General features: G+C 69.9%; 55 protein-coding genes and 1 tRNA gene (1 of these 56 running past the window's edge). 23 read left to right on the forward strand and 33 right to left on the reverse strand.

What is annotated here, in order from left to right; all coding sequences use genetic code 11:
- Positions 1-244: 244 nt before the first annotated feature.
- The 8 genes from ACYU7G_RS10575 to ACYU7G_RS10610 form a co-directional block, all read right to left on the reverse strand.
- Positions 245-1,303, reverse strand: a complete 1,059-nt coding sequence (locus tag ACYU7G_RS10575) for a 2-oxoacid:ferredoxin oxidoreductase subunit beta (protein WP_461107577.1) — start codon at positions 1,301-1,303, stop codon at positions 245-247.
- Positions 1,300-3,150, reverse strand: a complete 1,851-nt coding sequence (locus ACYU7G_RS10580) for a 2-oxoacid:acceptor oxidoreductase subunit alpha (RefSeq protein ID WP_461107579.1) — start codon at positions 3,148-3,150, stop codon at positions 1,300-1,302. Before ACYU7G_RS10580 ends, ACYU7G_RS10575 begins: the two co-directional genes overlap by 4 nt.
- Positions 3,151-3,175: 25 nt before the next feature.
- Complete coding sequence (locus tag ACYU7G_RS10585; RefSeq protein WP_461107581.1) at positions 3,176-3,883, reverse strand: sirohydrochlorin chelatase; 708 nt, start codon at positions 3,881-3,883, stop codon at positions 3,176-3,178.
- 119 nt (positions 3,884-4,002) lie between these two features.
- The gene (locus tag ACYU7G_RS10590; protein WP_461107583.1) at positions 4,003-5,349 is read right to left on the reverse strand and encodes a sulfate adenylyltransferase subunit 1; all 1,347 of its coding nucleotides are present in this window, start codon (positions 5,347-5,349) and stop codon (positions 4,003-4,005) included.
- Positions 5,349-6,266, reverse strand: coding sequence for a sulfate adenylyltransferase subunit CysD (gene cysD, locus ACYU7G_RS10595; protein WP_461107585.1), 918 nt, complete (start codon positions 6,264-6,266; stop codon positions 5,349-5,351). Before cysD ends, ACYU7G_RS10590 begins: the two co-directional genes overlap by 1 nt.
- Positions 6,263-7,021 (reverse strand): phosphoadenylyl-sulfate reductase, encoded by a 759-nt coding sequence (locus ACYU7G_RS10600; RefSeq protein ID WP_461107587.1) that lies wholly within the window; start codon positions 7,019-7,021, stop codon positions 6,263-6,265. Before ACYU7G_RS10600 ends, cysD begins: the two co-directional genes overlap by 4 nt.
- A complete protein-coding gene (locus tag ACYU7G_RS10605) occupies positions 7,018-8,715 on the reverse strand; it encodes a nitrite/sulfite reductase (protein WP_461107589.1) in 1,698 nt (565 codons plus the stop codon). Before ACYU7G_RS10605 ends, ACYU7G_RS10600 begins: the two co-directional genes overlap by 4 nt.
- Before the next feature lie 100 nt (positions 8,716-8,815).
- Complete coding sequence (locus ACYU7G_RS10610; RefSeq protein ID WP_461107591.1) at positions 8,816-9,121, reverse strand: putative leader peptide; 306 nt, start codon at positions 9,119-9,121, stop codon at positions 8,816-8,818.
- On the opposite strand from ACYU7G_RS10610, the gene ACYU7G_RS10615 reads away from it, so the two are divergent.
- Positions 9,087-10,223: an iron-containing alcohol dehydrogenase gene (locus tag ACYU7G_RS10615; RefSeq protein ID WP_461107593.1), complete on the forward strand. Its 1,137-nt coding sequence runs from the start codon at positions 9,087-9,089 to the stop codon at positions 10,221-10,223. The genes ACYU7G_RS10610 and ACYU7G_RS10615 overlap by 35 nt on opposite strands.
- Positions 10,224-10,236: 13 nt before the next feature.
- Positions 10,237-10,725: an ASCH domain-containing protein gene (locus ACYU7G_RS10620; protein WP_461107595.1), complete on the forward strand. Its 489-nt coding sequence runs from the start codon at positions 10,237-10,239 to the stop codon at positions 10,723-10,725.
- Between the two features lie 94 nt (positions 10,726-10,819).
- Here the strand turns inward: ACYU7G_RS10620 and ACYU7G_RS10625 are convergent, their stop codons facing one another.
- A complete protein-coding gene (locus tag ACYU7G_RS10625) occupies positions 10,820-11,500 on the reverse strand; it encodes a TetR/AcrR family transcriptional regulator (RefSeq protein WP_461107597.1) in 681 nt (226 codons plus the stop codon).
- An 86-nt stretch (positions 11,501-11,586) separates the two neighbouring features.
- On the opposite strand from ACYU7G_RS10625, the gene ACYU7G_RS10630 reads away from it, so the two are divergent.
- The gene (locus ACYU7G_RS10630; protein ID WP_461107599.1) at positions 11,587-12,534 is read left to right on the forward strand and encodes an NAD(P)-dependent alcohol dehydrogenase; all 948 of its coding nucleotides are present in this window, start codon (positions 11,587-11,589) and stop codon (positions 12,532-12,534) included.
- Here the strand turns inward: ACYU7G_RS10630 and ACYU7G_RS10635 are convergent, their stop codons facing one another.
- The 4 genes from ACYU7G_RS10635 to phoU form a co-directional block, all read right to left on the reverse strand.
- Positions 12,535-13,275, reverse strand: a complete 741-nt coding sequence (locus tag ACYU7G_RS10635; protein ID WP_461107601.1) for an SDR family NAD(P)-dependent oxidoreductase — start codon at positions 13,273-13,275, stop codon at positions 12,535-12,537. It abuts the gene before it with no gap.
- Entirely contained in the window at positions 13,272-13,667 is a 396-nt protein-coding gene (locus tag ACYU7G_RS10640; protein WP_461107603.1) for a hypothetical protein, read from the reverse strand. Before ACYU7G_RS10640 ends, ACYU7G_RS10635 begins: the two co-directional genes overlap by 4 nt.
- Before the next feature lie 86 nt (positions 13,668-13,753).
- The gene (locus ACYU7G_RS10645; protein WP_461107605.1) at positions 13,754-14,503 is read right to left on the reverse strand and encodes a phosphoglyceromutase; all 750 of its coding nucleotides are present in this window, start codon (positions 14,501-14,503) and stop codon (positions 13,754-13,756) included.
- A gap of 48 nt (positions 14,504-14,551) precedes the next feature.
- Entirely contained in the window at positions 14,552-15,217 is a 666-nt protein-coding gene (gene phoU / locus ACYU7G_RS10650; protein ID WP_461109569.1) for a phosphate signaling complex protein PhoU, read from the reverse strand.
- 210 nt (positions 15,218-15,427) lie between these two features.
- Here phoU and ACYU7G_RS10655 point away from each other — a divergent pair, with 210 nt between their 5' ends.
- Together ACYU7G_RS10655 and ACYU7G_RS10660 are read left to right on the forward strand one after the other, a co-directional pair.
- Positions 15,428-16,606 (forward strand): sensor histidine kinase, encoded by a 1,179-nt coding sequence (locus ACYU7G_RS10655; RefSeq protein WP_461107607.1) that lies wholly within the window; start codon positions 15,428-15,430, stop codon positions 16,604-16,606.
- The gene (locus ACYU7G_RS10660; RefSeq protein WP_461107609.1) at positions 16,603-17,280 is read left to right on the forward strand and encodes a response regulator; all 678 of its coding nucleotides are present in this window, start codon (positions 16,603-16,605) and stop codon (positions 17,278-17,280) included. Before ACYU7G_RS10655 ends, ACYU7G_RS10660 begins: the two co-directional genes overlap by 4 nt.
- A gap of 14 nt (positions 17,281-17,294) precedes the next feature.
- Here ACYU7G_RS10660 and ACYU7G_RS10665 read toward each other — a convergent pair whose 3' ends face one another.
- A complete protein-coding gene (locus ACYU7G_RS10665; protein WP_461107611.1) occupies positions 17,295-17,783 on the reverse strand; it encodes a hypothetical protein in 489 nt (162 codons plus the stop codon).
- Between the two features lie 112 nt (positions 17,784-17,895).
- Here ACYU7G_RS10665 and ACYU7G_RS10670 point away from each other — a divergent pair, with 112 nt between their 5' ends.
- Genes ACYU7G_RS10670 through ispF form a run of 3 tightly spaced genes read left to right on the forward strand, consistent with a single transcriptional unit; the run spans position 17,896 to position 19,563 of the window.
- Entirely contained in the window at positions 17,896-18,381 is a 486-nt protein-coding gene (locus ACYU7G_RS10670) for a CarD family transcriptional regulator (RefSeq protein WP_461107613.1), read from the forward strand.
- Between the two features lie 16 nt (positions 18,382-18,397).
- Positions 18,398-19,093 carry a 2-C-methyl-D-erythritol 4-phosphate cytidylyltransferase gene (gene ispD, locus ACYU7G_RS10675; RefSeq protein ID WP_461107614.1) on the forward strand — a complete coding sequence of 232 codons (696 nt, stop codon included), beginning with the start codon at positions 18,398-18,400 and terminating at the stop codon, positions 19,091-19,093.
- On the forward strand, positions 19,093-19,563 hold the full coding sequence (gene ispF, locus ACYU7G_RS10680) for a 2-C-methyl-D-erythritol 2,4-cyclodiphosphate synthase (RefSeq protein ID WP_461107616.1): 471 nt from the start codon (positions 19,093-19,095) through the stop codon (positions 19,561-19,563). The genes ispD and ispF overlap by 1 nt, the downstream gene beginning before the upstream one ends.
- Positions 19,564-19,565: 2 nt before the next feature.
- On the opposite strand, the gene ACYU7G_RS10685 is transcribed toward ispF, so the two are convergent.
- Positions 19,566-20,741 carry a neutral zinc metallopeptidase gene (locus tag ACYU7G_RS10685; RefSeq protein WP_461107618.1) on the reverse strand — a complete coding sequence of 392 codons (1,176 nt, stop codon included), beginning with the start codon at positions 20,739-20,741 and terminating at the stop codon, positions 19,566-19,568.
- A gap of 181 nt (positions 20,742-20,922) precedes the next feature.
- Here ACYU7G_RS10685 and ACYU7G_RS10690 point away from each other — a divergent pair, with 181 nt between their 5' ends.
- Positions 20,923-22,572: a DUF2207 family protein gene (locus tag ACYU7G_RS10690; protein ID WP_461107620.1), complete on the forward strand. Its 1,650-nt coding sequence runs from the start codon at positions 20,923-20,925 to the stop codon at positions 22,570-22,572.
- Positions 22,573-22,641: 69 nt separating this feature from the next.
- On the opposite strand, the gene ACYU7G_RS10695 is transcribed toward ACYU7G_RS10690, so the two are convergent.
- On the reverse strand, positions 22,642-24,108 hold the full coding sequence (locus ACYU7G_RS10695; protein ID WP_461109571.1) for a glycine hydroxymethyltransferase: 1,467 nt from the start codon (positions 24,106-24,108) through the stop codon (positions 22,642-22,644).
- A gap of 76 nt (positions 24,109-24,184) precedes the next feature.
- Here ACYU7G_RS10695 and ACYU7G_RS10700 point away from each other — a divergent pair, with 76 nt between their 5' ends.
- Positions 24,185-25,339 carry a hypothetical protein gene (locus ACYU7G_RS10700; RefSeq protein WP_461107622.1) on the forward strand — a complete coding sequence of 385 codons (1,155 nt, stop codon included), beginning with the start codon at positions 24,185-24,187 and terminating at the stop codon, positions 25,337-25,339.
- 4 nt (positions 25,340-25,343) lie between these two features.
- On the opposite strand, the gene ACYU7G_RS10705 is transcribed toward ACYU7G_RS10700, so the two are convergent.
- The 9 genes from ACYU7G_RS10705 to ACYU7G_RS10745 all read right to left on the reverse strand — a co-directional run bounded on the left by ACYU7G_RS10705 (position 25,344) and on the right by ACYU7G_RS10745 (position 36,217).
- The gene (locus tag ACYU7G_RS10705) at positions 25,344-25,838 is read right to left on the reverse strand and encodes a hypothetical protein (RefSeq protein ID WP_461107624.1); all 495 of its coding nucleotides are present in this window, start codon (positions 25,836-25,838) and stop codon (positions 25,344-25,346) included.
- Between the two features lie 57 nt (positions 25,839-25,895).
- Positions 25,896-26,843, reverse strand: a complete 948-nt coding sequence (gene rlmB, locus ACYU7G_RS10710) for a 23S rRNA (guanosine(2251)-2'-O)-methyltransferase RlmB (RefSeq protein ID WP_461107626.1) — start codon at positions 26,841-26,843, stop codon at positions 25,896-25,898.
- On the reverse strand, positions 26,843-28,285 hold the full coding sequence (gene cysS, locus ACYU7G_RS10715; protein ID WP_461107628.1) for a cysteine--tRNA ligase: 1,443 nt from the start codon (positions 28,283-28,285) through the stop codon (positions 26,843-26,845). The genes rlmB and cysS overlap by 1 nt, the downstream gene beginning before the upstream one ends.
- A 9-nt stretch (positions 28,286-28,294) precedes the next feature.
- Complete coding sequence (locus ACYU7G_RS10720; RefSeq protein WP_461107630.1) at positions 28,295-29,683, reverse strand: tagaturonate reductase; 1,389 nt, start codon at positions 29,681-29,683, stop codon at positions 28,295-28,297.
- A gap of 16 nt (positions 29,684-29,699) precedes the next feature.
- Positions 29,700-30,710 carry a zinc-binding alcohol dehydrogenase family protein gene (locus ACYU7G_RS10725; RefSeq protein ID WP_461107632.1) on the reverse strand — a complete coding sequence of 337 codons (1,011 nt, stop codon included), beginning with the start codon at positions 30,708-30,710 and terminating at the stop codon, positions 29,700-29,702.
- 36 nt (positions 30,711-30,746) lie between these two features.
- Positions 30,747-32,231, reverse strand: a complete 1,485-nt coding sequence (locus ACYU7G_RS10730) for a UxaA family hydrolase (protein ID WP_461107634.1) — start codon at positions 32,229-32,231, stop codon at positions 30,747-30,749.
- Positions 32,232-32,408: 177 nt separating this feature from the next.
- On the reverse strand, positions 32,409-33,797 hold the full coding sequence (locus ACYU7G_RS10735) for a DUF4032 domain-containing protein (protein WP_461107636.1): 1,389 nt from the start codon (positions 33,795-33,797) through the stop codon (positions 32,409-32,411).
- A 34-nt stretch (positions 33,798-33,831) separates the two neighbouring features.
- Positions 33,832-34,989 carry a cystathionine gamma-synthase gene (gene metB, locus ACYU7G_RS10740; RefSeq protein WP_461107638.1) on the reverse strand — a complete coding sequence of 386 codons (1,158 nt, stop codon included), beginning with the start codon at positions 34,987-34,989 and terminating at the stop codon, positions 33,832-33,834.
- A 130-nt stretch (positions 34,990-35,119) separates the two neighbouring features.
- The gene (locus tag ACYU7G_RS10745; RefSeq protein ID WP_461107640.1) at positions 35,120-36,217 is read right to left on the reverse strand and encodes an ABC transporter ATP-binding protein; all 1,098 of its coding nucleotides are present in this window, start codon (positions 36,215-36,217) and stop codon (positions 35,120-35,122) included.
- Positions 36,218-36,377: 160 nt separating this feature from the next.
- Here ACYU7G_RS10745 and ACYU7G_RS10750 point away from each other — a divergent pair, with 160 nt between their 5' ends.
- A complete protein-coding gene (locus ACYU7G_RS10750; protein WP_461107642.1) occupies positions 36,378-37,169 on the forward strand; it encodes a DedA family protein in 792 nt (263 codons plus the stop codon).
- Position 37,170: 1 nt separating this feature from the next.
- On the opposite strand, the gene ACYU7G_RS10755 is transcribed toward ACYU7G_RS10750, so the two are convergent.
- From ACYU7G_RS10755 to manA, 3 genes are all read right to left on the reverse strand, one after another.
- The gene (locus tag ACYU7G_RS10755; protein WP_461107644.1) at positions 37,171-37,779 is read right to left on the reverse strand and encodes a class I SAM-dependent methyltransferase; all 609 of its coding nucleotides are present in this window, start codon (positions 37,777-37,779) and stop codon (positions 37,171-37,173) included.
- 13 nt (positions 37,780-37,792) lie between these two features.
- Positions 37,793-37,868 (reverse strand) — tRNA-Thr (locus ACYU7G_RS10760).
- Between the two features lie 56 nt (positions 37,869-37,924).
- The gene (gene manA, locus ACYU7G_RS10765) at positions 37,925-39,109 is read right to left on the reverse strand and encodes a mannose-6-phosphate isomerase, class I (protein ID WP_461107646.1); all 1,185 of its coding nucleotides are present in this window, start codon (positions 39,107-39,109) and stop codon (positions 37,925-37,927) included.
- 100 nt (positions 39,110-39,209) lie between these two features.
- Between manA and ACYU7G_RS10770 the strand changes: the two genes are divergently transcribed.
- Positions 39,210-39,482 (forward strand): DUF3263 domain-containing protein, encoded by a 273-nt coding sequence (locus ACYU7G_RS10770; RefSeq protein WP_461107648.1) that lies wholly within the window; start codon positions 39,210-39,212, stop codon positions 39,480-39,482.
- Between the two features lie 3 nt (positions 39,483-39,485).
- Here the strand turns inward: ACYU7G_RS10770 and ACYU7G_RS10775 are convergent, their stop codons facing one another.
- Positions 39,486-39,950 carry a hypothetical protein gene (locus ACYU7G_RS10775; protein ID WP_461107650.1) on the reverse strand — a complete coding sequence of 155 codons (465 nt, stop codon included), beginning with the start codon at positions 39,948-39,950 and terminating at the stop codon, positions 39,486-39,488.
- A 99-nt stretch (positions 39,951-40,049) separates the two neighbouring features.
- On the opposite strand from ACYU7G_RS10775, the gene ACYU7G_RS10780 reads away from it, so the two are divergent.
- From ACYU7G_RS10780 to ACYU7G_RS10810, 7 genes are all read left to right on the forward strand, one after another.
- Entirely contained in the window at positions 40,050-40,772 is a 723-nt protein-coding gene (locus ACYU7G_RS10780; RefSeq protein ID WP_461107652.1) for a hypothetical protein, read from the forward strand.
- A complete protein-coding gene (locus ACYU7G_RS10785) occupies positions 40,769-42,472 on the forward strand; it encodes a hypothetical protein (RefSeq protein ID WP_461107654.1) in 1,704 nt (567 codons plus the stop codon). The genes ACYU7G_RS10780 and ACYU7G_RS10785 overlap by 4 nt, the downstream gene beginning before the upstream one ends.
- 12 nt (positions 42,473-42,484) lie before the next feature.
- Positions 42,485-43,315, forward strand: coding sequence for a hypothetical protein (locus tag ACYU7G_RS10790; protein ID WP_461107656.1), 831 nt, complete (start codon positions 42,485-42,487; stop codon positions 43,313-43,315).
- A gap of 248 nt (positions 43,316-43,563) precedes the next feature.
- Complete coding sequence (groL, locus tag ACYU7G_RS10795; RefSeq protein ID WP_461107658.1) at positions 43,564-45,201, forward strand: chaperonin GroEL; 1,638 nt, start codon at positions 43,564-43,566, stop codon at positions 45,199-45,201.
- Positions 45,202-45,330: 129 nt separating this feature from the next.
- Positions 45,331-45,681 carry a tetratricopeptide repeat protein gene (locus tag ACYU7G_RS10800; protein WP_461107660.1) on the forward strand — a complete coding sequence of 117 codons (351 nt, stop codon included), beginning with the start codon at positions 45,331-45,333 and terminating at the stop codon, positions 45,679-45,681.
- Between the two features lie 157 nt (positions 45,682-45,838).
- Positions 45,839-46,549: a copper homeostasis protein CutC gene (locus ACYU7G_RS10805; RefSeq protein ID WP_461107662.1), complete on the forward strand. Its 711-nt coding sequence runs from the start codon at positions 45,839-45,841 to the stop codon at positions 46,547-46,549.
- A gap of 20 nt (positions 46,550-46,569) precedes the next feature.
- Entirely contained in the window at positions 46,570-47,097 is a 528-nt protein-coding gene (locus ACYU7G_RS10810) for an NUDIX hydrolase (protein ID WP_461107664.1), read from the forward strand.
- Here the strand turns inward: ACYU7G_RS10810 and ACYU7G_RS10815 are convergent.
- Positions 47,061-47,837, reverse strand: a complete 777-nt coding sequence (locus ACYU7G_RS10815) for a hypothetical protein (protein ID WP_461107666.1) — start codon at positions 47,835-47,837, stop codon at positions 47,061-47,063. The genes ACYU7G_RS10810 and ACYU7G_RS10815 overlap by 37 nt on opposite strands.
- 183 nt (positions 47,838-48,020) lie before the next feature.
- Between ACYU7G_RS10815 and nagB the strand changes: the two genes are divergently transcribed.
- From nagB to ACYU7G_RS10830, 3 genes are all read left to right on the forward strand, one after another.
- Positions 48,021-48,836, forward strand: coding sequence for a glucosamine-6-phosphate deaminase (gene nagB, locus ACYU7G_RS10820; protein ID WP_461107668.1), 816 nt, complete (start codon positions 48,021-48,023; stop codon positions 48,834-48,836).
- Between the two features lie 85 nt (positions 48,837-48,921).
- Positions 48,922-49,305: a cold-shock protein gene (locus ACYU7G_RS10825; RefSeq protein ID WP_461107670.1), complete on the forward strand. Its 384-nt coding sequence runs from the start codon at positions 48,922-48,924 to the stop codon at positions 49,303-49,305.
- Positions 49,306-49,309: 4 nt separating this feature from the next.
- A complete protein-coding gene (locus ACYU7G_RS10830) occupies positions 49,310-50,077 on the forward strand; it encodes a DUF3027 domain-containing protein (RefSeq protein ID WP_461107672.1) in 768 nt (255 codons plus the stop codon).
- A 309-nt stretch (positions 50,078-50,386) separates the two neighbouring features.
- Here the strand turns inward: ACYU7G_RS10830 and ACYU7G_RS10835 are convergent, their stop codons facing one another.
- Positions 50,387-50,911 (reverse strand): lipoprotein LpqH, encoded by a 525-nt coding sequence (locus ACYU7G_RS10835; protein ID WP_461107674.1) that lies wholly within the window; start codon positions 50,909-50,911, stop codon positions 50,387-50,389.
- Positions 50,912-51,021: 110 nt separating this feature from the next.
- On the opposite strand from ACYU7G_RS10835, the gene ACYU7G_RS10840 reads away from it, so the two are divergent.
- Positions 51,022-52,536, forward strand: a complete 1,515-nt coding sequence (locus tag ACYU7G_RS10840) for an NCS2 family permease (protein WP_461107676.1) — start codon at positions 51,022-51,024, stop codon at positions 52,534-52,536.
- 58 nt (positions 52,537-52,594) lie between these two features.
- Here the strand turns inward: ACYU7G_RS10840 and ACYU7G_RS10845 are convergent, their stop codons facing one another.
- Positions 52,595-54,874, reverse strand: a complete 2,280-nt coding sequence (locus ACYU7G_RS10845; RefSeq protein WP_461107678.1) for an Ig-like domain-containing protein — start codon at positions 54,872-54,874, stop codon at positions 52,595-52,597.
- A gap of 22 nt (positions 54,875-54,896) precedes the next feature.
- Positions 54,897-55,430, reverse strand: the end of a protein-coding gene (locus tag ACYU7G_RS10850; protein ID WP_461107680.1) for a beta-L-arabinofuranosidase domain-containing protein. Its footprint extends 1,830 nt past the window's final position; 534 of the gene's 2,364 nt are visible here — the last part of the coding sequence; its start codon lies off the right edge, out of view; the stop codon is at positions 54,897-54,899.

Here is a 55,430-nt window from a genome sequence, read left to right on the forward strand (position 1 = left end):
ACCGGCGGGGTGGGCGGTCCTCGACACGCGCTGCTCGTTCCTCGCGGCGCTACTCGACCGGCGGGGTGGGCGGTCCTCGACACGCGCTGCTCGTTCCTCGCGGCGCTACTCGACCGGCGGGGTGACAGGGCTCGGCGACACGCCGGTGGGCTGGCCTCGAGAGCACCGAAAGCGATTTCGCGCCGACGCTCGTCACCACCCCCTTCTGGCACGGGGCCACCGGGGAGCCGGCGGCCACGGTCCGTCAGGCGGTCCAGGTGTCGGTGCCGGTGATCAGGGACTGCAGGTGGGACGTCCGGGACTCGGGGGCGGGCATCGTCACCTGGGCGCGGACGGCGTCGTCGTGGACGGGGCGGTCGACGTCGCGGAAGATGCCGATCGGCGACTGGCTCAGGCCGTGGTTGTCGGTCAGGGACGCGATCGCGACCGCTTGGGCGACGTCGTCGGAGCGCTCGTCGTGGACCACGACGGTGCGGCCGTTCACCTCGTCGGTGGGGACCACCTCCAGGCGTCCGGTGACGGCGTCTCGCACCACGCTGCGGGTACCGCCGGCGAAGGTGATGGGCTCACCGTCGCGCAGGGGGATGATGGCGGGCGAGTCGGGCTCCTTGAGGCCGTCGAAGACACCGTCGTTGAAGATGGGGCAGTTCTGGTAGATCTCCACCAGCGAAGCGCCACGGTGCTCCACCGCGCGGGTCATCACCTCGGTGAGGTGCGCCCGGTTGGAGTCGACGGTGCGGGCCACGAACGTGGCCTCGGCGCCCAGCGCGAGCTTCACCGGGTTGAACGGGTTGGACACGGATCCGGCGGGCGTGGACTTGGTCACCTTCCCGGTCTCCGACGTGGGGGAGTACTGCCCCTTGGTCAGGCCGTAGATGCGGTTGTTGAACAGCAGGATGGTGATGTTGGTGTTGCGGCGCAGCGCGTGGATCAGGTGGTTGCCGCCGATGGACAGCGCGTCACCGTCGCCGGTCACCACCCACACGGCAAGGTCCTCGCGGGCCATCGCCAGCCCGGTGGCCAGCGACGGGGCGCGGCCGTGGATGGAGTGCACGCCGTAGCTGTCCAGGTAGTACGGGAACCGGGAGCTGCAGCCGATGCCGGAGATGATCACGGTGTTCTCGCGGCGCACGCCCAGCTTGGGCATCAGCGACTGGAACGCGGCGAGCACGGCGTAGTCACCGCAGCCGGGGCACCAGCGCACCTCCTGGTCGGAGACGAAGTCCTTGCGGGTGGTGGGTTCGATCGCCAGCGGGACGCGGGCGAGGCCTCCGAGAGTGGGGCCGGCAGTGAGGGTGGTCATCGTGCGTCCTTTCCGTCGATGATGTCCAGCAGGTCCGCCTCGAACTCCGACGGCGAGATCGGCAGCCCGCGCACCCGCGAGTAGGTCTCGACGTCGACGAGGTACTTGGCGCGCAGCAGCAGAGTCAGCTGGCCGAGGTTCATCTCAGGGGCGATGACGCGCTTGTAGGAGCGCAGGACCTCGCCCAGGTTGCGGGGGAACGGGTTGAGGTGGCGCAGGTGGACGGTGGCCACCTTGCGGCCCTTGCGGCGGACACGGCGCGCGGTGGCGCCGATGGGGCCCCAGGTGGAGCCCCAGCCGATGACGAGCACGTCGGCCTCGCCGGAGGGGTCGTCCACCTCGAGGTCCGGGATGGAGTCGGCGATGCCGTCCACCTTGGCCTGCCGCAGGCCCACCATCAGTTCGTGGTTGGCGGGGTCGTAGGAGATGGTGCCCGTGCCGTCGGCCTTCTCGATGCCGCCGATCCGGTTCTCGAGCCCAGGCGTGCCGGGCACCGCGAGCGGGCGGGCGAGCTTCTCGTCGCGCAGGTAGGGCAGGAACTTGCCGCCCTCGCCGTTGGGCTCGGTGGCGAAGTTCGGGTCGATCTGCGGCAGCGACGCCAGGTCCGGCACCTGCCACGGCTCGGCGCCGTTGGCGAGGTAGCCGTCGGTGAGCACGATCACCGGCGTGCGGTACTCGAGCGCGATCCGCGTGGCCTCCACGGCGACGTCGAAGCAGTCGCCGGGGGACTGGGCCGCCAGCACCGGGACGGGCGCCTCGCCGTGGCGTCCGAACACTGACTGCAGCAGGTCCGCCTGCTCGGTCTTGGTGGGCATGCCGGTGGAAGGGCCGGCGCGCTGCACGTCCACCACCACCAGCGGCTGCTCCAGCATCAGGGCCAGCGAGATGAACTCGCTCTTCAGCGCCATCCCCGGGCCCGACGACACGGTCACGCCGAGGTGACCCCCGTAGCTCGCGCCCAGCGCGGAACCGATGGCGGCGATCTCGTCCTCGGCCTGGAACGTGGTGACGCCGTGGTCCTTGTGGCGCGACAATTCGTGCAGCACGTCGGATGCCGGGGTGATCGGGTAGGCACCCAGGAACAGGGGCAACCCGGACCGCTCGGCACCGGCCATCAGGCCCAGCGCGAGCGCCTTGTTGCCGGTGATCTGACGGTAGGTGCCGGGCGGCAGCGGCGCGCGCTTGACCTCGTAGCGGACGGTGAAGTCCTCGGTGGTCTCGCCGTAGTTGTAGCCAGCCAGGTACGCGGCGCGGTTGGCGTCGCGGATCTGCGGGAACTTCGCGAACTTGACGTCCAGGAACTCCAGCGTCGGCTCGGTGGGGCGCGAGTACAGCCAGGTCAGCAGGCCCAGCGCCACCATGTTCTTGGAGCGGGCGGCGTCCTTGCGGCCTAGCCCGAACTCGGCGACGGCGGCCGTCGCCAGCCCTGTGAGGTCGACGGCGTGCAACTCGTGGTCCTCGAGGGAACCGTCGGTCAGTGGGTCCGCGTCGTAGCCCACCTTCGCCAGGTTGCGCTTGGTGAAGTCATGGGTGTCTACGATCAGCAGGCCGTCGCGGCGCAGGTCCTTCACGTTGGCCTTCAACGAGGCCGGGTTCATGGCCACGAGCACGTCCGGACGGTCGCCCGGGGTGCGGATGTCGTCGTCGGCGAAGTGCAGCTGGAAGCTGGACACGCCGGCGATCGTGCCCTGCGGCGCGCGGATCTCGGCGGGGAAGTTGGGCAGCGTGGCGAAGTCGTTGCCGAGCGCGGCGGCGTCGGCGGTGAACCTGTCACCGGTCAGCTGCATGCCGTCGCCGGAGTCCCCGGCGAAGCGGATGACGACGCGGTCCAGAGGGGTTGCGGTCACTTCAGGATTCGACTTTCTCGAGTGCTCAGGCCACCTGCTGCGACACGGTGCCGGTCGCGGCCAGGTAGCGGCTGGTGATGGCGTCCAAGAGGTGGCGGTGGATGCCGATCGGGTCTGCGACCACCGGCAGCCCGAGGGCGGCGATGTGGTCCTGGTAGAGGCCCGGGGCGAGTGCGTGGGTGGCGACGCTGAGCTCGCGGTGGCCCTGCGCCCGCAGCTGGGCCGCGGCGTCGGCGAGCGACGGCTCCGAGGCGTAGATGAAGCCGGCCTGGACGGGTCGGTCGACGATGCGGGCCAGCCGGCTGGCGGTGGCCAGCACCTCTGCCGTGGCGCCGAGGCGCTTGGAGCCGATGGCGGCCAGCACCACCGCGTCGCCCAGCGGACCTGCGGCCAGCAGCCGGTCCGCGATGGCGTGCACCAGCTCACCCCCGACGTGGTCCGTCGCGACGGCGCGGCCGCCGGAGCGCTCGACGGCCTCGGCCACGTCGTGCGCGACGTGGTAGCCCGCGGCCAGGAACGCCGGCACGATCACCGACGAGTCGAACTTCTGGACCGTCTCGCCCAGCAGCTCGTCATGGATGTCCACCCAGCCCAGTTCCACCGGCACGCCCGGGAGCCGCGCGGCGACGGCCCGGCGCAGCGCCTCGGCGAACAGCGTGCCCCGGCGCTTGCGCGTGCCGTGGAGCGCGATGACGAGGGTGGGGTGCCCTTCGAGGCTCGCTGCCGCTCGCACCTCAGGGCGACTGGTGGGGGTCGCTGCCGCTCGCACCTCAGGGCGACTGGGTACCCAGTTTCCCTGAGGTGCGGGGACGCAGTCGCCGCCTCGAAGGGTGGACGCGATTGGGGTGGACATCAGATGGACCAGTTCAGCGTGGTGTCCAGGGGCACGGCGGCGTCGTCGGAGAACGCCTGGTCGCCGCGGATCATGCCTGCTGCAAGGTTGGTGCCGGACTGCGGGTCCACCAACAGGAACGAGCCGGTGCGGCGGGACGTGGAGTAGGGCTCGCCCATGATCGGGGCGGCCAGCCGCAGCCGGACGCGGCCGAGGTCGTTCAGCTCCAGCGCCTCGGTGTGCTGCGGGCGCAGCGTGTCCAGGTCCAGCCGGCCGTCGATGTCACGCACCACGGCCTGGGTGGTGCGGGTGGTGTGCTTCACGAGCACCTTCTGGCCCACGCGCAGCGGCTTCTCGGCCAGCCACGCCACCATGCCGTCGAGGTCCTGCGTGGGCTCGGGGGCGTCGGCCACCCCAGCGATCAGCTCGCCGCGGGTGATGTCGATCTCGTCGGCGAGCCGGAGGGTCACGGACTGCGGGGCGAACGCCTCGGTGAGCTCACCGTCGGCGGTGTCGATGCCCACGACGGTGGTCTCGCGCCCGGACGGCAGCACGACGACGCGGTCGCCGACGCGCACCACACCGGATGCGACCTGCCCGGCGTAGCCGCGGTACTCGACGTACTTCGGGTCCAGCGCCGCGGCCTGGGGGCGGATCGGCAGCTGCACCGGGAAGCGGAAGGAGTGCTCGGTGGAGTTCGCCGGGGGCAGTTCCTCGAGCAGTTCCAGCAGGGTGGGGCCTTCGTGCCAGGTGAGCTTCTCGGAGCGCTCGACGATGTTGTCACCCACCAGGGCGGAGACCGGCAGCACGTGGATGCTCGGCACGCCGAGGTCCTCGGCGATGCGCAGGATGTCGGCCTCGATCTCGGAGAAGCGTGCCTGCGAGTAGTCCACCAGGTCGATCTTGTTGACGGCCACGACGATGTGCGGCACCCGCAGCAGCTGGCCCACGGCGAGGTGGCGGCGGGTCTGCTCCAGCGCGCCCTTGCGGGCGTCCACCAGCAGCACCAGCGCGTCGGCCGTCGAGGAGCCGGTGACGGTGTTGCGGGTGTACTGCACGTGGCCGGGGCAGTCGGCCAGGATGAAGGTGCGGCGCGCCGTCGCGAAGTAGCGGTAGGCGACGTCGATGGTGATGCCCTGCTCCCGCTCGGCGCGGAGGCCGTCGGTGAGGAGGGCGAGGTCCACGTGGCCGAGGCCCTTGGCCTGGCTGACGCGCTCGACGGACTCGAGCTGGTCCGCGAGGACGGCCTTCGAGTCGTAGAGGAGGCGCCCCACCAGGGTGGACTTGCCGTCGTCGACGCTGCCGGCGGTGGCGATGCGGAGCAGGGTGCTGGACCCGGTGGCCCGCGCGGGGTTGAACTCGTGCATCAGAAGTAGCCTTCCTTCTTGCGGTCTTCCATGGCGGCCTCGGTGACCCTGTCGTCGGCGCGGGTGGCGCCGCGTTCGGTGATCCGGGTGACGGCCACCTCCTCGATCACGTCGGCGACGCTGCGCGCCTCCGACTCGACGGCGCCGGTGCAGGACATGTCCCCGACGGTGCGGTAGCGCACCACTCGACGCTCCACCTGCTCGCCGTCGCGGGGCTGGGAGTGCTCGCCGACCGCGAGCCACATCCCGTCGCGGCTGAAGACCTCGCGCTCGTGGGAGTAGTACAGCTCGGGCAAGGAGATGTTCTCCGCCTCGATGTAGCGCCACACGTCCAGCTCGGTCCAGTTGGACAGCGGGAACACGCGCACGTGCTCGCCGGGGCGGTGCCTGGGGTTGTACAGGTTCCACAGCTCGGGGCGCTGGTTGCGGGGGTCCCACTGGCCGAACTCGTCGCGGAGGCTGACGACGCGCTCCTTGGCGCGGGCCTTCTCCTCGTCGCGGCGCCCGCCACCGAACACGGCGTCGTAGCGACCCTCGACGATGGCGTCCAGCAGCGGCTGCGTCTGCAGCATGTTGCGGGTGCCGTCGGAACGCTCCAGCAGGCGGCCGTCGTCGATGTAGTCCTGCACCTTGGCCACCACGAGCCGCAGCTTCAGGCGCTCGACGGTGGCGTCGCGGTGGGCGAGCACCTCCGGGAAGTTGTGCCCGGTGTCGACGTGCATGACGGGGAACGGCACCGGCGCGGGCCAGAAGGCCTTGGCCGCCAGGTGCAGCATCACGATGGAGTCCTTGCCGCCGGAGAACAGCAGCACGGGACGTTCCAGCTCGGAGACGATCTCGCGGAAGATGTGGATGGCCTCGGACTCGAGTGCCTCCAGGTGGGTGAGTGTCCTGCTGGCCACAGCGGTGTCGCTCATGCGGATTCCTTCTCTCCGGGGGCCACGTGCAGCCCGCATTCGGTCTTGGTGTGCCCGGCCCAGCGGCCGGATCGGGGGTCCTCGCCCGGCGCGACGGGGCGGGTGCACGGCTCGCACCCGATCGACGGGTAGCCCTCGTCCAGCAGGAAGTTCACCGGGACCCCGTGGGTGCCGGCGTAGGTCATGACCTGCTCGGTGCTCCAGGGCGCGATGGGATTGATCTTGACCATCTCGTGGGCGGCGTCCCACTCGACGACGGGGGTGTTGGCGCGCAGCGAGTTGTCCTCGCGCTTCACGCCGGTGACCCACGCCTCGTAGCTGGCCAGTTCGCGGTTGATGGGCTCCACCTTGCGGATGGCGCAACAGGCCTGCGGGTCACGGTCGTGCAGCTTGGCGCCGAACTCGGCGTCCTGCTCGGCGACGGTCAGCCGCGGCAGCGCGTCGACGATCCGCACGTCCACCGTGTGGGCCAGGGCGTCGCGGGTGCCGATGGTCTCGGCGAAGTGGTAGCCGGTCTGCAGGAACAGCACGTCCACGCCGGGGATGTGTTGGGCGGCCAGGTGCGGCACCACCGTGTCGGCGGCCATGGAGCAGGCCACGACGACGTTGTTGCCGAAGGTCTCGGCGGCCCAGGCGAGCACCTCGTCGGCGGAGGCGTCGGCGAACCGGACCGCGGCCTCCTCGGCGATGGCGCGCAGCTCCTCGGTGCTCCGGACGCGGCCCGGGCCGTGGGCGGGTGGGGCGATCGTGGTCATCGCAGCGAGTCCTCCTCTGCGCGGTGCGCCCACTCGGAGAAGCTCTCGTCCTCGCTGCGCTCGGCCAGGTAGTTGCGCACGACGCGCTCGACGTAGTCGGGCAGGTCCTTCGCGGTCACCTTGAGGCCGCGCAGCGTGGTGCCCAGGCCCGCCACCTCGCGGGTGGCGCCGGCCAGGCCACCGCCCAGGTGCACCTGGTAGGTGAACTCGCTGCCGCCGTCGGCGCCGCGGGCCAGCTGGCCCTTGAGGCCGATGTCGGCCACCTGGATGCGGGCGCAGGAGTTGGGGCAGCCGTTCACGTTGAGCGTGATCGGGGTGTCCAGCTCGATGTCGGTGAGGCGCTGTTCCAGCTCCGCGATCGTCTCGCGGGCGGTGTCCTTGGTGTTGACGAAGCTCAGCTTGCAGAACTCGATGCCGGTGCAGGCCATGGTGTTGCGGCGGAACGGGGACGGCTTGGCGCTGAGCCCGAGCTTGTCGGCCTCCGCCACCAGTTCGTCGACGGCGTCGGGGCGGACGTCGAGGACCAGGACCTTCTGGTGCGGGGTGAAGCGGGTGCGCTTCGAGCCGGCCTTCTCCGCCAGGTCCGCGAGCGCCAGCAGCCGGGTGCCGGAGGTGCGGCCGACGGTGGGGGCGAGTCCCACGTAGAAGTTGCCGTCCTTCTGCTCGTGGATGCCGATGTGGTCGCCGGGGGTCTTCGCTGGCTCGGGGGCGGGGCCGTCGGGCAGCTTGTAGCCGAGGTACTCGTCCTCCAGCACCTGGCGCATCTTCTCCGGGCCCCACTCGGCCAGCAGGAACTTCATGCGGGCCTTGTTGCGCAGGCGGCGGTAGCCGTAGTCGCGGAAGATCCGGATGACTCCGTACCAGACGTCGACGGCCTGCTCCTCGGTGACGAACGCGCCCAGGCGCTCGGCGAACCGGGGGGTGGTTGAGAGGGCGCCGCCCACCCAGAGGTCGTAGCCGGGGCCCAGTTCGGGGTGGTTGACGCCCACCAGCGAGATGTCGTTGATCTCGTGCACGACGTCGAGGCTGGGGTGGCCGGTGACGGCGGTCTTGAACTTGCGGGGCAGGTTGGCCACCGTCTCGTCGCCGATGTAGGTGTCCACGATCTTGCGGATCACCGGCGTCGGGTCGATGATCTCGTCCTTGGCGATGCCGGCGACGGGGGAGCCCAGGAAGCCGCGGGGGGTGTCGCCGCAGGCCATGGTGGTCTGCATGCCCACCTCCTCGAGGCGGCGCCAGATCTCCGGGATGTCCTCGATGGCCACCCAGTGCAGCTGGATGTTCTGCCGGTCGGTGATGTCCGCGGTGTCGCGCGCGAAGTCCTTGGAGATCTGGCCCACCACGCGCAGCTGGTCGGTGGTGAGGGCGCCGCCGTCGATGCGGATGCGCATCATGAAGTAACGGTCGGAGAGCTTCTGGTCGCTCAGCTTGCCGGTCTTGGTGCCGTCGAAGCCCTGCGCGCGCTGGGTGTAGATGCCCAGCCAGCGGAAGCGGCCGAAGGCGTCGCTCTCCGGGATGGAGTCGAAGCCCTCCTTGGAGTAGACCTCCTTGATCCGCTGAACCACGTTGAGGGGGTTCTCGACCCTCTTCATCTCCTCGTTGGGGTTGAGCGGCTCGGTGCCGTCGATGAGCCACTGTCCGTTGGACTTGCCGGACGCGGAGGGGCGGACACGTTCAGTCGTGGTGGTGGTCATGGTTCCTTCTGGGGGTGGGACTGCGCAGAGAGGGGGCCCGATGAACCGGATCCCTCCGGGCTCATTCGAAAGCCCGGGGACAAGGTGGGTTGTCGGGGCGTCAGTGGCCCGGACACATGGCGGACGCGACGCGCACCAGGTCCACGTGAGCCCGACTCACGAGGCTGGGGCGGCGGCTGTGCTTCATGGGTGAGGAACCTACGTGGCTGTCGGGGCTGGCGGAAGGGGAAGATCTCAGGCAGTGGACGCCTGCGGACTCCCTGAGCGTGGCGTTCTCCGCGGGCGAACGGCTATTCCGCCAAACAGGGGCGAATGCTGGTGTATTTTGCGCAGTCCGGCTGCTCGGGTCACCCCTCTGGCAAGCTGGCGCCATGACCCAGTTCTCCTTCGCCACGGCAGCAAGCATCAGGTTCGGCGTCGGCGCCGTCGAGGCGCTGGCCGACGAGGCCGGCCGGCTCGGGCACAGACCGTTCCTGGTGACCGGCTCCGACCGCACCCGCACCGACCCGGTGACCGCGGAACTCGCCGAGGTGGGCCACTTCGCGCTCGAGGGCGAGCCCACCTTCGACGACGCCACCGCCGCCGTCACCGCCGCGCGGGCGGCCGGGGCCGACGTCGTCGTCGGGATCGGCGGTGGCGCGGTGCTCGACCTGGCCAAGGCCCTGGCCATCCTGGTGGGGGCCGACGGTGACCCCCTGGACTACGCCGAGGTGATCGGCGCCGGCCACAAGCTGCCCGCCACCTCGCTGCCGTTCGTGGCCGCGCCGACGACGGCGGGCACCGGCTCCGAGGTCACCGCCAACGCCGTCCTGTCCTCGCCGGTCCACCGGGTGAAGGTCTCGCTGCGCTCGCCGGCGATGCTGGCGCGGGTGGCCATCGTCGACCCCGCACTCACCGTCTCCTGCCCGCCGAAGGTGACCGCGCAGTCGGGGATGGACGCGCTCACCCAGTGCCTGGAGCCGCTGACCTCGCGGATGACCAACCCGTTGGTGGAGGCGCTCGCGCTGGCGGGGCTGCGGTCCGCGGCCCGGGGGCTGGTGCGCGCCCACCGCGACGGCCGTGACCTGGCCGCCCGCACCGACGTCGCCTACTGCTCGCTCATGGGCGGGCTGTCGCTGGCCAACGCGAAGCTCGGGGCCGTCCACGGCCTGGCCGGTGTGCTGGGCGGGACGACGGGGGCCCCGCACGGGGCCATCTGCGCCGCGCTGCTGGCACCCACCACGTCGGCCAACATCAAGGCGATGAGCGAGCGGGACCCCGACAACCCCGCCCTCGCCGGCTACCTGCTCGGCGCCGAGGCACTGACCGGTGACCTGTCCCTGTCCGGGCTGCTGGACTGGCTGGCCGAGCTCGCGGTGCAGCTCGAGAGCCCCGGCCTGGCCGACCTCGGCCTGCGCGCCTCCGACCACGACGAGGTGGTGGCCAAGGCCATGCGCGCCAGCTCCATGAAGGGCAATCCCATCGACCTCACCGAGGAGGAACTGCACACCATTCTCGAGGCCGCCTGAGACACTGGTGGGCATGGAACAACTCGAGGCCTTCTGGCAACGCGCCCAGCAGAAAGCCCGCCTGACCGGAATGCCGTCGGTGCTGGGGGGCAACCCGCTGGCGACGCTGCGGCCGCCCGCCTGGTCCTTCGGCGCCACGCCCGAGCACGCCGACGAGCTGCTCGAGTTGGTGCTCGACGGCACCAAGACCGCCACGGCGTCGGCCTTCTGGGACTATGAGGCCGAGGGGGAGGAGTTGCCGTCGGTGGGCACCCTCAGCATCGTCACCGACGGCGCTGGCGTGCCCAGAGCTCTGCTCGGGGTCACCCGGGTGCGCACGGTGCCCTTCGACGAGGTGGACGATGCCCACGCCCATGCCGAGGGGGAGCAGGACCGGACGCTGGCGTCGTGGCGCGAGATCCACGAGCGCTTCTTCACCGAGCACGCCAGCCACCAGCGCGGGTTCGCGCCCGACATGCCAGTGGTCCTGGAGGAGTTCGAGGTCCTCTACAGCGAGCCCTGAGGGCCCCCGCCGGAGCCTGAAACGAATCAATGCTGGATTGTTGGACCGTCTATGGTCCAAGAACCCAGAGTTGAACGGTTCAACTGCAGGTCCGCTACGGGTGGCCCGCCCGGTGCGCGGCCTGCTCGGCGCTGAGCCGGGCGGCGAGTCCGTCCAGCACCAGATCGAGTCCCCAATCGAACTCGTCACCGAAGCGGTAGTCCTGCCCGACGACGAGTTCGGCGGTCATTTCCGCCAGCGCCGGGAAGTGCTCGGCGGGCAGGGCCATCTCGTGGATCATCTCGTCCGCGCCGCCGGGTTCGAAAGGCAGTTGCTGCTCGGACAGCACGAAGCCGTAGACGTAGGCGTCCAGCACGGCGTAGGCGTGCGCGGCGAGCCGCACGGAGAAGCCTCCCGCCCGTAGTGAGGCCTGCACGGCTTCGTGGCCGGCCAGGAGCGGAAACCCCGGTGAGCGCCGCGACTCGAGCAGCATCAGCCCCCACGGGTGGGCGCCCAGGACTTCTCGGACCGAGTGCGCTCGGGTGTGCATCCCGGAGCGCCAGTCGCCGTCGGGGGAGGGGGCCTCGACCTGTGTCATCAGCCAGTCGGCGAGCCGGTCGAGCAGTGCCTCCTTGCGCGCCACGTGGTGGTACAGGGACATCGCCTCGACGCCCAGCTCGCGCCCCACCGCGCGCATGCTGACACCGGGAAGTCCCTTGTCGTCGGCCACGCGGGCCGCAGCTTCGACGATGCGCTCCTGGGTGAGCGGCGGTCGGGCTCCGGGGGTGGCGGTCATGGGTGACTCCTTTGAACCATTGCGTGGCTTACGAGTGTAAGGCTATGCTGACGGAACCAGCGTCTTACACCTGTAAGGAAGTTGAAATGCGTGCCGTTGTCGTGGAGCAGTACGGTCCTGCGGGGGTAGCCCGCGTCATGGAGGTTCCCAGGCCGGAACCGAAGCCCGGGCAGGTGTTGCTGCGCGTCGTCGCCACCGCGGTGACCACGGGTGATGCCCGGATCCGGGGTGCCAGCTTCCCGGCTGGGATGGGGGTTGCGGCGAGGCTCGCCCTGGGCGTGCGTGGACCTCGTAACAAGGTGCTGGGGATGGTGTTCTCCGGAACTGTCGAGGCCGTGGGTGAGGCCGGCGACGGGTTCGCCGTCGGCGATGACGTGGCGGGCATGGCCGGTGCCCGCATGGGTGCGCATGCTGAGTACCTGGTCGTCGAGGAGTCGCGGCTGGTGCGCAAACCTGCCGGGGTGGCCCATGATGCCGCGGCCGCCGCTGTGTTCGGGGGCACGACGGCCGCGCACTTCCTGCACGACGTCGCGAAATTGAGTTCCGGCCAGGACGTGCTGGTCATCGGTGCCTCGGGTGCGGTGGGGTCCAGCGCGGTGCAACTGGCGAAGCTCGCCGGTGCCACGGTGACCGGCGTGACAAGTGCCCGGAACTCTGAGCTGGTTCGTCGGCTCGGGGTGGATGAGCACGTGGACTATGAGGTCACAGACCCCGTCAGCCTGGGCCGGCGTTTCGACGTCGTCCTCGACGCGGTGGGCACGTTGTCGGCGAAGGCCGCGCGGGCGCTGGTGCGCGAGGGCGGCACCGCGGTGCTGGCGGCGGCCGGGCTGGGGGACATGCTGCGGGCCCGTGGGCCGGTCAAGGCGGGCAGCGCTCCGGGGAACGCCGATCTTGTGGCGCGGTTGATGCCGCTCTTGGAGCGCGGCGAGTTGGATCCCGTGATCCGGGAGTCGTTCCCGCTGGAGGGGATCGTCAGGGCCTACGAGATCGTGGACTCGGGGCGGAAGGTGGGCAACGTGGTGCTGCGGCCCTAGTCAGGCGGTGCGGTGCACCTTGTGGTTGGCGGCCTGGGCGCGGGGACGCACCACCAGTCTGTCGATGTTGACGTGCGCGGGACGGGTGGCGACGAAGGCGATGCAGTCGGCGATGTCGTCGGCCACCAGGGGCTCGTCGACACCGGCGTAGACCTTCGCGGCACGCTCGGCGTCGCCCTCGAAGCGGGTGAGGGAGAACTCCTCGGTTTCCACCATGCCCGGACTGACCTCGCACACGCGCACGGGCTGGTCCACGATCTCGAGCCGTAGGGCGCCGACCACCGCCCTCTGCCCGAACTTCGCGGCGTTGTACCCGGCGCCGCCCTCGTACGCGGTCTCCGCAGCGGTGGAGGTGACGAACACGACGGCACCCTCCGCGGCCACCAGCGCCGGCAGCATGGCCTTCGTGACGCGGCCCGTACCGACGACGTTCAGCTCCAGCATCCTCGACCACGCCTCGAGGTTCGCCTCGGCCACCGGTTCCTGCCCGAAGGCGCCGCCGGCGTTGTTCACCAGCAGGTCCAGCCGGCCCCCGACCACCTCGGCCAAGTGCTCTACGTCCGCGTCGACGGTGATGTCGCACGAGACGGCCGTGCCGCCGATCTCCCTAGCCAGCGCCTCAATGCGCTCTATTCTGCGGGCCGCGCAATATACGTGGTAACCCTCGGATGCAAGGCGGCGCGCCGTCGCATAACCGATCCCACTGGACGCCCCGGTAACCACTGCCGATAGAGTGCTCATACAAACAATCTAGTCGGGGGTCGTTTGTCGGTCGGGGGAAACCCTGTTCGTCGTACGTGGTCCGCGGTTAGAGTGACTGAACCGACCCAGATTATCTGTGGGGGACATGACGTGCTGCGTAGCGGGAGGCCTGTCGTCTCGCGAACCGGCAGCCCATCCATGTCCGCACGGAACAGGACTGTGGGGCCCGGCCCGTTGGCTAGCACGCCCACGACCCCTCCGCCCACCTGCTGCACGTCGTAGCCGAAGTCGGTGAGTCTGCGTGTCACCTCCGCGGCGGTGGCGGTCTCACGGCCGGAGAGTTCGGGATTGCGGTGGAGGTTCCGGTACAACTCCTCGAGCCAAGGCTCGGCCTGGTCCAGTCCTCCCAGCACTGCTGCGGTGGCGTCCATGCCCCCAGCCTAGGTCCGAAAGAGTCGAGCCCCGGCACTTCGAAGTACCGGGGCTCGGGGGGCCAGGGGGGCGGAGCCCCGTGCGTCTACTTCTTGCCCTGGTTCTTCACGGCCTCGATGGACGCGGCGGCAGCGTCGGGATCCAGGTAGCGGCCACCCTTGGTCACAGGCAACAGGTCCTCGTCGAGCTCGTAGTAGAGCGGGACGCCGGTGGGGATGTTCAGACCGGAGATCTCGTCGTCGGAGATGCCGTCCAGGTGCTTGACCAGCGCGCGCAGGGAGTTGCCGTGGGCGGCGATCAGGACGGTCTTGCCGGCCTGCAGGTCCGGGACGATGTCCGAGGTCCAGTAGGGCAGCATGCGGGCCACGACGTCCTTGAGGCACTCGGTGAGCGGGCGCTCGTCCTCGGGGATGTCCGCGTAGCGGGGGTCGTGGTGCTGGCTGTACTCACCGTCGGGGTCGATGGTGGGCGGCGGGACGTCGTAGCTGCGACGCCACTGCATGAACTGTTCCTCGCCGAACTGGTCGCGGATCTCGGTCTTGTTCAGACCCTGCAGCTTGCCGTAGTGGCGCTCGTTGAGGCGCCAGCTGCGCTTCACGGGGATCCAGTGCCGGTCGCAGCCGTCGAGAGCGATGTTCGCGGTGTGGATGGCGCGGCGCAGCAACGAGGTGTGCAGCACGTCGGGCAGCAGGTTCTCGGCCTTCAGCAGCTCGGCAGCCTTCTCCGCCTCCCCGACGCCCTTGGCGTTGATGTCGACGTCCACCCAGCCGGTGAACAGGTTCTTGGCGTTCCATTCGCTCTCGCCGTGGCGGAGCAGGATCAACTTCTGCGTCATGTGCCAAACACTACAAGCCGGAAAGCGCGCACGGAACCGGGGTCCGGCTCAGGCGTTGGGCCAGTCCTCGCCCTCGGGCGTCTCGCCGGTGACCAGGTACACCACGCGGCGGGCGACGGCGACGGCGTGGTCCGCGAACCGCTCGAAGTAGCGGCCCAGCAGCGCCACGTCGACGGCCTGGGCGGTGGTGCCGGCCCAGGAGTCGTCCAGCACGGTCACGAAGTGCTCGCGGCGCAGGTCGTCCACCTCGACGTCGATGGCCGCCAGCTGCAGCGCCTCGGAGGCGTCGTGGTCACGCAGGCTGGAGGAGGCGACGCGGACCATCTCCACGCACACCTCGCCCATGCGGGCGAAGTTGGGCTCGAGGTCCGCCACGATGGCGTGCTCGGGGAACCGCAGGCGCGCGATCTTGGCGATGTGGGCCGCCAGGTCACCCATCCGGGCCAGCTCGAACACCACGCGGATGGCAGACACGATGGTGCGCAGCTCACCGGCCACCGGGGCCTGCAGCATGAGCAGCGAGAGGCACTTGTACTCCAGCTCCTCGTGCATCTTGTCCAGCTTGGCGTCACCGTCGATGACCTGCTCGGCGCGCTCGAGGTCAGCGGTGAGCAGGGACTGCGTTGCCTCCACCATCGCAACCTCGACGAGGTGGGACATCTCGTGGAGCTGGTCGAGGACGGACTCGAGTTCCTCGTGGTAGCTGGCGCGCATCATGGGCCTGGTCCTTTCGTCGACGTTCAGGTGGAGTCTAGTCTGCGGGGCCCCCGTCGGCTGGGATGAGGGCCCCATCGAACGTTAGCCAACACATCCGACAACGCCTGACGGCAAGGTGACGGGAAGGTGAACGTTGGGTGAATCCTTGGGGGTCGCGGGCTCGTCAGGGGTCCACCGCGCCAGCCCGGTCGGGCATAGGATGCGGTCATGTCTCCTGCCCTGGCCGGATTGATCGGCGCCCTGGTGGCGCTTGCCGTCGTGGCTGTCGCCATCGGCATCCGGATGGGTATCCGGGCCCGGCAGGACTCGCTCGGTCCGGCTCCCGGGTCCGAGGCAACACCGGACCTGGCCCGCATCGTCGCCGCCCTGAACCACGGTGCGATCCTCGTCGGCTCCCACGACGAGGTGCTCGCGTCCAACGACGCAGGCGCGGGCATGGGGATCGTGCGCGGGGCACGCGTCGGTTTCAAGGAACTCCTCGCGCTCGTGCGCGACGTGCGAGAGACGGGTCGGACCTACAAGGGTGCGCTGGCGAGGGAGCGGGAACCGGGGGAGGAGCCCCTGGACCTGACGGGCCGGGTGATCCCGCTCGAGGACGAGATGGTCCTGGTGATCGCGGAGGACGAGACCGCTGCCCGGCGCATCGACGCGGTGCGCCGCGACTTCGTCGCCAACGTCTCCCACGAGCTCAAGACCCCCATCGGGGCCATCGCCATCCTCGCCGAGGCCATCGAGGCGGCCAGCGACGACCCGGACGCCGTGTCGAACTTCGTGCGCCGCCTGCACGTCGAGAGCAACCGCCTCGGCGAACTGGTGGGCCAGATCATCGACCTGTCCCGGCTCCAGTCCGCGGACCACACCGCCCTCGAGGACCTCGTCGAGATCGACGAGGTGATCGACGAGGCACTGAACCGGTCCCGCGTGCTCGCGGCCAACCGCAGCGTCAACCTGATCCGCGCCAAGGCGTCGTCGTTCCGCGTGCAGGGCAATTCGTGGCAGTTGGCCGACGCCGTCACCAACCTCGTCCAGAACGCCATCGTCTACTCCGACGTCAACGCCCGCGTGGCCGTGACCGTCGTGGGTGTGACCGAGGACGGCGAGGAGTTCGTGGACATCAAGGTGGCCGACAACGGGATCGGCATCGGCCCCGAGGACCAGGAACGCATCTTCGAACGCTTCTACCGGGTGGACTACGGTCGGAGCAGGGAGAGCGGCGGCACCGGGCTGGGCCTGTCGATCGTTCGCCACATCGCGCTCGCGCACGGTGGCAACATCCGGGTCTGGTCCAAGCCGCACCAGGGCTCCACCTTCACGCTACGACTGCCCATCCACCCCGGGGAACCGGAACCGCAAGACACGACAGAGGACGAGGAACCGATCGAATGACCCGCATCCTGATCATCGAGGACGAGGACTCCTACCGCGAGGCACTGTCCTTCATGCTCCGCAAGGAGGGCTTCGACGTCTCGTCGGCCCCCGACGGTGCGGCCGGGCTGGCCGAGTACGACGCCACCGGTGCGGACCTGGTGCTGCTGGACCTGATGATGCCCGGCATGACCGGCATGGAGGTGTGCCGCCAGCTGCGCCAGCGCGGCAACGTCGCCATCGTGATGGTCACAGCACGCGACTCCGAGGTGGACAAGGTGGTGGGGCTGGAGCTCGGCGCCGACGACTACGTCACCAAGCCCTTCAGCCACCGCGAGCTGGTGGCCCGGATCCGGGCGGTGCTGCGCCGCGGCCAGGAGCAGGAGCTGCTGCCGGAGGTGGTCGAGGTGCAGGGCGTGCGCATCGACGTCGAACGCCACCAGGTCAACGTCGACGGCCAGGACGTCCGGTTCGCGCTGCGGGAGTTCGAGTTGTTGGAGCTGCTTCTGCGCAACGCGGGCAGGGTGATGACCCGTGGCCAGTTGATCGACCGGATCTGGGGCAGCGACTACGTGGGGGACACCAAGACCCTCGACGTCCACATCAAGCGGCTCCGCTCGAAGATCGAGAAGGACCCCTCGAACCCCGAACGGGTGATCACCGTCCGGGGTCTGGGCTACAAGTACCAGGGCTGACGCCCCGGCGGGCCTCAGGCCTGGAGCGCGTTCGCGAAGTCGGGGTGCTCGGTGGAGAACACCGGCACGTCGAGCGTGAGGCTGGTGCCGTCGTCGAACTGCAGCGCGACCTCGGCCAGGCGCCCGGGAACCGCCGCGACGCCCTCGAGCATCGCGTTGGAGGCGTCCAGCTGCAGCGCGCCGTCGCGGGGGAGGTCAGCGGTGACCGTGAGGGCGGTGCTCTCACCGCGCCCACCCTGTTCGTCCTGCGGGGTGACCGTGCCGCCCTGCAGCGCGATGGCCTCGAAGGTGCTGATGGTCCCGAGCAGCACGGCCGCACCCGACTCGTCGGTGACGATGACGAAGTTGCGGGCCTTGACGGGCCCGGCGTCGGCCTGGGTTCCGGCTGCCGGCGGGGATTCGTAGTGCCAGTCGCCGGCGGTGCAACCAGTGGCCAGGACAGCGGTCATCGCGACTGCTGCCAACACGGTGCGGATGCGTCGCTTGGGAGTGGGCACGGACATGGAGCTCCTCTGGGTAGGGGCGGGGCGCGGCCATCCTATACCGAAGAACTCACTCCATGGGGACCGCCCCCCGCGTCATGATAGAATGGCCTGTGGAAAGGGGCCATAACCTATGACTTTTTCAGTCGGCGAGACGGTGGTCTACCCCAATCATGGGGCAGCAGTCATCGAGGACCTCGAGACCCGTCAGATCAAGGGCGAGGACAAACTTTACCTGGTGCTTCGAATCATCGGGCAGAACGATCTGGTGGTGAGGGTTCCCGCGCAGAACCTGGACCTGGTCGGGGTGAGGGACGTGGTCGACGCCGAGGGCTTGGAGCGGGTGTTCAACGTTCTTCGCGCCGAGCACACCGAGGAACCCACCAACTGGTCTCGGCGCTTCAAGGCGAACCTCGAGAAGCTGCACTCGGGCAACGTGATCAAGGTCTCCGAGGTCGTCCGCGACCTGTGGCGACGTGACCGTGACAAGGGCCTTTCTGCCGGCGAGAAGCGTATGCTCGCCAAGGCCCGCACCATCCTCGTGGCCGAGCTGGCGCTCGCCGAGGACGTCGCGGAGGACAGGGCCGAGCACCTGCTGGACGAGGTGCTGGCTTCCTGATCACCGGATCCCAGAATTGAACGAGAAGGCACCGGCCGTCGCCATCGTGGTGGCGGCCGGTTCTGGTTCCCGCCTCGGCGCTGACGTGCCGAAGGCGCTCGTCGAGATCGACGGCGTGCCCATGGTGCGGTGCTGCCTCGACGCCCTCGCCGACGGTGGTGTCGGCTTCGCCGTCGTGACGGTCCCCGCCTCCCACGAGGCGCAATTCCAAGAAGCTCTCTCAGGTTCCACGCTGCCCTTGCGTACCGTCGTCGGAGGCGCCCGCCGGCAGGATTCCGTGCGGCTCGGCGTCGAGGTCCTGGCGGCGAGTCACCCCGAGGAAACCGTCGTCCTGGTGCACGACGCGGCCCGTCCGCTGGTGCCGGCCCGGGTCGTCGCAGACGTGGTCCGAGCGGTCGCGGGGGGAGCGCGGGCCGTGGTGCCCGCGGTGCCCGTGGTGGACTCCATCCGGGCACTCGACGACGCTGGCAGCCACGTCGTCGACCGTTCCCGGCTCCGGGCCGTCCAGACCCCGCAGGGTTTCCCGCTCGGGACGCTGCGGGACGCGCACCAACACCTGGCCGACGCGGGCATCGAGGTCACCGACGACGCCGCCGCGGCCGAGCTGCTCGGCGACGCCGTCACCATCGTCGACGGCCACCGCGACGCCATGAAGGTCACCGAGCCCCAGGACCTGGTGCTCGCACACGCGATCCTCGCAGGGAGGCAGTGATGGGAAACCGGGTGGGCATCGGCACCGACGTGCACCGGCTGGTGGAGGGCGTGCCGATGTGGGTGGCCGGCCTCCACTTCCCGGAGGAGACCGTCGGCCTCAGCGGCCACTCCGACGGCGACGTCGCGGCCCATGCGGCCTGTGACGCGCTCCTGGGCGCCGCCGGACTGGGGGACCTGGGATCGAACTACGGCACCGCAGAGCCGGAATGGGCCGGCGCCAGCGGTGTCTCGTTCCTGGCGGAGACGGCACGCCGGGTGCGCGCCGCCGGCTACGAGATCGACAACGTGTCGGTGCAGGTCATCGGGAACCGGCCCAGGATGGCCGCCCGCCGCGCCGAGGCGCAGCAGGTGATGTCAGCGGCGCTCGGGGCACCGATCAGCGTCGCGGCCACCACCACCGACGGGCTGGGCCTCACCGGCCGCGGCGAAGGCGTCGCGGCCATCGCCGTCGCCTCGCTCAGCGACTAGCCTCAGCGCACCTCGCTGGTGGCGGCCGTCCAGGTGTTGCACACCGAGAGTGCGGGGTCGTTGAAGCCGCGTTCGATCCACAGCTGCCGGTTCTCGCCGATGCCGTGGTTGCCCGGCTGGATCGTCGTCGCGCCGAAGCGCTCCTGCAACTGGTCGTCGCCGATCTCGAAGCTGATCCGGGAGATGGCCGCGACGTCGTTGTCGTCGACGCCCATGGACTCGCCGAGGGAACGCAGGCCCTCCCCGGCGAAGCAGTCCGCCTGCACCTCGGTGCGCCGGCTGAGCTCCAGCGCCACCGCCTCGTCCTCCTCGTCGTAGGCGAGGATCGCCGACGCCGCGAAGATGCCGGTGCGGCCCTGCATGGCGTGGCCGTACTCGTGGGCCATGATGAGCTCGAAGAGAATGCGCTCGGCGCTGGTCTGGGCTGTCAGGACCTCGCCGATGTCGCGGGCCAGGTAGAGGTTCTGGTCACCGCCGCAGTAGAAGGCGTTGAGGGACTCGGCCGTGCCGCAGGGGGTGTTGACCGTCCCGCCGGCGGGGTAGACGGTGACCCGCGGCTGGTAGGCGATGAAGCCCGCCGCCTCGAGGGTGGGGCCCCAGGCGCGGGTGAGGCAGCCCACATAGGTGGTCATCCGGTCCTCGAGCGCGTCGTCGGAGATCGAGTGGACGTTGCCGTCGAGCGTGAGGTCACAGCGCACCGGCACCGGGAACGTCTCGTCGTAGATAGGGTTGGCCTCGAGCAGGTCCATGAGCTCGCCCATCGTCTCGGGGATCTCGAGGTCCGGCGGCGAGCTGGTGACGGTGGGGACCTGGTAGTCCTCGTTGCGGTAGTCGGGGCCGCCGTCGTCGGAGCCGCCGGAGACGAAGGCATAGACCAGCAGCGCCACCAAGGCGATTCCGGCCCCGATCACAGCACCGATCAGGACGGCCGGTGGCCCCTTCTTCTTCGGAGGGGTGGGTGCGCCACCGAACTGGCCCGGAGCGCCGTAGCCGGGACCGAACGCGCCGGTGCCCTGCTGGTACTGCTGGCCGAACTGCTGCTGCGGCATCGGCTGACCGGTGGGCGGCCGGAACTGGCCGCCGCCCCAGCCACCGAAGCTGGACTGGCCCGGATTCTGGGCAGGGTTGCCGAACTGAGCTGCTTGGGGGCGCCCGAAAGGGTTCTGCGGTTGCGTCACGTGCATCAGGGTAACCGCAACCCGGGGCACGGGCTGAAACATGCAATATTGTCTTCCCACTGATCCGGGCGTGCGATACCGTCCAGTGCGAGACTGTCGAATCCCAATAGGAGACCGGACCTTGTTGAAGACCTCCTCCGCAGGGCGCCTCCAGCGCCTGCTATCCGTACTTTGCCTGGTGGTGCTGGCGACTTTCTTCGGCGCCACCGCGGCGCACGCCGAGGGTCCGATCGCAGACACCTACGAGTTCGACGGTCAACTCACCCCCGAGGGCATCCTCAAGGCAACCGAGACCATCACCTTCGGCGACGCCGCTCCCGACGAGCTGACCCAGCGCCTGGCGCTTCGCTCACCCATCGACGGGAGCCGCAGCTTCGTCTACGAGATCACCGGCGTGGCCGCCACCATCGGAGGGGCTGCGGCTGACGCCGAGGTCACCCGCGACGGCAACTACCTCGTCGTGAAGCTGGACACCTCCAGCGCCGGCAACCAGCCCATCACCATCAGCTACGAGGTCTCGGGCGCCACCCGCACGGAGCAGGGCGCCACCGGTGAACTGACCATCTTCAGCTGGCGCGCGCTGCAGGGCCTCAGCGTCGAGGTGGCCGAGGTCACCGGCACCATCCGCGTGGGCGCCATCGTCGAGCTCATCGACTGCCTCGCCGGCCCGCCCGGCGCCGTCGTCAAGTGCGAGCTGTACGCGGCCGGCACCCATGACGCGCCGCTGCCGACGTTCCAGAGCTTCGAGCGGGGCATCGGTGAGCAGGTCACCATCACTGTCGGCGTGGCCGCCGCGGCGGTGGCCGCCACCGACGTGGTGCACGAGGACTGGAGCCTGAACCGCGCCTTCGCCATCACCCCCTTGACCATCCTCGTCGCGCTCGGGGCACTCGCGCTCGGCGCCCTGGCGCTGTACCTGCTGCACCGCCGCACCGGCGTCGACGCCTTCCACGACGGCGAGTTCGAGCCCGTCGCCAGCTTCCGCCCCGTCGGCGACGGCGAGTCCGTCTTCGAGATCCACGACGGCGTGCGCCCCGGCCACGTCGGCACCGTCGCGGACGAGCGGGTGGACCCCGTCGACGTGACCGCGACCCTGCTGGACCTGGCCGTCCGTGGGCACCTCCTGATCACCGAACTCCCGCACGACCCCCACGGGCTGCTCGACTGGAAGCTCACCCGCACCGAGACCGGCGGCGAGGAGTTGGCGGACTACGAGCGCCAGATCCTCGACGCCATCGCACCCATCGGTGGCGAGACCTTGGTGTCCAAGCTGCCCGCCACCCTCAGCCCCGTCATCGGCGCCGTCCAGAGCTCCCTCTACGACGACGTCGTGAAGCGCGGCTGGTTCGAGTCCCGCCCCGACTCCACCCGCAACAACTGGCGTCGCATCGGCATCATCGGTGTCGTCGCCGCAGCCGTCGCGGCGGGCCTGCTAATCGTCCTCACCCACTTCGGGTTCCTCGGCCTGGTCCTGGTGCTCCTGGCCCTGGCCCTGCTCTGGGTGGCGGACCGGATGCCGCGCCGCACCAAGAAGGGCTCCAAGCTCGTCAGCGGTCTCGGTGCCCTCTCGTCGCTGCTGGCCACGCACCCGACCGACAACATGCCCACCGGCCGCGAGCTGCCGGAGATTTCCCGGCTGCTGCCGTACGCCGTCGTCCTCGGCGGCAAGGAGCGCTGGATCGAGGCGATGGTGCGTGCAGACGACGACGCCGCCCCGGACCCCACGGACATCTCCTGGTACCACGCACCGGAGACGTGGCACCTGCGTGACCTGCCGGCGTCGCTGACCCAGTTCATCCACACGGTGCAGGGCGAGCTCTTCGCCCGCTGACCCAGCACCCGACGCGAAAAGGGGCGCCGACCGGATCATCCGGTCGGCGCCCCTTTTGTGGGTCGCAGCTCAGAGCTCGAAGCCCGGGTACAGCGGGTGCGCCTGCAGCATGCCGCCGGCCACGTTGTGGCTGTTGGCGGCGACGTCGGCGGCCAGGTCGTACTTGGCCTTGCCGGGCTTGCCGTCCTTGGTGGCCACCGGGGTGGTGGAGCGCAGGACCTCGTCGATCAGCTGCGCCACCGAGTCCATGTCGGAGGTGGTGAAGCCGCGCGACGTGAGCGCCGGGGTGCCGAGGCGGACGCCGCTGGTGTACCAGGCGCCGTTCGGGTCGTTCGGGATGGCGTTGCGGTTGGTGACGATGCCGGCATCGAGCAGCGCCGACTCGGCCTGGCGGCCGGTCAGGCCGTAGCCGGTGACGTCGAGCAGCACGATGTGGTTGTCCGTGCCGCCGGTGACGAGCTTGCCGCCGCGCGTCAGCAGGCCCTCGGCCAGCGCCTTGGCGTTGTCCGCGACGTTGTGGGCGTAGGTCTGGAACTCCTTGGTGCGCGCCTCGGCCAGGGCGACGGCCTTGGCGGCCATCACGTGGCTGAGGGGTCCGCCGAGGACGAGCGGGCAGCCGCGGTCCACGTCGGCGGCGTACTCCTCGGTGGCGAGCACCATGCCGCCGCGCGGGCCGCGCAGCGACTTGTGCGTGGTGGTGGTGACCACCTGCGCGTGGGGGATCGGGTCCTCGTCTCCGGTGAACACCTTGCCGGCCACCAGACCCGCGAAGTGGGCCATGTCCACCATCAGCACCGCGCCCACCTCGTCGGCGATCTCGCGCATCTTGGCGAAGTTGACGCGGCGCGGGTAGGCGGAGTAGCCGGCCACCAGGACCAGCGGCTTGAACTCGCGGGCCTTGGCGGCGACGGCGTCGTAGTCCAGCAGCTGCGTCTCGGGGTCCGTGCCGTAGTGGTTCTGGTGGAACATCTTGCCGGAGACGTTGGGGCGGAAACCGTGGGTGAGGTGGCCGCCGGCGTCGAGGCTCATGCCCAGCAGCCGCTGCTGGCCGAAGCGGGCACGCAGCGTCTCCCAGTCGGCCTCCGAGAGGGCCTGGACGTTCTTCGCGCCGAACTCCTCCAGGGCGGGCAGCTCCACGTGGTGGGCGAGGATGGCCCAGTAGGCGGTCAGGTTCGCGTCGATGCCGGAGTGGGGCTGGACGTAGGCGTACTCCGCCCCGAACAGTTCGCGCGCGTGTTCGGCGGCGACGGACTCGACGGTGTCGACGTTCTGGCAGCCCGCGTAGAAGCGGTGCCCGACGGTACCCTCGGCGTACTTGTCGCTCAGCCAGGTTCCCATGGCGGCGAGCACGGGCAGGCTGGCGTAGTTCTCCGACGCGATGAGCTTCAGCGAATCACGCTGGTCCGCGAGCTCGGCGCGCGTGGCCTCCGCGATGCGGGGCTCCACTGCTTCGATCGTGCTGAGCAGGGTCTGGTAGGCCTTGCTGAGTTCAGAGATGTCGGTCACAGTTCTCCTTGTGGGGTGTCTTGCCCACAGTCTAGAACGCCACCGCCCTCCGGGCCGAGTGGCGACCAGCGGGTGTGTGGCTCCCTGATCGTCTACCCTCACTTGCGTGGGTCACGAAGTTACGAGACGCGCCGCCCTCCTGGGCCTCGCGACGGCAGCGGTGTCCGGCTGTGGGTTCGAGCCGGTGGACTTCAATCCCCAGACGGAGACGCCGACGCCCACAGCCAGCGTGGACCCGGCCAAGGAGGTGGACTCCGAGTACTTCCTGCGCTCCCGCGACGGTGAACCCAAGAACCTGCCGGAGGGCAACTACGGCGCACTGGTGATCTCCACCCCACACTTCGACGGGACGCTGCAGGGCTGGTTCGCGGGGGAGCGGCTCTCGCAGGAGACGGCCGCCCAGGTGGGTGAGAGCACACCCTTGAAGGCGCCTCCCGGGTACGAGCTGGCCGCCTTCACCCTGAAGGGTGGGCTGCCCGTCTACGTCGAGACCACGGATCACCTCGTGACCAGCCAGCTCAGGGTGGGCAGCAACCTCATCCCGCTGCCCAACCTCTTCGACAAGTTCAACCCGCCGTCCGGCAGCTACCTGACGGAGTGGGAGATGTTCATCTTCAGCGTGCTGCCCGACGACGTGATCACGCTCGAGATCACCGACGAGGGCCGCACCGTCAGGATCGACCTGCGCACCGGGCTGCCCATCATCGACGATGACTGGAACGCCAACCTCGGCTTCCGGGAGCGCTGGGACATCCTGTGCACCCCCGAGACGGGCACCTTCCGCCGCGCGTTCACGACCGTCCCACCTCCGGAACTGCAGGCCCAGCCGGGGACGCTGCTGGTGACGCTGCGGCCTGACAGCGAACTGTTGCCCTGGACACCAATCCTCGGCTGGGCGCCGGACGGGCAGCAGTGGCTGGTGTCCAGCATGAACGCCCGCATCCAGAGCGGCGGGGGCCCGTTCCTGCAGCAGAACCTCAACGTGGCACAGTCGTTCACCTACCAGGACGCCGCCGGCCAGAAGTTCCCGGCCACCTACCCCGAGACCGTAACCACGGAGGCCCTGGCCCGCAACCAGGTGGACTTGATGGTGATCTGGGCGGTCACGGGTCGCGACGCCGGTGGGGTCGTCGGCTTCAACCCGGCGGGCCCGGTGGAGGTGGACTACACCGACGTCCCGAACGTCCCCGCCGAGTTCACCGAACCGGCCCAGCCGCTGGAGTTCGTGCTCGAGTACCAGCCCCGCACCCGCGCCAACTGAACCGTCAGAGGGCCTCGTAGAGTTCCTGGGCCAGGGCGGCCATTTCCTCGACGGTGAACGTGTCGCTCGCGCTGCCCAGTTCCAGCACGTTCGACTCGGCCCCCATCACGCAGAGGGTGTGGACGAAGGCCCCATCGGTGGTCTGCCCGCAGACCGCGTTGCCGTGGTAGCTGGGGTCATCCATGTCCGCCACCACCGTTGCGTGCATCGTGGCGGCTGGTGCCGTGTCCTCGTCCGGGACGGGAGCGATGGTCAGGTTGGACTGCCAGAAGGCCTGTCCGAACGCGCTCTCCATGGTGGTGTTGCGAAGCTTGCGATACCAGACGGGTGAGACTCGGACCTTGGTGAGCCTGCCGTCGGCCACCCAGACCCGGACCACGCGGTCCACGTCGGAGAAGCCGCCGTCGGACTCGTCGGGCTCCTCCTCGGGGGACCCGTCGTCGTAGAAGACGGGCGCCAGTGGATCCAACTCGTCGTCGGTCATCCCAGGTGCGCTCACGCCGCCCCCTTCCTGGACAAGATTCCTCTCGGAATGATGCCAGGGGAGGGGACCAGGTCAGCCCTGTGCGAGTTGGCGCTGTTGGCTGATCTCGTACAGCGCCACGGAGGTGGCGACGGAGGCGTTGAGGGACTCCACCGAGCTGGCGATGGGGATGGAGACCAGCAGGTCGCAGTGCTCCCGGACGAGGCGGGAGAGCCCCTCGCCCTCGGAACCGACCACAACCAGCACGGGGCCGTCGGCCGGCACGCCGGACAGCGGCACATCGCTCTCCCCGGCCAGCCCGACGATGGTGATCCCCAGTTTGGAGGCCTGCTCCAGGGCGCGGTTCAGGTTGGTGGCCATCGCCACGGGGATGCGGGCGGCCGCGCCTGCGGAGGTCTTCCAGGCGGCTGCGGTCATGGAGGCCGAGCGGCGCGACGGGATCACCACGCCCTGCGCCCCGAACGCGGCCGCGGAACGGACGATGGCGCCCAGGTTGCGGGGGTCCGTGACGCCGTCGAGGGCCACCACCAGCCCGGCATCGGCGGCGACGGCGTCGGCCAGCACGTCCTCGACGTCGGCGTAGGAGAACGCCGGCAGCTGGATGGCGACGCCCTGGTGCACGAGGCCGCCGGTCACCCGGTCCAGTTCGGCGCGGGTCACCTGGAGCAGCGGCATCGAGTGCTCCGCGGTGAACTTGAGGATCTCGCGCAGCCTGTCGTCACGCTCGGCCCCCTCCGCGACGAGCGCCTGCTTGACAGGCATGCCCGCCTCCAGCGCCTCGATCACAGGGTTGCGGCCCACCACCCAGTCCGCTCCCACGGCCGTTCGCGTGGTCTTCTTCTTGGCGGGCTGGCGCTTGGCGGCGGCCTGCTTGGCCTTGTAGGCCTTGTGGTAGACGCGGTCCTCCGCCTTGGGCGTTGGGCCCTTGCCCTTGAGGGAGCGTCGGATGCGGCCACCGGAGCCGGCAGTGTTGCCCTTGCCCTTCGAGGTGGCCCCACGACGGGACGAGTTTCCGGCCATCAGTGCTTCTCCAAGCTCCAGCGCGGACCGCTGGGGGTGTCTGTGATGTTGAGGCCCAGGTGGGCCAGGGTGTCGCGCATGGCGTCTGCAGCAGCCCAGTCCTTGGCGGCGCGGGCGGTGTTGCGCTGCTCCAGCAGGTGCGCCACCAGGCCGTCGACGACGGGGGTCAGGTTGTCCACCGCCACCGCGCCCGCCCACTCGGGGCCGGCCGGGTTGAGGCCCAGGACGTCGAGCATGGCGGTGATGGCGACGACTTGGTCACCCACGGCCTCGCCGTCGCCCGCGTCGATGGCCTGGTTGCCGGCGCGGATGGCCTCGAACAGGGCGGCGACGGCGCCGGGGGTGCCGAGGTCGTCGTCCATGGAACGCTGGAACGTGTCCCACTGCGGCGTGGCGGGAGCGGCCGAGACCTGCACCTCGCCGACCAGTTCGACGGCGCGCGCCAGGAAGGTGTCGATGCGCTCGATCGCCTTCTCCGCCTCGGCGAGCGAGCCTCTGGTGGCGTCCTCGGCGGGGGAGAACTCGATGGTGGAGCGGTAGTGCGGGGCTGCCAGGAAGTAGCGCACCGCGCGCGGCGAGTGGGCCTTGGTGACCTCGCTGACCAGGGCGGTGTTGCCCAGCGACTTGCTCATCTTCTCGCCGGCCATGGTGACCCAGGCGTTGTGCATCCAGTGCCGTGCGAAGCCGCGCCCGGCCGCTGCGGACTGGGCCAATTCGTTCTCGTGGTGGGGGAAGCGCAGGTCGATGCCGCCGCCGTGGATGTCGAACGTGTCGCCCAGGTACTTGCCGGCCATGGCGGAGCACTCCAGGTGCCAGCCGGGGCGGCCGCGCCCCCATGGGGTGGGCCAGGACGCCGTCGCCGGTTCGCCCTCCTTGTGGCCCTTCCACAGCGCGAAGTCCCGGGGGTCGCGCTTGCCGCGGGGGTCCGCGTCGGCGGCGGCCTCCATCTCGTCCACCTTCTGGCCGGAGAGTTCACCGTAGGTGGGCCACGAGCGCACGTCGAAGTAGACGTCGCCCGAGGCGTCCTCGGCGACGTAGGCGTGGCCGCGTTCCAGGAGTTCCTCGACGAGTTCCACCATCTCCGTGATGTGACCGGTGGCGCGCGGCTCGTAGGTGGGGGGCTTGCAGCCCAGTGCGGCGTAGGCGTCGTGGAGTTCCCGCTCGAACTTGTAGGCGTGCGCCCACCACTCGACGCCGGCCTCCTTGGACTTGGAGAGGATCTTGTCGTCGATGTCTGTGACGTTCGCGACGACGGTCACGGCCAGCCCCTTGTGCTCCAGCCAGCGGCGCAGCACGTCGAAGACCACCTCCTTGCGGATGTGGCCCAGGTGCGGCGACGACTGGACGGTCAGGCCGCAGTGGTAGATCGACACCTCGCCGGCGACGAGGGGCTCGAGGGGGCGCACCGCGCGCGCGGCGGTGTCGTACAGGCGGAAACTCACCCGACGAGTCTATCCGGCCGCGGCCTCCGGCACCGCTTCCACGGCCCGCAGCGCGGCGGCGGGGCCGTCGGCCTCGATCCGGGCCAGGTGGGAGGCCACCTCGTCGATGAACTCCCGGGGCCAGTCGACGGTGCCCAGGACGGCGCGATCGGCCAGCGCACTGCGCGCGACCTCGGCCGCGGCGAGGCTGCCGGCCTCGACGGCGCGCCACAGCTCGCCGAGGGCGCCCAGCGCCTCGGCGGAGTCCGAGAGGCCCCCGGCCCGGGTCAGGTGCAGCCAGGCCGCCACCCCGAAAGCCAGCAGCGGGCTGCCGGAGGTGCCGCGCTCCACCGCGATGTCGCCCAGCCGGGCGGGGAGCTTCGCCGAGGAGTTCAGCAGGATGCTCTCCAGCCGGTGGTGGATGAAGGGGTTGCGGTAGCGGTCCCAGGTGGCGGCGGCGAACTCGGCCACCTCGTCGGCAGGCAGGTCCAGTGTGGGGACGATCTCCTCCTGGAGAAGCGCCCGCAGCCAGAGGCCGAGGTCCTCGTGGTCCACCGCCTGCGCCACCGACTCCACGCCGATGGCGAGGCCGGTCGGGGCCATGGAGGAGTGCAATGCGTTGAGCACGCGCACCTTGAGGTCCCGGTAGGGCCGCAGGTCCTCCACGAACCGGACGTTCAGGTCCAGCGCGTCCAGCGGCAGCACGTCGAGGAGCTCCCGCGGACCGTGCAGGTACCAGGAGTGGAACCACTCCACCTGGACGGGGAACTCGTCGCGGACGCCGGGCGCCAGTTCCACCGCCTCGGTGGGGCGGCCCGGGACGATGCGGTCCACGAGCGTGTCGAAGAACACCACGCGCTCGTCCAGCCAGCGGCCGAACTCGGCGCCCAGTTCCCAGGCGTCGGCCATGCGGCGCACCAACGTCGCCAGTGCGGAGCCGTTGTCCGCGATCAGTTCCACCGGCAGCACGTACAGGGTCTCCGGCTCCGGCAGCGCCCAGAACCGTTCGGCGAGGAACCAGGTGAGCTTGCCCGGGAAGGAGCGCACCCCCGGGTCCGCGCCCAGGGCCGCGTCGTCGTCGGACCAGACGATGCCCGCCTCAGTGGTGTTGGACACCACCACCCGCACCTCGGGGTCCTGAGCGGTTGCGACGAAACCGTCCGGGTCCTCATGGGTGTTGATGCCGCTGTCGACGCAGTCCACGACGGTGGTGACAGACTGCTCCGCCCCGTCGTGCAGACCCTGCTGCACGACGGTCCAGCGGCCGCCCTGCGCCATCAGCCGGGCGACGCCGTCGGAGGCGCGCGGCTGCACCAGAGTGACCTTGATGTCCGTTCCCGCCTCGGTGTTCAGCCGCTGGAACATCCAGTCGACGAACCCCCTCAGGAACACGCCTTCACCGAACTGGACGACTCTCATTGGATCTCCTTGTGGGTCAGAACTCGACGAGGACCTTGACGTTGCGCTCCGTGTGCTCGAGCAGGTCCTGCATGGCATCGATCGTCTCCGCGGCCGGGACGACGGAGGTGAGGATGGGCGAGATGTCCACCCTGCCCTCCTGCAGCAACTGGATCAGCGGTCCGAACGCGTCGAGGCTGTTGCGGGATCCGAGCACGTCGAGTTCCTTGCGGATCAGCATCGACTGGTTGAACGACACCTCGCGCTTGCCGTTGCCGATCAGCGCGATCCGGCCACCGAAGGCCGCGGCCTCGATCGCGTTCAGGAAGCTGACGGGCAGGCCGGTGGCCTCGCCGACGACGTCGAACCCGTCGCCGCCGGTGGCGGTCGCAACCAGCTCCGGGATGCCCGTCGTGGACAGGTCCACTGCGGAGGCGGCACCCAGTTCCCGCGCGATCGCGAGCCGCTCGGGGACGATGTCGGCGATGTGGACCTGCGCCCCACGGGCCAGGGCCGAGACCATGGTGAACATCCCGATGGCGCCGGCGCCGAGGACGAGCACCCGCTCACCCTCGGACACCCGGGCCCGGTTCATGGCGTGCCAGCCGATGGAGAACGGCTCCACCATCGCCGCGTGCTTCGGGTCCAGGCCAGCGGCCGGGTACAGCCGCGCCACCGGCATGGTGATGTACTCCTGGAACGAGCCGTCCCGGTGCACGCCCATCGTCTCGTTCAACTCGCAGCAGTTCACCAGCCCGCGGCGGCACGAGTAGCAAGTGCCGCAGTTGAAGTACGGGTTGCCGGTGACCAGCATGCCGGTGCGCAGGTCCCCGGCCTCGCCGTTGACCTCCACCACCTCCCCTGACCACTCGTGGCCCGGGACCCGGGGGTAGCTGGCGAACGGTTGGTTGCCGGTGAACGTCTGCAGGTCGGAGCCGCAGATGCCGGCGTAGCGGACCCGCACCAGCGCCTCGCCGGGCGCCGGGACGGGGCACTCCGAGTCGACCACCGCGATCTCACCGGGGGCGGACACCTGGACCTTCTTCATGCAGTTCTCCTGGGGCGCAGCGCTTGGATCGGGAGGTCAGAAGACGGGACCCAGGAGCCACGGCACGAACTCCTGGGAGCCGTAGCCGAGGTCCTCGCTCTTGGTCTTCTCACCGGAGGCGGCGGAGACGATGCGCTCGTAGATCTCCAGGCCCTTGTCCTCGACGGAGACGCCCTGCTCGACGATGTCGCCCGCGTCGAGGTCCATGTCGTCGGGCATCCGGCGGAACAGGGAGGAGTTGGTGGACAGCTTGATCACGGGCACGATGCCGTAGCCCAGCGCCGAGCCGCGCCCGGTGGTGAACACCACCACGTTCGCGCCGCCCGCGATCAGGCCGGTGACCGAGACCGGGTCGTAGCCCGGGGTGTCCATGAAGGCGAAGCCGGGTTCGGCGATGGGCTCCGCGTACTCGTAGACGGCCGACATGGGGGAGTGCCCGCCCTTGGCCACCGCGCCGAGCGACTTCTCCAGGATGGTGGTGATGCCACCCTCCTTGTTGCCGGGGGAGGGGTTGTTGTCGAGGGACTCGCCGGTGACCTGCACCTCGGCCTCCCAGCGGGCGATGATGTCACGCAGCTTCTGGCCCACCTCGTCGGAGACGGCCCGGTTAAGCAAGAGGTCCTCCGCCCCGTAGATCTCGGGGGTCTCGGCGAGCACCGACTTCGCGCCGCGGGCGACGAGCATGTCGGAGGCGACGCCGAGCGCGGGGTTGGCGGTGATCCCGGACCAGCCGTCGGAGCCGCCGCAGTTCAGGCCGAGGACCAGTTCGCTGACGGGGATGTCCTCGCGGGTGACCTCACCCATCTCGCGCGCCAGCCGCTCGACGGCCTCGATGCCGGCGTTGATGGTGGCCTTGGTGCCGCCCATGTCCTGGATGCCCATCTCGAGGACGTGCAGGTCGTCGCGGCGGGGGATGTCACCCATGAAGTCGGTCATCTGGTTGACCTCGCAGCCCAGCGCCACCACCAGCACGCCGCCGACGTTGGCGTGGCCCGCGTAGCCGGCGAGGGTGCGGCGCAGGCGACGCAGGTTGTCGCCGTCGCCGGACATGCCGCAGCCGCTGGTGTGGGTGACGGGCACGACGGCGTCGATGCTGGGGAAGTCCTCGAGGATGCCGGCTCGCGTGACGGCGTCGGCGATGCGCTGGCACACCGTCGCCGAGCAGTTGACGGTGGACACGATCGCGATCACGTTGCGGGTGGCCACGCGCCCGTCGGAGCGGCGGATGCCCTTGAAGGCGCCGGAGCCGTCGAGGGTGAGCTCGGGGGTGGCGGTGGAGTCCTCGTGGTTGTCGGGTGCGCTGTGTTGGCCGTAGGTGAGGTTGTGGGAGTGGACGTGGTCGCCGACGGCGATGTCCTTCGTGGCGTAGCCGATCACATGGCCGTACTTGATCACGGGGGAGCCCGCCGCGACGTCGCGGACCGCCACCTTGTGGCCCACCGGGACCGGTCCACCCTCCAGGGTGACCACGCCGACGTCGTCCCCGGGTCCGAGGATGTGGAGACCTTCGATCTCTGCCATGTCTGCTCCCTGATCCATGCCGTTGCATTTCGTCGACCGAAACGCTGCTGTCGAGCTACCGAAACCCTATCCTGTGAAAGGGCTTTCACCAAACGGCCGGGCCGCGCTGGGGGTCAACGACTGGCAGCCGCGGTCCCAGAGAGCGCGATCTGGAAGAGAGGCCTTTCACGCACCGATTCAGGCGCTCTTGCCGCCCTTGTCCTTCTCCCGCTCGCGGGCGCGCAGTGCCTCGATGTCGAAGCCGAAGCTGACGGGGAGTTCCGGGTCGCTCGCGCCGTCCTCCCATGGGTCGTAGGGCGGCTCCTCGTCGTCGTCGGCGAAGCCCTGGGACGGGTCGTACTTGTTCAGCAGTTCCTGCCCGACGGGCATCACGTTGCCCAGTTCCTCGTCCGGCAGGGTGCGCAGCACGTCGGCCACGTAGCCGGAGGCCGCCTCGACGATGCTCACCTCGTGGTTCTGGCGCTGGGACATGTACCAGCGGTAGTCCAGCAGCTCGTGGAAGAACTGTGCCGGGTCACGCTTGCCGGTCAGCTCGGGCGGGATCCGGGAGGTGGCGGGCTCGAAGACCTCCATCAGCCACTTGTGGGCGGCGACGCTCTCGGTCATGCTGCCGGGCAGCTTGGCCCGGAACGTGTCCATGTCGTTGAGCAGGCGGCGGGCCTGGTGCTCCTCCGCGTCCAGGCCGGTCAGGCGCATCAGCCGGCGGGAGTGGTGGCCGGCCTCCACCACCTTCGGCTGCATCCGGATGGTGCTGCCGTCGGGGGAGGTGCTGACGTCGATCTCGGCGACGTCGAAGCCGAGCGCGTTCAGGCGCCGCACGCGGCCCTCGAGCCGGTACAGCTCGGACTCGGAGAACTCCTCTGCCCCGGTCAGCTCCGCCCACAGCGAGTGGTAGCGGTCCACGATGGTCTCCACCAGCCACTGCGGCTGCAGCGACGGGTCCAGCATGCCTCCGGCCTCCAGGTCGCTGAACTCGCCGAACAGGTTGGTGGTGGCGATCTGCAGGTCGTGGGCGCGCTGGCCGTCGGTCAGCTTCGCGTGCAGTTCACCGGTCTCGGCGTCCACGAGGTAGGCGGCGAACTCGCCGGCGTCGCGTCGGAACAGGATGTTGGACAGGGACACGTCGCCCCAGTAGAAGCCGGTCAGGTGGAGGCGTGCGAACAGCACCACCATCGCGTCCAGCAGCCGGTTGACGGTGTCCAGCTTCACGCCCGAGTAGAACAGCGCGCGGTACGGCAGGGAGAAGGGCAGGTGCCTGGTCAGCAGGATCGGGTCCAGGACGGTGCCCTCGGAGTCCGTGCGGCCGAGCACCACTCCCACCGGCTCGACGGCGGGCACGTCCAGCCGGCGCAGCTCGGTGAGCTGGCGGTACTCGTGGACCGCCACCTCCTCGAGGATCTCCTTGGCGGCGAGGATGTCGTCGCCCACCTGGATGAAGCGCACGACGTGGCGGGAGATGCCTCGGGGCAGCGCCACGAGATGCGCTGTGGGCCAGGACTCGAGCGGCACGTTCCACGGCAGCCGAATCAGGTCGGCGTCTGGTTTGGCGGCTAGGAATCTGGGCACGCGGCACAGTCTAGTGGGGACCGCCGGAGCCGGGTCAGCCGATGCGCTCCAGCGCCTCGCGGGTCACGGCCACCAGGTCTTCTCGTCCCTCGACGCCGACGCTGAGCCGCAGCAGGCCGTCGGTGATGCCCGCGGCAGCCTGCGCGTCCGGGGTCATCGAGGCGTGCGTCATGGTCATCGGGTGGCACACCAGGGACTCCACGCCGCCGAGCGACTCGGCCAGGTGGAAGATCTGGAGCCCGTCGAGGAATCGGTCCACCGCCGGGCGTCCGCCCACCAGTTCGATGCTGAGGACGGATCCCGGCCCGGACATCTGCCGGGCGGCCAGTTCGTGGTCCGGGTGCGAAGCCAGTCCCGGGTAGTGCACTGCGCCGACGGCGGGATGCGCCTCGAGCACGTCGGCCAGCGCCTGGGCGTTCTCGCGGTGCACCCGCAAACGGGAGTCAAGGGTGCGCAGGCCGCGCAGGGTCAGGTAGGCGTCGAACGGGCTGCCCGTCAGTCCCAGGGTGTTGGCCCAGTGACGGAGCAGCTCGTGGTGCTCCTGCGTGCGGGCGATCGCGATGCCGCCCACGACGTCGGAGTGCCCGTTGATGAACTTGGTGGTGGAGTGGATGACGAAGTCCGCCCCCAGAGCGAGCGGCTGCTGCAACAGCGGCGAACAGAAGGTGTTGTCCACGCACACCAGCGCCCCTGCGGCGTGGGCGAGGTCCGAGACCCGCTCGATGTCACTCACCCGGAGCAGCGGGTTGGAGGGGGTCTCCACCCAGACCAGGTCCGCGGGCGACGCGAGTGCCGCGGCGGCGGCGTCGGGATCGGTGAGGTCCGCGAGTTCCAGGGTGAACCGACCCTTGGCCGCCAGCCCGGTGAACAGCCGCCAGGTGCCGCCGTAGGCGTCGTGCGCGAGGACGACGCGGCCGCCAACCGGCACCACGGCCTCGACGACGAGTGTGACCGCGGCCATCCCCGTCGCCACGCTGGTGCCGCCCGCGCCGCCCTCGAGGTCCGCCAGCGCGTCGTTGAGGATGTCGCGGGTGGGGTTCCCGGAGCGGGAGTAGTCGTAGGGGCCCGGGGCCTCCGGGGAGGAGAACACGTAGTTGCTGGAGAGGTGGATGGGAGGGACCACTGCGTCATGGCCCTTGTCCTGGGCCATCCCGGCTCTGGCCGCCCTGGTCCAACGTCCGAGTTCTGCCATTCGTCCTCCTCGATTCCGAGCCGTCACTGTAGCAACGATGGGGACGGGCCCCGGGCGGTGTTCGCCGATGGCCGGAAACGGGAAAGGCCCCCGCCGGAGCGGGGGCCTTCCGTCGGGCGGAGCAGCTGGGTCAGCTGATGCGCTCCTCGGTGCTGTTGCTGAACACGTGCACGTGCGCGGGATCTGCCTCGAGGCGGACGATCTCACCCTTCTGCGGTGCCGTGCGGGCGCCGACGCGGGCCACGATCTGCGGGGCGTTGACGAGCTCGTCCTCGGATAGGCCGGCCAGCGTGCCGTACAGGTAGGAGTCCGCACCCAGCTCCTCGACCACGGCGATGTCGAGCGCGATGCCCTCGCCGGAGGTGGAGATGTTGAATGCCTCCGGGCGGATGCCCAGCGTGACCGTGTCGTCGCCCTCGGCCTTGGCCAGGGTCTCGCGCGGGACCGGAACGGTGTAGTCACCGATCTTGGCGCCGCCGTCGACGATGGTGGCCTTCATGAGGTTCATCGCGGGCGAGCCGATGAAGCCTGCCACGAAGAGGTTGTTCGGGGTGTCGTAGAGCGCCAGCGGCGAGTCGACCTGCTGCAGGATGCCGTCCTTGAGCACGGCGACGCGGTCACCCATCGTCATTGCCTCGACCTGGTCGTGCGTGACGTAGACGGTGGTGACACCGAGGCGGCGCTGCAGCGCGGCGATCTGGGTGCGGGTGGAGACGCGGAGCTTGGCGTCGAGGTTCGACAGCGGCTCGTCCATGAGGAACACCTGCGGCTGGCGCACGATGGCGCGGCCCATGGCGACGCGCTGGCGCTGACCGCCGGAGAGTGCCTTCGGCTTGCGGGACAGGAAGTCCTCGAGGCCCAGCAGGTGTGCCGCCTCCTGGACTCGCTTCTGGCGCTCAGCCTTGGGGACGTTCTGCATCTTCAGGGCGAAGCCCATGTTGTCCGCCACGGTCATGTGCGGGTACAGGGCGTAGTTCTGGAACACCATTGCGATGTCCCGGTCCTTCGGAGGCAGGTCGGTGACGTCCCGGTCACCGATGAAGATGTTCCCGGCGTTGACCTCTTCGAGACCCGCGAGCATGCGCAGGGAGGTCGACTTGCCACAGCCGGAGGGTCCGACCAGCACCATGAACTCGCCGTCCTCGATCTCGAGGTTCAGCTTGTTGACGGCGGCGCGATCAGAGCCGGGGTAGATGCGTGAAGCATCGCGGTAGCTAACAGTGGCCATGCCACATTCCTTTCCACGGGCAGGTACGTGCCCGACGATCCGTAGTGGAGGAAGTGCTTCTTCCGACCCGGACTCTACATGCGAGCAACCCGTCGCGCGAGACGAGGGCCCGGAACGTGATCTTTTCGAGACATTGGCGCTGCCGCGTACCATTCGACGCGTGACTGACACCCCGGAGCAGCCCGAGGGCTCCCAGACCGGCACCGACGCGGACCACGAGGATCCGGCGGTGGAGCCCGAAACCGCCAAGGAGTGGTGGGAGGACTCGGGCATGCCCTGGAACTCCAAGCCCGGCCGCCAGGACATCGCGTGCCTGGTCTGGTTCGGCGTGGTGGGGGTTTTCAGCCTCGTGCTGATCCCGATGCGCGCGTGGCTGATGGCGGTGGCCCCCGACATCCTGGCCATGGGCACCGGCAGCCGCACCGCCGTCGCCGCCAGTGGGGCGCTCGCATCCGTCGGCCAGATGGGGCACTGGCCGTGGGTGCTGGTGGTCGCCTCGGTGCTCAGCCTCAAGTTCGACTGGATCTACTGGTGGGCCGGCAAGCTGTGGGGCCGCGGGATGATCGAGGTCTGGGCCGGCCGCAGCAAACGTGCCGCCCGCAACTACGCCCGCGCCGAGCGTTGGGCCGAGAAGCTCGGCCCGCTGGGCTTCTTCATCGCCTACATCCCCATCCCGCTGCCGCTGATGCAGGTGGTCTTCGTGATCTCCGGCGCCACCAACATGAGCCTGCGGCGCTTCCTCGTCTACGACTACATCGCCTCGACGGTGTGGTTGTGCTTCTACTTCTGGCTCGGCTGGCAACTCGGCGAGCCCGTCGTCGAGATCCTCGACTTGTACGCCCGGATCGCCGGCTACGTGGCCATCGGCCTGGTGGTGGTGATCGTCGCCGGCGCCGTGATCAAGGGCCGGCGCGACGAGGCCGCCAAGGCAGCCAAGGCCGCGCGCGACTGACTCAGGGCCTGCCCAGCACCGCCACCAGGAACGTCGAGTCGGGGGTGAAGGGACGCAGGTCCCAGGTGGACAGCTTCAGCTCCACCACCAGGCCCGCGGCCGCGACGTCGGCGAAGAACTCGTCGAACTCGTAGCCGCGGCCCGCGCCGAAGCCGATGACGGCCCGACCCTCGGGGGCGAGGTGCGCTCCCAGCCGACGCAACACCTCGACGCGGGTGCTCTCCGCGAGGAACCCCACCACGTTGCCGGCGCACAGGATGGCGTCGAAGCCGGCCTCGATGCCCTGGGCCGGGAGGTCCAGTTCGGCCAGGTCCTGCACGACGAACTCGGGCCCGGGGTGGTCCGCCCGTGCTGCCTCGACCAGCACCGGGTCCACGTCGACGCCCACCACGTGGTGGCCGAGTTCGTGCAGGTGGGCCGCGTGCCGGCCGGGGCCGCACCCGGCGTCCAGGATCCGCGAGCCGGGGGAGACCATGGCGTGGACGGTGCGGGCCTCACCCACCAGGTCGTGGCCGGCCTGCGCCATCATCTTGAAGCGCTGGATGTAGCGGTGGGAGTGCTCGGGGTCCACGGCGATCATGCGGGACCACTTGCCTGCTTCGGGAGTCATGGCCCCATTGTGGTGGAGCCTCCGGAGGGAGTCGAACCCTCGACCACTCGCTTACAAGGCGAGCGCTCTGGCCGCTGAGCTACGGAGGCGGTGGTGCAGCGTCGTCAATTGTGCCGAAACTGCGCGCGATATGGAAAGCGGGTGCTCACACACCGGAGGCGACGGTGAACAACTGCCCCTGACCGCTGGCGTGCACCTGCTCGCCCGCAGGCACGAACACGGCCTCGCCGCAGCGCAGGTGGAGCGGCTCGTCGTCGCCCTCGAGGGTGAAGCTGCCGTCGGCCACCACGAGGATCCGGCCGGAGTCGGGGCGGGGCACCTCGACGGCGCGGCCCTGCGTGATGGGCTGCACCAGCCACACCTCGAACTCCTCGACGGTGGAGGGGAACAGGTAGAGGCCGTCCACGCCGTCGGCGGACAGGAGCTTCACCTCGGTGGGCTCGAACTTGACCACCTGCAACAGGGCGTCGACGTCGATGTGCTTGCGGGTCAGGCCGCCGCGCAGGACGTTGTCGGAGTTGGCCATCACCTCCACGCCGGTGCCCTTCAGGTAGGCGTGCATCACGCCGGCCTCGAGGCTGACGGCCTGCCCGGGTTCCAGTGCGAACCGGTTCAGCAGTAGCGCGGCCAGGATGCCCGGGTCGCCGGGGAAGTGCTCGTCGAGCTCGACGGCGGTCTTGGCGAACAGGCCCAGCTCGCCCGGCGCGTCGAGGAGCCCGACGGCGGCCCCCAGCACCTCGTCGACGAGGTGGCGTCGCTCGCCGAGGGACAGGACGTCGAGGAACACCTCCTGCAGGGCCGGTGTGGTGGTGCGCTCCCGCAGGGGACCGATCACCGACGCGAGCGTGTCACCCACGCCGAGCGCCTCGAACAGCTGTGCCGTCTTCGTGGGTTCGCGGAAGCCGAGGAGGCCCTCGAAGGGGGTCAGGGCGATGATGGTCTCGGGCTTGGGCCAGTCATCCTTGAAGGAACGCTCGGGGGAGTTGGTGGGAACGCCCTGCAGCGACTCGCGGGCGTAACCCTGCTCCGCCTGCGAGCGGGAGGGGTGGGCCTGGAGGCTGAGCGGGGACGCGGCCGAGAGGAACTTGACGAGGTACGGCAGGCGGCCCCCGAACGATGCGGCCGTCGCGTCGCCCAGGAGCTCGCCGGGCCGCTCGGCCAGGTGTGCCGAGAGGGTGCCGCCGGGCTCGATCGGGGAGTCGCCGAACGGGTGGGCGCCGAACCAGTACTCGGCGAAGGGTTCGCCGTCCGGCTCGCGCCCGAGCAGTCCCGGGATGACGTCGGTGGTCCCCCAGGCATAGTGCTGCTCGATCCCTCCGAGTCTGAACATGGGCCCCAGTGAACCTTGTCAGACGGTTGAGGGGCAAGCTCGCAGCAGTGGCGCGCGTCGAATCACAGCGGTGTCATTCGGATCGCGTATGATGGCGCGCATGTCGCACCCAGCAGCTCTCGAGACCACGGAACTCACCGAGCGCGAGGCCGCCATGCTGGACTTCGAGGACAACTGGTTCACCTCGGCCGTCCCGAAGGAGCAGGCCATCATGGAGCACTTCGGGATCTCGACGACTCGTTACTACCAGCACCTCAACTCGCTGATCGACACCCCTGCCGCGCTCGCGCACAAGCCGCTCCTGGTCAAGCGTCTGCGCCGGCTCCGCTCCACCCGCCAGGCCGCGCGTTCGGCGCGTCGCCTGCAGGGCTGAGTCCTACCCGTCGCCCGGCCGCAGGCGGCCCAGCAGGTCCGACAGTCCGCTGCGCGCGCTGCGCAGCCTCCCCCTGCGGTAGCCACCCAGTTCCAGCCCGGCCTGCACCTCGAAGTGGTTGGCGGTGGCGCGGTCGCCGCTGCGCAGCCATGACCAGCCCGTCGCCAGGAAGTAGGCGGGGATGAACGGCAGCCCGAGGCAGTAGGTGTACTGCCAGGCGTGGTTGCCCTCGTGCTCCAACAGCCCCGGAATGCGGTCGGCGGCCTCGGCCAGGGTTCGCCGCGGCACCACCACCACGCTGCCGATGGTCAGCGCCGCCGCCGGGAGCCGCAGCCGTGCGCGTTCGGCCACCAGCAACCCGTCGACGATCCGCAGCCGCGCGCCGGTGGCGAGTGCCACGAGCACCCCCAACGGGGTGGACAGATTGACGACGTTCGCGACGTTGCGCAACAGCACGGATGAGCCCATCCACGGCTCCTGTTTGAGTGGCAGTACCTACGTCTTGTGACCCTAGCCGCTGAAAGACTCGACGCGACGACGAACCGGGTGGAAAGACGGAGGACAGGCATGGGACCCGATGAACTGATGGCGGACCTGGACAGGGAGTTGCGCAACGTTCTTGGCGCACTCGCGACGCTGGCGCCGATGACGGAGGAGGTGACCGTCACCGACGATGCGGGCGTGGTCCGCGTGACGGTCCGCCCCGACACGACGCTGGCCGCCATCTCGGTGGTCCCGGCCTGGCAGGAGAAGGTCGAGCCCGCTGACCTGGCCGCGCTCATCGGCGAGGTGCTCGGGAGAGCCCAGGCCCGCGCGATGGGATTCGACATCGATGCGCTGGAGGCCGCCGAGGACGGCGACGCGCCCGAGGTGGACCAGGCCCAGGTGGACGCCGCCCGGGACGCCCTGCTGAAGGAGAAGACCGAGGAACTGCTGGCCCCCATCAGCGAGGACAGCCTGCAGGCCAAGGTTGACGCCCTGCCGGACATGATCGAGAACCTCGGCAAGCGCCTGGACGTCGAGAGCCTGAAGATGCAGAACCTCGGCGACGCGGACCTGCCGCGGGACCCGGAGGAGTTCGTGCCCGACGAGTCGGTGGGTGATTGGGTCCACACGGCCAACCGCATGGTCGGTGTCCGGGTGTTCGCGGGCCTGGTCTCCGAGGTCTCCATCAAGGAGAGCTGGCTCGCCGGCAGGTCCGGCAACGTCCTGACCGATTCATTCAACGAGATCATCGAGCAGCTGCCCGCGGTGGTTGCTGCGCAGAACGAGCGAGGAGATTCACTGTGAGCGAGAACGTGACCCCGGGCAGCCGGTTCGCATGGCCCGACTCCCAGACGGACTTCGGCACCATGCGGGGTGGCCAGGCTGCACCCGGCGGGCAGGCCGGCGTCGATGCCGAGGCCGCCGAGCCGGCCGAGGACTATGTCGCCGGCGAGGCTGTGACCTCCGTGCCGGACGACGCCGTCGACATCACCGGTGACACCACCGTCGTCGACGAGACGGTGGCGGTGGCCCCCGACGGGTCGGTCGTGGACACCAGCGGTGACGGCACGGTGATCAGCACCTCCGACGGCGCAGAGATCACCGTCGGGGCCGACGGCACCGTGACGATCGACTCCGACTTCACCAATGGTGAGGAGGTGCTCGACGTCTCCACCCTCGCCGTGGGCGGCTCCTTCGAGACCGAGGCCGGCACCGTCGTGACCCGCAACGAGGATGGCTCGATCACCATCGAGCAGGCCAACGGCCAGACCATGACAGTCAACGCCGACGGCACCGTCGACGTCGACGTCCCCGAGGCGACGGGCTCCGGCGCCGAGGGCGGCGTCGGCTCCGAGGGTGGCGGTGGCGGCGGTCCCGAAGGCGCAGGCGAGGAGGAACCCGCTGCCGAGGAAGGCGGGGGAGGCGGCGGCCCCTCCGGTGGTGGCTCCTCCGGCGGCGGCTCCGGCGGCGGCGAGGACGCCGGCGCGGACCTCGGTGGCGGGTCCGGCGGCGGAATGGGCGGCGGCATCGGGGGTGGCATGCCCTCCGGCGGTGGCGGCGGACTCCCGGGTGGGGGTGGCGTCGGCACGGACCTGCCCTCCGGCGGCATCGGCGGTGCCATGCCCAGGGAGGACGTCACGTGGCCGGGGTCGGACACCGGCGTGAGCCCTTCGGGCAGCTACCCGACGTCGCCGCCCGGCACCCCCGGGCCCTACTACCCCGACGTCCCCAACCCCGACGTTCCGGACTCCGGGATCGGCGACGACGGTCTGGTGCACGACCCGGTGGACACCGATGGTGACGGCATCCCCGACTACCGCGACGTCGACTCCGACAACGACGGCATCCCCGACTACGTGGAGGCCCGCCCGGACGACGGGGTCGCTGGCCCGGGCGTCCCGAACGACGACCTCCCAACCGGCGACGACCTCCCCACCGGTCCCGGTGGTGGCAGCGGTCCGGGTGATGGCGGGATGCCAACCGGCCCCGGTGGCGGCGGTAGCGGCCCCGGCGGTGGCGGGATGCCAACCGGCCCCGGTGGCGGCGGCAGTGGCCCCGGCGGTGGCGGGATGCCCACCGGCCCCGGAGGGGGCGGCAGTGGCCCTGGTGGCGGTGGGAGCGGCCCCGGTGGCGGCGGCAGTGGCCCCGGCGATGGCGGCATGGGCTCCGGTGGAGGCGACGGCGGAGGTGGCGGTGCGACAGCGGAGGACTTCACGGTCGACCTGTCCGACATCCGTGACGACGCCGCGTACTTCGCGGACCTCGTGCCATTGGCGGAGACGTTGAAGGCCTGCTTCGAGGCGGCCTCCCCACTGGTCCAGCACTGGGGCCTGTGGTTCCTGGCCGCCGGCCCGTACCGGGAGGGCAACGAGAAGTTCGCCACCCACTACGGCGGTGCGGCCAAGGAACTCGCGGCGATCGCCGAGGGACTGCAGCAGACCGCGACCGACTACCAGAAGCAAGAAGCCGACGCCGTGCAGGTTGCGGCCAGCATCAACGAGTGAGGGTGAACTGAAATGGCATACGCAGTGACACGTGGAATCGCCGGGGCGGCGGGGGCTTCGGTCCCCACCATCGACGCCTGCTCGTTCCAACTGGACGTCCAGTGGATCCTCGACATCATCGACAAGGTCCAGAACCTGATCGAGAAGGTGAAGAACTTCTGCCACCAGGTCCTGGACAAGGCGGAGCGCATCCTGGACAAGCTCTCGGGGATCCTGAGCTGGTTCTGCTGGATGCCCGCCGGCAAGTTCGCCAAGACCGTCGTGGACAACGCCTGCAGGGTGCTGCGACGTGCGGTGGACACCATCGCCACCATCTACGACCGCATCTACGAGGCGATGAAGCACGTGCTCGCCCCCTGGGAGGTGCGCTCCGCCGGTGAGCAGCTGCGCGACCAGCTGGCGCCCAAGTGTGCGGACTTCGCCATGACCCTGCACCCGGGCAACCTCAAGTCGGCCGGCGTCAGCTGGACCGGTCCCGCGGCGGAGAAGTTCACCGCCACCATGGACCGCCAGTACAACCACGCCAACGACGTGGCGGAGGCCGCCAAGGCGTTCGGCGAGGCGGTGCAGAAGATCGGCGCGGAGGGCGTGAAGACGACGGTGACGTTCGTCACCTCACTGATCACAGCGATCGCCGGGATCATCGCGGGCATCATCGAACTGGCGGCGGTACCCGTCGGCACCGCCATCGGTGCAGCCCAGATCCTGGGTCTGGTGGGTGCGATCTTCGGCTACATCATGGTCTACGTGAACGCGATGATGGGCATCATCCAGCAAGTCAGCGAGATGAACAACGCCGCCAGCTCCGTGCCCGGCGCACAGTGGCCGCAGGCCACCTTCTGACGAGTTCCGACCGGTCCCCGGGGGCGTGCTGCGGCGCGGCTCCGGGGATCTGTCGTCGAAGGGCAGAAAATCTTTGCACTCGCTTGGGTGGAGTGCTAAGAATGGAGTTAGCACTCGGCTGGGCTGAGTGCTACTGATCTGCAAGGTGAGGCCTCCGGGCCGTCCGTCGCGGGCACCGTCGCGGATCTACCCAGATACGAACACCCCGGGGCAACCGCCCCCACTGACGGGAGGACTCCCGAAACACCATGGCAAAACTGATTGAATTCAACGAAGAGGCCCGCCGCGGGCTGGAGAAGGGCATGAACACCCTCGCCGACGCGGTCAAGGTCACGCTCGGCCCCAAGGGCCGCAACGTCGTGCTCCAGAAGTCGTGGGGCGCGCCCACCATCACCAACGACGGCGTCTCCATCGCCAAGGAGATCGAGCTCGAGGAGCCCTTCGAGAAGATCGGTGCCGAGCTCGTCAAGGAGGTCGCCAAGAAGACCGACGACGTCGCCGGCGACGGCACCACCACCGCCACCGTCGTGGCCCAGTCGATGGTCCGCGAGGGCCTGCGCAACGTTGCCTCCGGCGCCAACCCGATGGGCATCAAGCGCGGCATCGAGAAGGCCGTCAAGGCCATCAGCGACGAGCTGACCAAGCTCGCGATCGACGTCGAGACCAAGGAGCAGATCGCCGCCACCGCGTCGATCTCCGCCGCTGACAGCACCGTCGGCGAGATCATCTCCGAGGCCATGGACAAGGTCGGCAAGGAAGGTGTCATCACCGTCGAGGAGTCCAACACCTTCGGGTTGGACCTCGAGCTGACCGAGGGCATGCGCTTCGACAAGGGCTACATCTCGCCCTACTTCGTCACCGACGCGGAGCGCATGGAAGCCACCCTGGACGATCCCTACATCCTGATCGTCAACTCCAAGATCTCCTCCCTCAAGGACCTCCTGCCGGTCCTGGAGAAGGTCATGCAGTCCAGCAAGCCGCTGCTGGTCATCGCGGAGGACGTCGAGGGCGAGGCCCTCGCCGGCCTGATCGTCAACAAGATCCGTGGCACCTTCAAGTCCGTCGCCGTCAAGGCCCCGGGCTTCGGTGACCGCCGCAAGGCCATGCTGGCCGACATCGCCATCCTCACCGGTGGCCAGGTGGTCTCCGAGGAGGTCGGCCTGTCGCTCGACGCCGTCTCCCTGGACCTGCTGGGCCGTGCGCGTTCCGTGCTCGTGACCAAGGACGAGACCACCATCGTCGAGGGTGCCGGCGAGGCCGCCGCCATCGAGGGTCGCGTCGCGCAGATCCGTCGCGAGATCGAGAACTCGGACTCCGACTACGACCGCGAGAAGCTGCAGGAGCGCCTCGCCAAGCTGGCCGGTGGCGTCGCCGTCATCAAGGTCGGTGCGGCCACCGAGGTGGAGCTCAAGGAGCGCAAGCACCGCATCGAGGACGCCGTCCGCAACGCGAAGGCCGCCGTCGAGGAGGGCATCGTGCCCGGTGGTGGCGTCGCGCTGCTCCAGGCCTCTGCCGCGGCTTCGGCCGTCATCGACGAGCTCGAGGGTGACGAGGCCATCGGCGCACAGATCGTGCTGACCGCTGCCAAGTCCCCGCTGCGCCAGATCGCCACGAACGCCGGCCTCGAGGGTGGCGTCGTCGCGGAGAAGGTTGCCGGACTCCCGCAGGGTGAGGGCCTCAACGCCGCCACCGGCGAGTACGTCAACATGGTGGAGGCCGGGATCATCGACCCCGCCAAGGTGACCCGTTCCGCACTGCAGAACGCAGCCTCCATCGCGGCCCTGTTCCTCACCACCGAAGCCGTCATCGCGGACAAGCCCGAGAAGGCTGCCCCGATGCCCGGTGGTGGCGATGACATGGGTGGCATGGGCGGCATGGGCTTCTGATCCCATCGCGCTGAACCCGCTCGAAGGGCGGTCCGACTCCGGTCGGGCCGCCCTTCGTCGTCCGGGAATAGATCGCTCGCAGAAATAGTTGAAGTGTGTACCAGTTGGTCTGACTGAAGGGAGCCCCTGGTGAACACCCTGCTGATCCACAACCTCGGCGTACGCGCCTTCGAGGACCGCAACTATCGCGCGGCCACCGAGCACTTCAGGCGCGTCCTGGCCGACGACCCCGGAAACCTGTCCGTGCGCGAGTACCTGGCCCGGGCCCTCTTCCACAAGGCCGCCCTCCGACCCGCGGAGGCCGAGTGCCGAACCATCCTCGAGCAGGACCCGACCAACTCCTACGTGACGCTGCTGCTGGCCCGCACGTTGGAGCGCGACGGCCGCCGCGAGGAGGCCGTCGGGGTGCGCCGGGTGCTCGCCGCGCTCACCGGTGACCCGGCGGACCTGGCGGGCGACCGGATCACGGCCGCCGCCTGACACGCCGACCGGAATCGCCGGAAGGGGTGCGGGTGCCCCTTCCGGCGATTCCGGTCGGCGTGTCGGGTCGGTCGGTGGCCGGGGCCCGGCGGGCCGGGTTCGACCATCAGCGAGTGTCTGTCGCTCACATTTCCGCGCGGCTTGGCAAGATGAGGCCATGAGCTTGCTGGAGGTCATCGCGCTGCACGCGGCCGACGCCGAGCGCGCCGAGGCCGGGGGAGCCGACCGCATCGAACTCCTCGGCACGATGGACCACGACGGCCTGTCGCCCGAGCCGCGCACCGTCGAGAAGGTCCGCCGCGCCACGTCCATCCACATCCGCCCGATGGTGCGCCTGCGCGAGGGCTTCCGCACCGACGGCGGTGAGGTGGTCCGCCTCAAGGGCCTGGTGGAGAGCTACCTGGACTCCGGCGCCGACGGCGTGGTGTTCGGTTTCCTGGACGGGCACAACCACGTCGACGTCGAGGTGGTCACCGAACTGGCGGGGGAGGCGGACTGGCCCTGGACGTTCCACCGCGCCGTCGACCACTGCCTCAACCTGGAACGCGCCTGGGCGACGCTGCTGGAACTGCCCCGGCTGGACCAGGTGCTCACCGCCGGCTCCGCCCGCGGGGTGGAGCAGGGCCTCGACGAACTCATCCGGCGGGCCGGGGCCGACGAGCGCGTCGCCCGGTTGGTCATGGCCGGCGGGGGGCTCCGCCCCGAACACGTCCCCTGGCTGGTCCGGGCAGGGGTGCGCGCCTTCCACATCGGCAGCTCCGCCCGCCCGGGCGGCTCCTTCAAGGCCTACGTGGACTCCGACCTGGTCCAGACCTGGCGGGACCTCGTCGACGACACCGTCCGCCACGAGCGTCAGCGCAGCCTTTGACCCGGCCACTGCACCATCGGTTGGGAGCCCGGGTCCTGGTGCTGGCCGGGGACGAGGTGCTCCTGATCGCCGACTCCGACCCCGGGGTGGTGGAGTCGGGCTGGTGGGTGACCCCCGGCGGTGGGGTGGACGACGGCGAGTCCGCGCGCACGGCCGCGGCCAGGGAAGCGCACGAGGAGACAGGCCTGCCCGTCTCGCCCGAACAGCTCGAGGGCCCGGTGGCGGAGCGGATCGCGGTGCACGGCTACTCCGACCGCGTGCTGGTGCAGCACGAGTCGTTCTTCCGGCTGCGGACCGACAGGTTCGAGCCCGCGCCGCTGGCCTGGAGTGCCAACGAGCGCCACCGGCTCAAGGGGTTCCGCTGGTGGCGCGTCTCGGACCTCCCCGACGACGTCTGGCCCGCCAACCTGGGCGAACTGGCGCACTGGGAGGGTGGGGAACCACTGCAGCTGGGTGTGATGGACGAATCGACAGTGGCGCTGGGGCCCGGGGAGCTCCGGCTCCTGGAGGATCACCTGCGGGGCAGTGGGCCCTTGCGCAGGCCGTAGGCGGCCCAGATGATGAACACGATGGAGGTGACGGCGCTCAGCAGCCGTGGCACCTCAGGCAGCGCCAGGCCGAACAGCAGCAGCGCCACCCCCGCGCAGCACGCCGAGGTTCCCATCTGACCCGTGAGCGGCTTGGTGCGCAGTCCGAGGAGGCCCGTGGCGAGGACCAGCCACGGTGCCGTGCCCGGGACCAGTAGCCCGATGCCCAACGCGACGATGGCCAGGATCAGCAGCGTGCGCAGCGTCTTCAGGGTCTCTGCGTTCAACGGTGCCGGCCCGCGGGGCGCGAACTGTCCCGGCGGCGGTGGCACCGAACCGTCCGGGGCGGGCCAGGCGCCCGGCGGGGGCAGTTCGGACAGGGCGAGCGGTGCCCCGGTCGGGGCGGGCAGGGGCGCCCCGGTGGGCGGCGGCAGTTCCTGGGAGCCGACGCCGGTGGTGTAGGTCTCGAACGGTTGCCGCGGGTCCCGCTCGCCCGTCTGGAACTGGTCGGGTCCGGCCGTCAACGTCGCCGTGGCCGTGGTGAACGGCGTCGCCGGGTCACGAGTGGGGGGCGGGTCCGTTCGGATCTGGTCCAGCGGGGCCTGCGGGGCCGACGGCTGGAAACCCTGCGGCGCGGGAATCGGGCCGGGTGTCTGCGCCAGTTGGGGGACCGCCACCTCGAGCGCCTCCACCTCTGGGGTGGCGAAGCCGTCAGGGCGTTCAATGGGCGCGTACGCCGCGCCGTCGGTCCAACTAGCCATGGGCCCCATCCTAACCGTGGGCCCCGTGCAGCTCGCGTGAGCAGTTCGGCGCAAACGGGGCCCCGGCCTGTGCGCTGTGCCTGCGGGCAGATAGATTCTCCCGCAGGCGCCAACATTTGTTGGGGCCCTCAGTAAATTGTCTTGCAGCTTGCCCGTCCCCGGGTTCTTTCACAGGAGTGCGCAATGGAAGTCGTCATTTGTCCGAATGAGGCAGAGGTCGGTGCCGTCGCGGCCGACCGTGTGATCTCGAGCATCTCCGGCAACCAGACCCCCGTCCTGGGCGTTGCCACCGGAAGCTCCCCGATCCAGCTCTACCAGGAGCTGGCGCGCCGGGTGGAGGCGGGGGAGGTGGACTTCTCCCACGCCCTCGCGTTCGCGCTCGACGAGTACGTCGGCATCCCGCCCGAGCACGCGCTCAGCTACAAGGAGACGATCCGCCGCACCGTGCAGGAGCCCCTCGGGATGGACCCCTCCCGGGTGCGCGTGCCGAACGGCTTCGCCGCCGACCTGGCGGCGTCCGCGGCGGAGTATGACAACGCCATCGCCGAGGTGGGCGGCGTCGACGTGCAGATCCTGGGCATCGGCACCAACGGCCACATCGGGTTCAACGAGCCCACGTCGTCGTTCTCCTCCCGCACCCGGGTCAAGACCCTCACCCGCCAGACCCGCGAGGACAACGCGCGCTTCTTCTCCGACGGCGAGACCGTGCCCACGCACTGCGTCACCCAGGGCCTCGGCACCATCATGGAGGCCCGCGCAATCGTGATGGTCGCCTCCGGTGAGCACAAGGCCGACGCCGTCGCCGCCATGGTGGAGGGTCCCGTCGCGGGCGTCTGCCCCGCATCCATCCTGCAGTTCCACCCGAAGGTCTTCGTGGTGGTGGACGAGGCCGCCGGCGCCAAGCTGCGCTACGCCGACTACTTCCGCCACTCCCTCGAGGTGCCCACCACGGGCACCCCCGCCGAAGGTGTCCAACTCTCCAACGTCTCCGCCGGCTGAGAACCCGCCCCGAGGGCTGTGCTCGCCCGCTTTCCCGGCACGATAGGATGGGAAGTCGAGCGAACAGAGATTGCGAGGGAAAGCTGTGCCCACTGGAAAGGTGCGGTTCTTCGACGCCGACAAGGGCTTTGGTTTCATCACCAAGGACGGCGGCGGCGACGTGTACGTGCGTGCCAACGTCCTGCCGACGGGAGTCACCTCCCTGAAGGCCGGGCAGCGCGTCGAATTCGGTGTCATGGACGGGCGCCGCGGTGAGCAGGCGCTCTCCGTGGAACTGGTCGATGCGCCGCCCTCGTTGTCCAAGGCGGCCCGCAAGAAGCCGGAGCAGATGGCCGTGATCGTCGAGGACCTCATCGCCCTGCTGGATCGGCTCGGCAACGGCTACCGCCGTGGCCGCCACCCCGAGGACAAGCAAGCCGCGAGCACGGCGCAGCTGCTGCGCCGCGTCGCCGACGAACTGGAGTTGTGAGCAAATGGCCTCCCCCAAACTGGACGCAGTCACCGCAGCGGCGGTGGACCTCGCCCGCGAGGCTGCCGTCGAGCAGGCCGGCGCCGACGCCGTCGGCGAGCACCAGAGCGCAGTGGCGGAGGCCGATCGCATCGTCACGCACTACTTCGAGGCGCAGCTGCCCGGCTACGCCGGCTGGCACTGGGCGGTGACCATGGTCCGGGCCGCCCGTGCCAAGGCACCGACGGTCAACGAGGTGGTCCTGCTGCCCCAGAGCGACGCCCTCCTGGCGCCGGACTGGGTGCCGTGGGAGGACCGGATCGGCCCCGGCGACATCGGCGCCGGCATGCTCATGGCGACGCCGGACAACGACCCACGCCTCGAGCCCGGCTTCGCCGCCACAGACCTCCCGGTGGACGCGGACCCCGCCGAGTGGGTGCAGTTGCGCTCCACCGTCTCCGAACTCGGGCTGGGACGCGAGCGCGTGCTGTCCCGCGAGGGGCGGGACCAGGCCGCCGAGCGCTGGCTCGCCGGTCCGCCCGGGCCGGACGACGAGGCGTCGAAGCAGGCCCCTGCGCCGTGCTCGACGTGCGCGTACTTCGTGCCGCTGCGTGGCTCGCTGGGCACCCTCTTCGGCGCCTGCGCCAACGAGTACTCGCCCTCCGACGGCCGGGTGGTGAGCCTCGACCACGGTTGCGGCGGCCACTCCGACGTCGTCGCGGCCGAGCGCCCGCGCGAACTGCCGGCCCCCGTGTTCGACACCATCAGCATCGACGACGGCCTGTTCGACTGACGCCGTGGGGACCCTGCCCGGAGGCAGGGTCCTCGAATGGAGCACAGGCAGCGGGCCCAGCCTTCGGACCGGATGAAGCACGCCCTGCGGCGGGCCAGTGAACCGGCGTTCGGCATCCACCCGGGGCTGATCCCGGGACTCAGCGTGGAGGACACCGGAATCGGGTTCCCCACGCGTCGCAGCGTATTCGCCGTCGCCCTTCCTGGTGGCTTGGTACGCGGAGAACGCCGCGGCCGAGGAGGAGTCCCGAGGGGGCGACGAGGAACCGCCGCCCCCTCCCGAGCCGGAGCCCGGACCCCCGCTCAACGACTAGCAGGTGGCGGTGATGACGAAGTCCTCCTCCTCACCGGAGGCGTCGGGCTCGTTGAGGTTCATGAGCGCTCCGCGGCCGGTGACGGTGAAGGTCTCTCCCTCCCAGGAGATCGAGGCGCTGCCGGAACCGGGCATGACCTGGACGACGGTGCCGTCGGCGAGCACGACGCTGGCGGTCTCGACGGCGGAGCGGTCCTCGGGTCCGGTGACGGCCACCTTGTCGTCGGCCTCCGCGTCGCTGCCGCTCATCGTCCACTTGCCGTTGATGACCGTGCAGGCCACCTTGTCGATCGTGATCTCCGTGTCACCCACCCGGGCGGCGGCCCCACCCTCGGGGGCGGGGGTGTCGACGGTGCCCGGTTCGGCCGGCTGCTCCGGTTCGGCCTGGGGCTGGCTCGCGTTGGCGGAGCCGGTGCCCTGACCGGGCAAGGGGACGTCGACCCCGGAATCGGTGCAGGCCGACATGGCGAGCACGGCGACGATGCCGATCCCGGAGAGTGCGATTGACTTCCAATTCTTCATGTTCTTGGATCCTGCCTTTCCTCAGGTAGGAATCTACCCGGTCCACAAGGGGTGTCGGTACCGCGCGGGCACCACGCATGATCGGGCGCGGGCGGCTAACATGGCTGCCCGTGATCAACAAGTCCCCCAAGGCCGCACGGCGGCCCGAGTCCGTCCAGGCGGACAGCAGCACCTGGCTCGAACGACACTTCAACATCACCGGCCGCGGGTCCACCGTCGGCCAGGAGTTCCGTGGCGGCCTGGTGACCTTCTTCGCGATGGCCTACATCATCGCCCTGAACCCCCTCATCATCGGTACCGCCGTCGACGCGAACGGATTGCTGATCTCGGGCGTGTCCCCTGACGTCGAGGGAGCCGTGGCCCAGTCCATCGGCATGGTCGCCGCCGCGACGGCGCTGGTGGCCGGCGTCCTGACCATCCTGATGGGCTTCATCGGCCGGTTCCCGATCGGCATCGCCGCCGGCCTCGGCCTGAACGCGCTGGTGGCCTACGTGCTCGCACCCCAGATGACGTGGCCGCAGGCCATGGGCCTGGTGGTGTGGGAGGGCATCCTGATCACCATCCTCGTCCTCACCGGGTTCCGCACCGCCGTGTTCAAGGCGGTGCCGAAGACCCTGCGCACCGCCATCAGCGTCGGCATCGGCCTGTTCATCGCCTTCGTCGGCCTCATCAACGCCGGTGTGGTGCGCAGCACCGCCACCCCGCCCGTCGAGCTCGGCATCGGCGGCTCGCTCATGGGCTGGCCCATCCTGATCTTCGTCATCGGGCTGTTCCTCCTCGTCGCCCTCCACGTCCGCAAGGTCAAGGGCGCGATGCTGATCTCGATCGTCACCGCCACCGTGCTGGCCATCATCGTCGAGGCCGTCGCCAAGCTCGGCCCCCAGGGCGCCGAGAACGCGACGGGGTGGGCGCTCAACGTGCCCCAGCTCGGCAACTTCGCCCTCCCGGACCTCAGCCTGCTCGGCCGGGTGGACATGGTGGGGGCGTTCTTCGTCGACGGCCAGTTCTCCGTCACCCGCTTCATCGCCCTGCTGGTGCTCGTCTTCTCGCTGCTGCTGGCCGACTTCTTCGACACCATGGGCACCATGGTGGCCGTCGGCGCCGAGGGCGGCATCCTCGACGAGAACGACATGCCCCCGCACACCACCGAGATCCTGCTCGTCGACTCGCTCGGCGCCATGGCCGGCGGCCTGGGTTCCGTCTCCTCCAATACCGCCTACGTCGAGTCGACGGCGGGCGTCGGTGAGGGTGCCCGCACGGGTCTGGCGTCGGTGTTCACCGGTGCTGCCTTCCTGCTGGCCATCATCGCCTCCCCGGTGATCAACATGGTCCCCTCCGAGGCGGCCTCGCCCGTGCTGGTGTTCGTGGGCTTCCTGATGATCGCGCAGGTGGTCGACGTCGACTGGAAGAGCCCCGAGCTGGCCATCCCGGCGTTCCTCACCATCATCCTGATGCCGTTCGCCTACTCCATCACCGTGGGCATCGGCGCCGGCTTCCTGGCCTACGTGTTCATCAAGCTGGTGCGCGGCAAGGCGAAGGAAGTGCACCCGCTGATGTACGTCGTCGCCGTGATGTTCATCATCTACTTCATGCAGGGCCCGATCCTCACGCTGATCGAGGGCTGAGCAGGAACGAGGACGGCCACCCCCGCGCGGGGGTGGCCGTCCTCTTGGTTGTGGAACGTCAGCCGAAGCGGACGATGTTGTTGAACACCCACTCCCGCTCCTGGCGGAACTGCCGGGTCCCGTCGGCAGCGGTGGTGGCGTGCACGACGTCGGCCTCCACGAAGGAGCGGCAGCCGCCGCGGCCCGTGGCGGCCGTGTCGCACTCGGTGCGCCACTGGCGCCCGTCACTGTTGAACGTGCCGGTCACCCCCAGCGGGTTGCCGGCCCACTGCGCCCTGGACATGTGCGGCAGGTACGTCAGGTTGTTGAAGTACCAGCCGGTCCTGTTGGCGAAGGTGCCGTCCACGCCCGCCACCTGGGTGGCCCAGATCTGCGTGGTGCACCGGATGGTCTGCGAGTACGGCTCACAGGTGGTGTACCACTGGCGCCCGTTGACCACGTGGAATCCCGGGGTGGAGTAAACGTCCACCACGGGCGTGGTCGGGGAGGGGCTGGGTTCTGCCGTGGGCTCCTCGGACGGGCCCTCGGTCGGTTCCTCGCTGGGATCCGGCGACGGTTCCTCGCTGGGATCCGGGGTCGGGTCCTCGCTGGGGTCGGGCGTCGGCTCGACGTCGTCGAGGGGGTCGAACTCGAGGGTCCTGACCTCCTCGACGTGACCCGCAGCGTCCTCGGACCGGAAGTGCACGTAGGTCTGCCGGCTGGTGGACAGCTGCAGCTGGATCCGCTCGGCAGGGTCGTAGGTGCCCCACATCACGTTCTCGGAGCTGTTCGGGTTGCTCGACGGGCCGGAGGACCAGACGGTGCGGGTCACCCCGGAGCCGTCGGCGTCGCTGGCGCTCAGCTCGATCACGGCGTCGCGGCCCTCGACGGTCTCAGTGGCGGTCGTGACCGGTGCGGAGGTGTCGATCCGCATCGTGACCTCCGCCTCCCCGACGCGGCCGCCGTCGTCAGTTGCCCGTGCCCGGAAGGTCACCTCTCCCTGCGCCTCGATGAAGACCGGGAAGGCGTAGTCCGCCCAACCGGCGCCGCCGTCGCCGCAGTCGGTGAGGCAGTACTCGAGGCCGACGATCTCGGACTCGGTGACGCCACGGTCCGCCTGCACCCGCACCCGCGGCGCGGTGGTGTGCCAGCCGCTCGGCGCAAGTGAGTCCTCCGCGAAGTCCAGCAGCAGCACCGGCGCCGCGTCGGCCGGGGAGGGGGCGACGACGAAGAACGCGCCGAGCTCCTCCCGCATGACGCCCTCGACGGTGGCGTCCACCAGGCCGAAGCCGTCCACCTCGGCGTAGTCGGCGGCCGCCACCTCGGCCCACTCGGCCGGGACCCCACTGGCACGGGAGCCGTCGGCGTAGGTCACGGTGACGGTGTCCGGGAACACCGGCGCCAGGCCGGCGGTGGTGAGGGTCGAGGCCGGGTCGATGTCGGTCACCTCGGCAGCGAGGCTCTCGTGGACTGCCACCTCCGCGGTCACGGTGCTGCCCTCGACGGTGCCGGTCACGCTGAAGGCGTCGCCCGCCTCGTCGTAGTCCTCGGCAGCCACTGCGGCCACGTCCCACGCGACCTCGAGGTCGTTGACCAACGGCGGCAGGCCCGCGTCGGCACGCTCGGCCGTCGCCTCGTACAGCACCCAGACGTGCTCGGGGAACTCCGGCAGCTCACCGGGGACGGTGCGCAGCTCCACCTGCTCGTGGTCGATGAACGCTCCCGGGTGGCCGGGATCGATCGGATCCGGCTCGGTGGTGGGCAGGTCCGTGTTCTCGCCGAGGACCTCCACCTCCGTGGCGCCCACCGGCCGCTCCTGGCCGGGGAAGGTGAAGCGCACCGACGACGTGCGCACCTCGTCGAACTCGTGGCTGATCGGGTAGTCGCGCACGCCGTCGACGCCCTCGGGCATCGCCGGCGCGTCCCCGGTGAGGGAGACGGCCACCCACTCCTCGGCGTCGGCGTCCCACGTCTGCACCTCCACGTCGGAGGGGATGAACACCCCTCCGCTGCAGTCGCTCGTGGTGGGGCAGTCGGTCCAGGCGTGGAAGGTGGTGCTGGTGACGTCGACGTAGAAGGGCCAGCTGACGGTCACCGTGGTGCCGCTGTTCTCCGGCCACGCGTTCCAGTTGGTGCCGCGGGCGCTGCCGTTGCCGGAGGCGCCGTCGTTCAGGATCTCGGCCGAGCCCGCGTTCACGTGGGACAACTCGATGGTGGGGGTGTTTCCGCCCGGGTTGGTGGCAAGCGCCACGTTGACGGGTGAGGCCCCGGCGGTGGGGGCCAGGGCGCCCGCGACGGCGGTGGCCAGGGCGATCGCCCCCACGGCCAGCCGGGCCACGGGGCCTCGGGTCCTGCTCATGTTCTTCTCCTTGTCAGTCATTTCAGAGCCTCGCCTTCCCGGCCGCCACCAGGACGCTCTGGCGGTTGCGGGCGCTGAGTTGGCCACGCTCCTGCCAGTCCGCGGTCACGTCGCGCACGGCCGCGAGGAACTGGCCGCGGTCGGCGAACGGGGCCGTCTCCCAGATCTCGTCCAGCAGCGTCACGGTCTGCTCCCGACCCTCGCGGATGACCGTCCGCTGCGGGTTCTTCAGGCCCGAGTCCGCGCCGGCGAAGGCGACGGTCGCCTCGGACCTGCGGAAGTACATGTGGTAGGCGGAGTTGTTGCCGTTCCAGGCGGGCTCGAAGGTGGTCCCGTCGATCTCGAACAGGAAGTGGCCGTGCGTCTCGTCCCGGGTCTGCCGGTAGCCGTGCTGGATGGTGGCATCCAGTCCGAGCCGCCGGTAGAAGCTGAAGTCCAGGAACTCCTTCTTGCTGCTCAGGCCGTTCAGCAGGGTCGGCCCGTAGAACAGCGCCTGGATGTCGGCCCTGTCGTCCGTCGCCTCGGTCCGCAGATCCATGGGGATCCGCACCTCGAC

The organism is Tessaracoccus terricola, from assembly GCF_054776555.1.

What these genes read in the sequence shown, in the direction of transcription:
- ACYU7G_RS10575 (WP_461107577.1), bottom strand. Translation starts at nt 1,303, where the DNA reads ATGACCACCCTCACTGCCGGCCCCACTCTCGGAGGCCTCGCCCGCGTC.
- ACYU7G_RS10590 (WP_461107583.1), bottom strand. Translation starts at nt 5,349, where the DNA reads ATGCACGAGTTCAACCCCGCGCGGGCCACCGGGTCCAGCACCCTGCTC.
- cysD (WP_461107585.1), bottom strand. Translation starts at nt 6,266, where the DNA reads ATGAGCGACACCGCTGTGGCCAGCAGGACACTCACCCACCTGGAGGCA.
- ACYU7G_RS10600 (WP_461107587.1), bottom strand. Translation starts at nt 7,021, where the DNA reads ATGACCACGATCGCCCCACCCGCCCACGGCCCGGGCCGCGTCCGGAGC.
- ACYU7G_RS10605 (WP_461107589.1), bottom strand. Translation starts at nt 8,715, where the DNA reads ATGACCACCACCACGACTGAACGTGTCCGCCCCTCCGCGTCCGGCAAG.
- ACYU7G_RS10615 (WP_461107593.1), top strand. Translation starts at nt 9,087, where the DNA reads ATGACCCAGTTCTCCTTCGCCACGGCAGCAAGCATCAGGTTCGGCGTC.
- ACYU7G_RS10610 (WP_461107591.1), bottom strand. Translation starts at nt 9,121, where the DNA reads ATGCTTGCTGCCGTGGCGAAGGAGAACTGGGTCATGGCGCCAGCTTGC.
- ACYU7G_RS10620 (WP_461107595.1), top strand. Translation starts at nt 10,237, where the DNA reads ATGGAACAACTCGAGGCCTTCTGGCAACGCGCCCAGCAGAAAGCCCGC.
- ACYU7G_RS10625 (WP_461107597.1), bottom strand. Translation starts at nt 11,500, where the DNA reads ATGACCGCCACCCCCGGAGCCCGACCGCCGCTCACCCAGGAGCGCATC.
- ACYU7G_RS10630 (WP_461107599.1), top strand. Translation starts at nt 11,587, where the DNA reads ATGCGTGCCGTTGTCGTGGAGCAGTACGGTCCTGCGGGGGTAGCCCGC.
- ACYU7G_RS10635 (WP_461107601.1), bottom strand. Translation starts at nt 13,275, where the DNA reads ATGAGCACTCTATCGGCAGTGGTTACCGGGGCGTCCAGTGGGATCGGT.
- ACYU7G_RS10640 (WP_461107603.1), bottom strand. Translation starts at nt 13,667, where the DNA reads ATGGACGCCACCGCAGCAGTGCTGGGAGGACTGGACCAGGCCGAGCCT.
- ACYU7G_RS10645 (WP_461107605.1), bottom strand. Translation starts at nt 14,503, where the DNA reads ATGACGCAGAAGTTGATCCTGCTCCGCCACGGCGAGAGCGAATGGAAC.
- phoU (WP_461109569.1), bottom strand. Translation starts at nt 15,217, where the DNA reads ATGCGCGCCAGCTACCACGAGGAACTCGAGTCCGTCCTCGACCAGCTC.
- ACYU7G_RS10655 (WP_461107607.1), top strand. Translation starts at nt 15,428, where the DNA reads ATGTCTCCTGCCCTGGCCGGATTGATCGGCGCCCTGGTGGCGCTTGCC.
- ACYU7G_RS10660 (WP_461107609.1), top strand. Translation starts at nt 16,603, where the DNA reads ATGACCCGCATCCTGATCATCGAGGACGAGGACTCCTACCGCGAGGCA.
- ACYU7G_RS10665 (WP_461107611.1), bottom strand. Translation starts at nt 17,783, where the DNA reads ATGTCCGTGCCCACTCCCAAGCGACGCATCCGCACCGTGTTGGCAGCA.
- ACYU7G_RS10670 (WP_461107613.1), top strand. Translation starts at nt 17,896, where the DNA reads ATGACTTTTTCAGTCGGCGAGACGGTGGTCTACCCCAATCATGGGGCA.
- ispF (WP_461107616.1), top strand. Translation starts at nt 19,093, where the DNA reads ATGGGAAACCGGGTGGGCATCGGCACCGACGTGCACCGGCTGGTGGAG.
- rlmB (WP_461107626.1), bottom strand. Translation starts at nt 26,843, where the DNA reads ATGGCCGGAAACTCGTCCCGTCGTGGGGCCACCTCGAAGGGCAAGGGC.
- ACYU7G_RS10720 (WP_461107630.1), bottom strand. Translation starts at nt 29,683, where the DNA reads ATGAGAGTCGTCCAGTTCGGTGAAGGCGTGTTCCTGAGGGGGTTCGTC.
- ACYU7G_RS10725 (WP_461107632.1), bottom strand. Translation starts at nt 30,710, where the DNA reads ATGAAGAAGGTCCAGGTGTCCGCCCCCGGTGAGATCGCGGTGGTCGAC.
- ACYU7G_RS10730 (WP_461107634.1), bottom strand. Translation starts at nt 32,231, where the DNA reads ATGGCAGAGATCGAAGGTCTCCACATCCTCGGACCCGGGGACGACGTC.
- metB (WP_461107638.1), bottom strand. Translation starts at nt 34,989, where the DNA reads ATGGCAGAACTCGGACGTTGGACCAGGGCGGCCAGAGCCGGGATGGCC.
- ACYU7G_RS10745 (WP_461107640.1), bottom strand. Translation starts at nt 36,217, where the DNA reads ATGGCCACTGTTAGCTACCGCGATGCTTCACGCATCTACCCCGGCTCT.
- ACYU7G_RS10755 (WP_461107644.1), bottom strand. Translation starts at nt 37,779, where the DNA reads ATGACTCCCGAAGCAGGCAAGTGGTCCCGCATGATCGCCGTGGACCCC.
- manA (WP_461107646.1), bottom strand. Translation starts at nt 39,109, where the DNA reads ATGTTCAGACTCGGAGGGATCGAGCAGCACTATGCCTGGGGGACCACC.
- ACYU7G_RS10770 (WP_461107648.1), top strand. Translation starts at nt 39,210, where the DNA reads ATGTCGCACCCAGCAGCTCTCGAGACCACGGAACTCACCGAGCGCGAG.
- ACYU7G_RS10775 (WP_461107650.1), bottom strand. Translation starts at nt 39,950, where the DNA reads ATGGGCTCATCCGTGCTGTTGCGCAACGTCGCGAACGTCGTCAATCTG.
- ACYU7G_RS10780 (WP_461107652.1), top strand. Translation starts at nt 40,050, where the DNA reads ATGGGACCCGATGAACTGATGGCGGACCTGGACAGGGAGTTGCGCAAC.
- ACYU7G_RS10790 (WP_461107656.1), top strand. Translation starts at nt 42,485, where the DNA reads ATGGCATACGCAGTGACACGTGGAATCGCCGGGGCGGCGGGGGCTTCG.
- groL (WP_461107658.1), top strand. Translation starts at nt 43,564, where the DNA reads ATGGCAAAACTGATTGAATTCAACGAAGAGGCCCGCCGCGGGCTGGAG.
- ACYU7G_RS10805 (WP_461107662.1), top strand. Translation starts at nt 45,839, where the DNA reads ATGAGCTTGCTGGAGGTCATCGCGCTGCACGCGGCCGACGCCGAGCGC.
- ACYU7G_RS10815 (WP_461107666.1), bottom strand. Translation starts at nt 47,837, where the DNA reads ATGGCTAGTTGGACCGACGGCGCGGCGTACGCGCCCATTGAACGCCCT.
- nagB (WP_461107668.1), top strand. Translation starts at nt 48,021, where the DNA reads ATGGAAGTCGTCATTTGTCCGAATGAGGCAGAGGTCGGTGCCGTCGCG.
- ACYU7G_RS10830 (WP_461107672.1), top strand. Translation starts at nt 49,310, where the DNA reads ATGGCCTCCCCCAAACTGGACGCAGTCACCGCAGCGGCGGTGGACCTC.
- ACYU7G_RS10835 (WP_461107674.1), bottom strand. Translation starts at nt 50,911, where the DNA reads ATGAAGAATTGGAAGTCAATCGCACTCTCCGGGATCGGCATCGTCGCC.
- ACYU7G_RS10845 (WP_461107678.1), bottom strand. Translation starts at nt 54,874, where the DNA reads ATGAGCAGGACCCGAGGCCCCGTGGCCCGGCTGGCCGTGGGGGCGATC.